The organism is Lysinibacillus sp. NPDC056232 (assembly GCF_042267565.1).
In the GTDB taxonomy this organism is placed as follows: Bacteria; Bacillota; Bacilli; order Bacillales_A; family Planococcaceae; genus Lysinibacillus.
Genome location: NZ_JBHJTF010000001.1, coordinates 217,945 through 275,241 on the forward strand (window position 1 = coordinate 217,945; position 57,297 = coordinate 275,241).

Below are 57,297 nucleotides of genomic sequence, written 5' to 3' on the forward strand. Positions count from 1 at the left end.
GAAGATTGTGTTAACATCATCATGAATGATTTAATTAAACTGATCGAGCCTCGTTATATTGAAGTGTGGGGCAAGTTTACGCCGCGTGGTGGCTTGTCCATTGATCCTTGGTGTAACTATGGTCGCCCGGGTACAAAATATGAAAAAATGGCGGAGCATCGTTTGATGAATCACGATATGTATCCGGAAAAGGTAGATAATCGCTGATGCTTTACTATTTAAATGGATTGTTTGTAGGCTTTTTAATTTTAGCTAATGTTTTAGCTGTTAAAGTGTTTAGTATAGGCGAATGGATGATGCTTCCGGCCGCGGCGATTTTAATCATTTTCACGTATCCGCTTATTGATGTAATTTGCGAGGTATATGGTAAGGAAGCGGGTAGTCGCACGGTCAGAACAGGGCTTATTGCACAAGTGTTTGCAGCATGCTTCATCGCTATTGCCATTGAACTACCTCCTGCACAGGCCTTTGTTCATCAGCAGGAGTTTGAGACAATTCTCGGCGGCAGTATGCGTGTCATTATTGCAAGTCTTGTAGCCTATTCGGTCAGCGTTAATTTGGATGTAGTCATATTTAGTAAATTTAAAGAAAAGCATGGTAGCGGAAAGCTTTGGCTTCGAAACAATGCGTCTACGATGCTAAGCCAACTCATCGATACGGCATTATTTATATCGATAGCCTTTTATGGAATAATGCCAATTAAGGTGTTACTGACATTATTTATTACACAGTATATATTTAAATTTTTGGCGTCCATTGCTGCAACACCACTTGTTTATGGGTTAGTTTTCGTTGCGCGAAAATTTGATAAACGTAAAGGCTTAGAGCCATCTCATTACTGAGATGGCTCTAAGTGATGAAAAACAAAAATGGGGATATTAGAAATGTTGTGGGCTACTTCACTTTGCTTTAGCAATAAACAATGCCACTGATACTCCACGTTATTGTATTATAAGAATACTTTGAATATTTATCGGAACAAAATCTTATTTTATCGGAATATTTTCTCGTTTTATCGGAACAATTTCAGTTTTTAGATTCCTTGGGGATTAGTCACAGATGAGACCCTGGAGCGAAGCGGCTCATCTGATGCCCCCTGAAGTTTATTTCATTAACATAATAGATTTTCAACATCAAAAAGCCATCTCAGTACTGAGATGGCTTTTTGATAAGGTAAAAACGAAATGATTTTTATAATAGAAATAGTGTAAGAACTTGAAGAAAGGTTGAAAGTATTTGTGCTGTATATGGGACTATATATTCTTGAACAAGTCAATGAATCAAAAATATCCCGAATGAATATTGACTTACTAAATTAATGATTTTGGCTTCAGAAAGTTATTGAAATAATAAGCGGCATCATGTCTAAATCGTCTAGATGTGATTTTGGTGTCTCCTAAATAAAACTGAATGTTAATTTTATTGTAGAGAACGAAAATCTTGTTCGTTTACTATTTATCGGCTGGCTTCCTTACTTTGTAATGCATATTTAATCGTTGAATATTGTCAATGGGTTGTCGCAAATAGTATTAATCGCGCTCAAAACATTCTACTCATACACCATTTCAATCCCCCATATTCATACATGTTTGAAGGTATCCATCAACAAGATGCACCCTAACTTTTTTATGAGTAAAGCCTTCGTAGTAAAATAAAATTGATATATAGGTTTGGTTATTTTATTAATAACTTGATGGGAGAGATGCGCATAATTCTTCTACGGGAGTTAATGGAACTCTCTTAAAAAAATCCCTCTTATTCCACGTTTATAGCTCCATTTTTGCATATGTGCCACGTTACGGCGATGCATATACTATGGATGAGAAGGGGGGAGGTGAGCGGTTATGAGAATTAACTGGATGATCCGTTTTCAGCATAAACCATTTTTACTTGCGCTATTTTCGTTGATTTTATTACTCGCACAACAAGTAGCAGCTATTTTTGGCTACGATTTAACGAGTGCAATGAGTGATCAGGCAATGACCATCTTAAATATCGTATTATCAATTTTCGTTTTATTAGGAGTTGTTGTAGATCCAACAACGCGGGGAACCAGTGATAGTCAACGTGCTTTAATGTATCGAAGACCTAGATAAACAAGGGAGTAAAAATAAATCAAAAGTGTAATTTTACATTTTGGATAATTGTGTTACAATGATAAAAAATTGATAAAGTAGGGAGGATGATTGAATGTCGCTTGAAATGGAGCAGAGGATTGCCAAGCTCGAGCAGGAAATGAAGGATTTACGGCATGAATTAGATGGCTTAAAGCGTCAGCAACCTGTTGAAAAAACAAGTGCCATGAGTGCCAAGAAATCCATGGTTGATCAATTTGCACCAAAACCAGCGCAAAACCTTAAGCCAAATTCAAACTTGGAACCAAAGCCAAAAATAATGACAAATCCAGAAAAAAAGGTGCAGCCACAGCGAACATTGGAAGAGCATATTATGTGGGCACTGCCAAAATTATTTATGGTCATTTTAGTGATGGGGGTGCTTTGGGGTCTTAAGCTCGTGAGTGATTATGGCTATTTATCAGACATGGTTAAAATTATCCTCGCCTACGCATTATCGCTTGCCCTAGCAGCGATAGCTTATGTGTTGGAGCGTAAAAAAATAGGATCATCAGCCATAACAATTTCTTTATACGGTGGGGCGTTTATTGTTGGAATATTAACAACAGCCGCAAGTGCGATATTGTATGAAATCCTAGGTTTAACGATGGCACTTGTTATTGCCGTTGTTTATATCGGCTACGGTATTGTTATTAGCTATGTAAAGAAAAACGAAGTACTAACAATATTTGTAGCGTTTACTTCATTATTACTACCATATTTACTGGAATATATGGAATTTAGTCCTGTTATTATCTTAATCTATGTGGTTGTACTATTTATGATGCTACAATTTGTCATTCATCAACACAAGCAGAAATTGGCACTTTATATAGCAACCTTTTTCTCGGTGCTAGCTGTCAGTATTATAGCGTTTATGAACCACGACAATCGAGTTGTTTTTGCCATAGGTTTCCTTGTTGTTCTAACTATTTTTTACACGAGTTGGTGCCGTTTATATAATGCAGAGTCTAAATTGAAATATATTCATGTCGGACTCCAATTCAGTCTAGGAGCCTTTAGTTTATTGCTCTTGAACTTTATTATTAGACCAATTGAATATAGCGAAGCACTTTTACTCATAGTAGTCAGCTTGTTTGCGGCTTTAGCGGGTTATGGCTATAAGCAAAAATGGCAGGAGGCATTTGATAGTGCCGTAACACTCGCATTTATTACACTATGTAATACGCTACTAGTTATGAATTTACCAGGGGGAGTAGATCAATTGCTCATCCCGTTCATCACCTTTGCAGGCGTTATGATGAGTTTACGATTAAGAGCAAGTATGATGAAGGTTGTCGGCTCATTTTCATTTACAATTACACTCGCTTTAAGCTTTATTATTCATGAGCCGACACCATTCTTCAGCATAGATCACGTTAGCTTGATCATGCCGGGAATATATCTCCTGATTATTTATGTATATGCGAGACGTCCAAAAGAGACACTGACATCCTTTGAAAAGTTTATGAAGGAAATGTTTATGGTTGATATTGTAGCAGTTATTACGGCTGGTTATTTCTTATCCTATATCGGAAAGCTGGATGGAATTTACTTTGCAGGTGCTGGTAATATCCCACATCTAACGTATATGATCCTCGCTTTACTTTTCACGGGATCACTTTTAGTACCAACAAAATACAAAGGGCGTGCATTAACGCCAGTCCTTGGTGGATTTTTCGTTCTCTTCACCGTAATGCTTGAAATTATTCCGTACAATATGCAAGGTGTCGAGTGGCTAAATATAGTAACAAGAATCGTGTATATTGCTGTAATCGTAGCAATTATGATTGATTTATTGATGAAGGGGCGCATTTATCAAATCTATCAAGAGCAAATAGAGAAACTTTTGGACCTGATTGTAAGTGCTGGCGTTGTGCTGACGATGATATCCATTTGGGGCCTCATATACCAACTTTCCTATAATATGTTGCTTGATTGGAAACTAAGCATTGCTTTTTCAACGATTACATTATTCCTGACAGCCAGTATTTCACTATGGCTTAGCACGGTGCGTAACTTACGAACATTACGCCTAACAGGTTTTGTTATCTTAGTGATAGCGTTTATTAAGCTTATATTCTTTGATTTATCAGCTCTAGACTTATTAATACGAGCTGTCCTGTTTATTTCGATAGGTGGGATTGGGATGTTGTTGTCGGGTAGGTTGTTACGGAGATAAATAATATAAATCTAAAGTATAGTATTTCAATAAAACAACATTAAAGCCGTTTACCTTTATTTTTGGTAAACGGCTTTTTATATTTTATGGTAACTTAAACGTAGTTCGCTTTACATCTTTTAGGGATGGGAAAATTTAAAAATAAATACAAATTCAAGGGGAGAAGCGGTATTGTAAATGCTGTTTACATATGAAATAGTATAATTAGCACAGAAAAGAATCGATGAATGGGGAATTATAGTTGCTATAAGTACTATTGTTTTAGTTTTTAAGACTAATATATTTTTTAACTTACTTACTAAAAAGTATGATCAGCATAAGGAGGGAGAAAATGCAACGTAAAAACAGAAAATTATTTAACAGTCAAGGGGGGTTCTCTTTAATTGAGGTTGTTGCTTCTTTAGTAATCATAACTATCATCTTATTATCCTTTTTCGGCTTACTCATTCAATCGAATAAAACAGGGAAAAGCTCTGAACAAATTATTGATGCTACCTATTTAGCGCAAAAGGAAATGGAGAAAATGTATAACTACTTTAAATCCACCACAATCGAAACTTGGGAATCTAATTTTCCGTACCTAGCTGAAAAGGATGAAGTGAATTCAATCGGTAATATCACTCAGTATAAAGTGACACCCTCTAATGCTAAAAATAAGGAAATCATAATAGTGAATGCTGAAAATATGTCGCATGATAATACCATTAGGATTACTATTGAAGTTTATGATTCAAGAGAGGAGATATTAAAAGCGAAAGTGCAAAATATCTTTAGTTTATAAGAAAAGAGGTGATTCGTATGTCTAAATTTCATAATGAGAGAGGCGTAACCTTACTAGAAGTTTTGGCTGTTACTGTAATAGCTACGCTCGTATCTCTTGTTGTTATGTCTATCTTAATGAACAGTAAGACTACAAGTGATAAACAAATGGAATCGACTATTCAATTATCTGACACAACCTATATTTTGAAAGTCGTTACTAAAGATACACGTAAATCTACGGAAATTCATAAAAAAGCTCTAGATGAGTATACAGAATATACATTAATAAGTAATCAAAATAATCAAAAATATACTTATGTCTATCACGAAAAGGATCGGACGATTACGAGAAATGATGAAATGATTGCAGCAAATGTGCTTGGTTTTAACATTGAAGATAAACGGAGTCATGTAATTATTGGTATTACAACGCCAAATAGTAAGCCTTTTTCATCAACTATATATTTTAGGGGAGGCAGCTAGATGTTTAAGAATTTAAAACAAGAAAATGGCTATTCGTTACTTTTAGTAATTTTGACAATCGCTTTTATCTCAGTTCTTGGAATTACGCTTTTAACACTTACTGCTAATTCATTAAAGACGTCTGCTAATGAGCGAGATGACCAATCTGTATTTTACATTGCAGAAGGTGGGTTAAACAGTACGAAAAGTAAAGTAGAACAATTAGTTAAAATTACATACGATGAAAACAGAAAAAAATTCAATAAGCTACCTCTTTATAAAAGAAAACCGGAAAGATTTAAGTTAGATTTTATAGATGCATTTGAAAGTAGCTTAGAAAAAATCTTTGAAAAGAATCAATCAGCATATAATGATACAGTGACTTTTGATGAACAATTTAATGAAAACCCTATTGCAAATGTAAAAGTTATACAAGAAAACACAGAGCCGTTGCAATATAAAATAACGTCCGTTGGTACTATTGGAAAGAAAACGAGAACCGTAGCACAGACAATTACAATCGATTTAGGAAGCGGAACGGGTTCTGGTTTTTCGAATTCCGCTGCTATCCACGCTATAAAAGACATCGAACTTGGAGGCGGTAAACTTAATGGGGATGTTGTTTCTGACAGTGGAAAAATTAGTATTACACAAGATAGTACTAAAATTACTGGTAAGATTGGAACAACTCCAGATAAGTTTTCAAAGCTGGACTGGATGAATGTTACGAATGAGATTATAGGGAATATTGCATTTCCAAAGGATGTATTACCACCTTTCCCGGATAATGAATTTACTAGTTTAAGCACAAAACCATATACAAATTCAGTACAAGTTATCATCGATGGAAAGCAAACTCAACTCTCGCTAGAAAATCATTCAATTAAGATTGATGGTGGAGGAAATGGACACATAAATGGGTATCAAAAATTTAGTGGTACTCTCCCGCTTACTCAAGATATGTACTTGAAAACGCTTACGGTTTCTTCGGACAGGAAGTTAACTATAGATGTAGGTAATTCAGACAAAAATTTATATATAGATAACTTTGACTTCTTTCAAGGGCATTTAAATATTACGGGAAGTGGTAGATTAACTTTGTATATTAAGAATGCTTTTAATTTAAAGGGAAGTTCGAGTATGAATAATACAGGAGACATAGGGCGGTTAAGTGTATATTATACAGGTACTTCGTTAATGGATTTTACTGGTGATACAAAAACAAAAGGCTCCATATATGCTAAGTCGGCCGATATAAACATAAATGGTTCTGGTAGCGTGCAAGGGAATCTGTATGCAGGTGGATCAAATATCACTGTAGAAGGAGGAGCGTATAATCACGGCTTATATATTTATGCACCCGACGCAAAAGTCACAATGAAAGGATCAGGAGAAGTTATAGGAGGAATAATGGCTTATACAGTAAATACCAGTGGAGGTTCAACTGTTACTTACAAACAAAAAATGATTGAAGATACAATATCAAATGGTGGTTTAGTATTTGAAGAAAATGATAATTTAACAATTTCTAATAGTATGCTTGAAGTAGAATAAATATCACGGAGCATGAAGAGGCGTTTAGAATCCGATATTCTGACTTGTATACAAGAGTATACGTGATTGGGGAACTAAGTATTTGTCTTCTTAGTAATGACATTATTTTCACAACAAACAGGTAGCTTTAGAGAAGCTTATAGAGCAATACTGTCTATGACGATTGATGGAATGGGGTTCCTACTGATGAGGCGGTATTGAGAAAGTAATAGAAAAGGGTTATTTAGAATGTCTGGAATGAAATCAGATTTTCTAAATAACCCTTATTTTAATATTGGTTAAAACTTTTATAAGTATAGTTTTGGCTATTACCACGGACTGCAGTTAGAATTGTTCGTTTGCAGAACTGCCGCCAAGTTTATATGCGAGCCAACTCTATACATAATTATGTTTTGTTTTGAATAGAAAAAGCCTTTAGTACGATCTCTTGTTGAGAATAGAAAGAGGGTACTATTTGAATTTTCAAATGCAACCTTTCCTATTGATTTATCTTTGATACCCTAACTTAATAGTCTTTTCTATCTAGAACGGTTGATTCGATAAGTATACATCGAAAGTTGTGTAGGGGTATATACCCTAATTTTATAGTCTATAAAACTCATTGACAACATTTTAATAGTGATTACAATATCATACTTATAAAATATAAGTTCACTAAATTTTAACTATTTTAGGGACGTAAGACTCATTTTAAAATGTAATTTGTGTTGTATTGTGAATGCATGGATAAAAAGTAATTGTAATATGTGAGTAAATAGACATTTGTTTTTTGACTATATTTGTAAAGGTGATGGGGCTATGAAATTATACTTGAAGTTAGGCGCAATGGTAGCTGTTCTAATCATCTTATTAACAGTTTGGGTACCTAATATAATCGTAGATCGAGCACTGGCTAGAGGTGATGAATCTACAATCGGTGGGATAGCAGTTAAGGATTTAGAGGATGGTGATATTGAAAATGCTTTACAAGAGGCCATTCATACTTGGCAAGACACTCCTGTTAGCGTAGAAGGGGCCAATATTACGATTTCACTGGATCCAAAATTGTTTGTATTTGATGTAGAGAGTTCTATGGCTGAATATCATAGTTTAACAGACAAGTCTTGGTTTGCTTTTTGGGAGCAAGGACAAGCGGTACATATACCCTTACATGTGGAAGTAGATCATCAGGTGAAGAAGCAGCTTGAGGCTACTGGTGTATGGGAGGTTGAAGCGACCTTGAATGCGATTATCACTCAAGTTTCCTCTTTAAAAAGTCATAAAATCACTGCAACAGTTGCAGATACTCATTTAATAGAAGCGGAGCGTTTGGCTCTATCGATTGAGAAAATACCTACAAATGCAATAGGTGTTGATAAACTAACGAATATGCTAAATGATTCTATTATTTTACCGGAAGTGCCGTTTTCTTATTTAACAACGATAGAAGAAAAATATGACGAAGCAAATAGTGAAGCCATTAATTTCGTAGCCTCCATGCTTTATCATGCTGCTCTTCAAACCGATTATGAGATTTCAGAGAGAAATTCCCAAGAAGAGAAGCCAAATTATTTACAGCAAGGTTTGGATGCGAGGGTAAATCGTGCGTTAGATAAAGATTTTCAATTTATAAACCGTTCTGATCAATCGAATATGTTAAAACTCACAGTAGAAGGTGATTCTTTAAAAGTGGAATTACTAGCTCAAAAAAAAGAAAAAGAAATCTCTGTTCGAGTTAGTAAAGATAAGATCATACAACCACGGGTCATAATTCGCTATTCTAAAGACTTACCAGTAGGCAGCGAAGAGGTTCTCCAAGAAGGTCAAGAAGGCGTAAGGGTCGAAGTTTATCGCTCGGTTTTAGAAAATGGTAACACTACGGAGGAACTAGTCAGCCGTGACTATTATCCACCAGTTAATAAAATCATTGTGAAATCTTCAAGACAGCCTGATGTTCCAGAAAATGATAGTGAAAAAATAGAAACTTCCGACTCGAATGATCCTGATTTAAACATGGATTTAGACGGAGATGGATTACCAGATACACAATCTGAAAATGAAAAATCCGGCAATAATGCTGCAGAAACCAATAAAGATACATCTGCAAATACTTCAAAAGACCCAAATGATCCTGAGATTGTATATGGCTACTATGATAAAGGTGGGAATTTTATACAAACAAGCCCATAAAGAGAGGAGCAACCGTGAATGGTCGTAAAAACTGGGCGAAAGCGCTTAGGTGATTTACTTGTTGAATCTGGAGTAATAACAAATGTGCAATTAGAATTTGCGCTTACTAACAAAACAAAAGATGAGAAATTAGGCGATTTTCTCATAAAAGAAAATATTTTAACCGAGCAACAGTTAATCGAAGTACTAGAGTTTCAGCTAGGAATCCCGCACATCCATTTGAATCAATATTCAATAAGTCCGGACTTACTTCAACTTGTTCCAGCTGAACTCGCTAAACGAACAAATATTATTCCAATTCGTCGTGAAAAAAATAAACTTTTCATCGCGATGGCTGACCCGATGGATTATTTTGCGATTGAGGAAGTACGTATGGCGACAGGCTGCCAAATCGAAACAAGTATTGCAGCTAAGGATGACTTATACCGTACCCTAACGAAATACTATGATTTACAAGAGTCTATGGAAGCTGCATTGCTCGACATTGGCGCGACAGTTGCTGAAACACAAGAGGAAATTGAACGAGAGGATTCTCCGATTGTCCGATTAGTTAATCAGATCATTGCGAACGGAGTTGCCCAACGAGCGAGCGATATCCACTTTGACCCACAGGAGACGGATTTAAGGGTTCGCTATCGAGTGGATGGTGTATTGAGAACCGAGCGCTCGTTACCGAAACATATGCAAAATATAATATTAGCGCGTATCAAAATTATGGGGAATTTGAATATCACGGAAAATCGAATTCCTCAAGATGGACGTATTAAAACGAATGTTAATTTCAAGCCAGTAGATATTCGACTTTCGACTCTTCCAACTGTTTATGGAGAAAAAGTCGTCATGCGTATTTTGGACTTAAGCAGTGTAGCCAATTCAATTGAGAAGCTTGGCTTTACAGAGCAAAACGAAGCCCTTTTCCGAAACATGATTGACAATCCTAATGGTATTTTGCTAATAACGGGCCCTACAGGATCTGGGAAATCATCTACATTATATGCGGCCTTAAGCGACTTGAATGAAGAAGATGTAAACATCATTACAGTAGAAGATCCAGTGGAATATCAGCTCGATGGTATAAACCAAATTCAAGTGAAAGAAGAAGTAGGTTTAACATTTGCGGCTGGATTGCGTTCCATTTTGCGTCAAGACCCAGATATAGTAATGATAGGTGAAATAAGGGATTTTGAAACAGCACAAATAGCAGTACGTGCCTCGTTAACAGGGCATTTAGTTTTAAGTACGTTACATACAAATAGTGCAGTTGAGTCAATTTCTCGACTTCAGGATATGGGGATAGAACCATTTTTATTATCCTCTTCACTAGTAGGAATTATGGCGCAGCGCTTAGTACGACGTATTTGTCGAGACTGCGGAGAAGACTATACTTTTACGAAGCACGAATTAGAAATAATGCATAAGAACGGCATTGATGGTGTTACACATGGAAGACGTGGAAGAGGCTGTCCGTCGTGTAATCAAACAGGGTATCGTGGACGGATGGCTATTCATGAAATTTTACCAATCGATCGCAATATTAAAGAAATGATTTTAAGTCGAAGTAGCGATAGTGCGATGCGAGATTATATGAAACAAGAAGGCTATTACACATTACTGGTAGATGGGTTGTTAAAAGTAGTAGAAGGACAAACAACCACTTCAGAAGTATTGCGTGTAGCAAATGCAGATTAGGATGTGAATCGTTCATGACAACATGTAGAAATATTAATGAGCTATTAACACGCGCATTTGAAGAAAAAGCGTCTGACCTTCATTTAACAAAGGGGATCCCACCCGTCTATCGTATCCATGGACAACTAGAACATTATGGGAGTGAACTCCTAACTTCTGAAGAATTACAGACAATGGTGAAAACCATTTTACCTGAGCATAAATTACAAGAGTTTCAAGATAAAGGGGAAACTGATTTTAACTATTCATTGCCTGGGAAATGTCGCTTTCGTGTAAATGCTTATCATCAACGACATGAAGTGACAATAGCTGCCCGTTTGATTGAAGCAAAAATTCCTTCCATTGAATCGTTAAATATGCCACAGATACTGTATCAATTAGCAGAAAAACCACAGGGTCTTATTTTAGTAACAGGTCCAACAGGTTCTGGTAAATCTACAACGCTTGCTGCAATGATTGATCATATTAATGAAACAAAATCAAAGCATATTATAACGCTTGAGGACCCAATTGAATATTTACATACACATAAAAAATCCATTATCAATCAACGTGAAGTAGGGGTTGATACTCAGAGCTTTGCCAATGGTTTGCGTGCTGCTCTTCGTCAAGACCCTGACCTTATTTTAGTAGGCGAGATGCGTGACTACGAAACGATTTCAACAGCTATCACAGCTGCAGAAACGGGCCATTTAGTGATGGCGACATTACATACAAGTAGTGCTCCGACTACGATTGATCGTATTATAGATGTTTTTCCACCACATCAGCAGGGACAGATTCGTGTGCAACTAGCCAATGTTTTAGTGGGCATTATTTCACAGCGTTTATTTGTACGTAAGGATGCCAAGGGGCGAATTGCTGCTACTGAAATATTAGTACAAGCACCATCTATTTCAAATTTAATTCGAAATGAAAAGGTTCATCAAATTCCTACTGTTATGCAGACGAGTAAAGCTTTAGGTATGCATACTTTGGAATCTTCTATGCAGCAGCTAATCGCCATGGGGGAAATTTCTTTGGAAGACGCAAGACCATATATGAATGCGGGGGATTATAATTGACCGTTTTTCGATATAGTGGACGCACAAAAACAGGTGCACACAAAAAAGGAAATATTGACGCGACCAACAAAATAGTGGCACTTGAAAAATTACGAGCGCAAGGCATTAATGCCCGTGAGTTGGAAGAGTCTAAAAGCATTTTACACAAAGACTTAAATATTGGCAGTAAAGTAAAGCATCAGGATTTCGTTATTTACTGTCGTCAATATGCAACACTAATCCGTGCTGGCGTTTCAATTGTAGAGGCAACACATATTTTAAGTACACAAACGAAAAGTAAAGCATTAAAAAAAGCATTAGAGCAAGTAGAAGAAGATATACGTGGGGGTACAACGTTTTCAGATGCAGCAGTCAAGCATCCAAAGGTTTTTCCAGTAATGTTTATAAATATGATGCGCTCTGGTGAGGCAACAGGGAATATCGATGAGACGCTAGAGCGTTTAGCAGGGACACTTGAAAAACAATTCAAAATTAAGAAGAAAGTACAATCAGCATTAACATATCCAGCTATTTTATCTGTGCTAACAATCGCTGTAGGGATGTTCCTAATGATATTTATCGTTCCAACGTTTATGGCTACTTTTGAAGAAATGGACATGGAAATGCCAATATTAACGGTTATTGTTGTAAATATTTCGGATTGGCTAATAGCATACTGGTATTTTGCAATTGGGATTCTCATATTGTCGATTCTTCTATTTCGATTTTTCTATAAAAATAATAAGCAATTTCATTACAATGTGAATTATGCATTATTGCGAATACCTGTATTTGGTATTTTAATGCAAAAAAATGTAATCGCCCGTATGACCAGAACCTTATCATCTCTGTTCAGTAGTTCAGTGCCAATTCTACATGCACTGACAATTGTCGAGAAAGTTGTAGGGAATCCAGTTGTAGGGAAGGTTGTACTGGAGGCAAGAGATAACCTAGAAAAAGGCGGTACATTATCTGAGCCACTAGAAAAAAGTTGGCTATTCCCGCCTTTAGTAACCCAAATGACATCTATCGGGGAAAAAACAGGTTCTCTTGATTATATGCTCGAAAAGATAGCGGATTTTTATGAGGAAGAAGTAGATCGCTCCGTTGATACATTAAAATCGCTCGTAGAACCATTAATGATACTAGTTTTAGCAGCAGTTGTCGGTGTGATTGTCGCAGCAATTTTCCTACCAATGTTCGCATTATATGAAAATATGTAAGCGTACTAACTTTAAAGGGGGTGGTATAGAAAAGACGGTAGTAGTAGTTGTTGTTGTAGGTGTACATATTTTCGGACTAATCATAACAATTATTTTTTAAGGAGGAACATCGATGTTCAAAAAATTCATGAACAAAAAACTATTAAAAAATCAAAAAGGTTTAACGTTAATCGAGCTATTAGCTGTAATCGTAATTCTAGCGATTGTTGCGGCGATAGCTATTCCGGCGATTGGAAACATAATTGAAAATAGCCGTGTAAAAGGTGCTAAATCAGATGCAGCAAATTTAATAAGTGCGGCAAATATTTATTATACAGATAATACTAATCCTACAGCAACATTCACAAATTCAACACCTAAATTATCTGATTATATAAAAGATATAGGTACCGTCGATACATTCACGGTTACTCGTGAAGGGAAAATTACAGTAACTAAAGGTACTGCAGGCGGAAAAGAATATAAAATTGATGCAGCAACATTAAAAGAATTAGAAGTTGATAAACCTGCTACTGATGATGGTAAGTTTTCATGGATTTCGAAATAAACCCTCGCAACTCACTCAGAGGCGTAGTTTAATCTACGCTTCTGGTTGGGAAATGGATGGTTAATTCATTAAAACCTTAAGTATAAAAGGAGGCATCTTTTCACATGTTTACAAAAAAGAAAAAATCGCATGTGTCGATTGAAATAAAAGATTATATATTGCGTGCGATTGTGGCAAAAGGTGCTGATCCGTCGCAATGGAAAGGCTATGAAATGCCATTAGCACAGGGAATTGTTGAAGGATCTGTTATTCATGATGAAATGGAATTATTTGATGTAATGAAAAATAATGTGGCAAAATGGGCAGGCAAAAAGCAAAATGCGCGTATTTTTGTACCGGATACTTCCGTTTTGTTGAAGAGCTTTGAGCATCCTGATGATATAGAGTGGAATGAATTAAAAGGGTATGTGGAGATGGAGCTTGGTCAGTCCATTCATCTTCCATTCCAAGATCCTCTTATTGATGTATATGACCCAAAACCTAGCGATGGGCAGGCCCTGCTATTTGCAGCACCTTCAGAAGAAGTGACGAAAATGATTGGACTTTTACTCGATGCTACATTAGATCCGCAAGTAGCAGATATCCGTGCATTGTGTAATATTCGTCTGTTAGAGTATTTGCAGTTAATAAAGGATAATCGAACTTATTTAATAGCGGATTGGTCCATCAATGAATTGTCGATTAGTATTTTTTCATATGGTCAGCTTGAATTTTTACGGTATCAATCATTTGATACAGATTTATCGGAATGGAAGTTTGAAGAGATTGAGGAGTTTAGTTTTTCTTATCGTTTAGATGCAGAAGATGATTATCGTATCATACTTACCGATCAAATGCTTGAAATCGATCGTATCATGAATTTTTTTAAGTTTTCCTTACATAAAGGTGAGAAAAGTGTCGATGAGATTATCATTTTAGGAGATAATCCATTACTACCTACGATTAAAGATTTGTTAGAAAATAATTTTCCGACACCGATTATTATGTTAAATGATTCAGTCATTCAGAAATCATTCCCTCAATTTTCAGAGGAATTTGCAAGCTTAATTGGACTTGCATTAAAGGAGGTTAACTAATGGTACCAGAAATTAACCTCTTGCCGAATTTGGAAAAGAAGCATTCAACCCCTACTTCAATATATATAGTATTTATTATTCTTATTGGTATGATAGTAGGATATATGGTTTTCTTGTTTTTCCAAGCAAAAAGTGATCTTACAAAATTAAGTGCGCAGGAAGTGGAGCTTTCATCCCAACACGAACAACTTCAAACTGAGTTAGATGTAAAGCGAAATGTGAACAAAGGCTCATTGGAACAATCTGTACAATTTGTGGAAAAAGTCTCGTATCCAGTGACCCCCTTAATGGATGAAACCCAAGTATTGTTACCGGAGCAAACGTATTTAAGGGATTATGTATTTGGTGAAAAAAATGTTGAAGTTACGGCTGATTTTGAAACAATGTCAACCATATCATCTTATTTAGAAAAGCTAACGGCAAGTCCCTATTTCAATGATATACAGGTTGATACTATTGCTAATTTTGATGTATCTATTGGAAATCAAGAGGAAGAAAGTGTGAAGAACAAGTTTAAGGAAGTGCCACGTTATTCGGCAACGATTACATTAGGAATTGATTTTAAATTTCTCGCTGGAGGTACAGAATCATGACTAGTAGTAAAAATTCAACGATTCTTATCTTAACAGCTTTCATTGCAGCCATTTTATTTGCGCTATATTACTATATAGTAACACCTAAATTAGAAGAAGTGGATGCGAAGGAAAGTTCAATTAACTCCCTTCAACAAGAAATGTCTACTATTCAGAAGCAGATTGCTTTAATTGAAGACAATGGCAAATCAGCTAGTACAAGTAATTTAACATTGCGTAAAAAAGTACCTCAAACTCGAGCTATTGAAGAGGTAATTCGAAATATTGAAGAGATTGAAGCGGTGACGGAAACACGGGTAGAAGCTATGGACTTTAATAATTATGATTCGCTCGTAATGGATTCTACTATGACGGATCCCAACTCGACAAATTCTGAGGAACAGGCTGATACAAAGCAATCTGCAAATGAAGCTGAGGAACAAGCTGTTGCTAAAAATGATGAAACACCTGAAGTGAAAGATAAAATACCAACTGCTACTTTCACTAAAGACTCCTTACCAAAAGAATTAAAACTAGTAACCTTTAGTATTGATGTTGACGCATTGGACAATAAAGCGATGGTTGAGTTTATAAAAGAAATTGAAAAAATTGATCGTGTGATGAAGATTGATGCTATCGATTTCACATCAACTGGAGAGGAAGCAAAATTCCAGGAGGATGCAGATACAACCTTAAAATCTACCATACAAGTAACGACGTTCTATTATGAAGGACAACAATAATTTAACTTCTTTCAGCGGGTGCCTATAAACCTGTACCTGTCGCTACGCTTTCGGTACAAAAGACATTTGCTGAAATAGAGGAACTCAGTCTAAGAACGCCACGTCCTGTGGCAACGACTGAGTGACCAACATCGTGTTGGCCTAAAGCCTCCGGCGGATGTCACGTAATCGGAAAGGAGTTCACATAGGATGTTAGCCTAAAATCATCGCATCCATGCGATAACGGCTAACTGACCTGCATCACGCAGGCCTAAGCACAAAGCCGATTCCAGACGCAATTATGCCGAGGCATAATTGATTGGCGCGCATACTTCAAATGTATGGGCGTCTATTAGTATAGGAGGACATAAAAATGGAGATTGCTTATACAATTACTGTTTTCATATTTGGGCTCGTTTTAGGCTCGTTTTTTAATGTGGTTGGCTTACGTGTGCCCTTGAAGGAGTCCATTGTGCGTCCACCCTCGCATTGTACTTCTTGTAAGAGACAGTTGACGGCGCTTGATTTGGTACCTGTTTTATCTTATTTATTTTTAGGTGGAAAATGCCGTAGCTGTGGGCAAAAAATTTCTTGGATTTATCCATTGATGGAACTTATAACAGGCGTATTATTTGCTTTTGCTTATTGGAAATTAGGCTTTAGTGCAGAGTTTTTTGTAGCGCTATTATTTATTTCATTATTAGTCATTATTGTTGTATCGGATATTGTGTATATGCTTATTCCCGATAAGGTGCAATTATTCTTTTTACCATTGCTAGTTTTTGGACGCGTGATATCTCCTTTGTCTCCGTGGTGGGACAGTATAGTGGGTGCTGTCGTAGGCTTTGGCATATTATATTGTATAGCTGTTCTATCAAGGGGTGGAATGGGTGGAGGCGATATTAAATTATTCTTTTTACTTGGTCTCGTACTCGGCACAATACATGCAATTCTGACGCTATTTTTAGCTTCCGTGATTGGTATGATTGTTGGGATAGCTATGTTAAAGGTACGCGGGCAGGGAAGAAAAACGCCTATACCATTCGGGCCGTCTATTGCTTTAGCGGCGATTATTATCTATTTCTATGGGGATGCGTTGATGGATTGGTATCTCGGATTTTGGTAATTAATCAGGGGGTGCCCTCAATGATTCATCGTCTTCATCAATCAGAGTTAATGCGAGATCAATCTTGTAGATCATGGAGGGGATAAGATGAAACCTATTATCGGTATAACAGCCTTTGTAGAGGATGATTTGTCCTCAAGATTAAATGCCGCCTACAGCAAAAGTATAATTGAAGCTGGGGGTATTCCACTAATAATTCCGCTTGGAGTGGAAGAGGATGTAGCACAAATTTTATCGTTGACGGACGGATTATTACTATCGGGCGGACACGATGTACATCCATTTCTTTTTGGTGCAGAACCTACACCAAAATTAGGGAAGGTTCATCCAGAAAGGGATTCTGTAGAACTGTCCTTAATTGAAGCCGCCTTTATTCGGAAAATGCCGGTTTTCGGAATTTGTCGAGGGATTCAAATGCTAAATGTTGCGTTTGGAGGCACGGTCTATCAAGATATTGAGAGCGAGTATCACAGTCGGAAATTAATAAAGCACATGCAACAAGCGGCACGGGGCGTTACTACACATCATGTTCATCTAACACCTGATACATTATTAACAACGATGATCGATGAAGAAAAAATTGCGGTGAATTCATTTCATCATCAGGCAATAAACGTAGTAGCAGAAAAATTGAAAGTAGTAGCCAAATCAAGTGATGGTATCATTGAAGCGGTAGTACACGAAGATTTACCATTTTGTCTAGCAGTACAGTGGCATCCTGAGGAGCTAGCCATAGCAGGAGATGAAGTATCCAAGAAATTATTTACTGCATTTGTAAAGGCAAGTTTGAAATTTAAGATAGAGGCATAAAACTTGATAAGCGTTTAATGGCATAGATTTTTTTACCTAAGGGCAAGATAACCTTGGTGATAAACATGAAAAAATAGAGTTAGTGTATATAAGTTGATTGGAGTGGAGGCTGGGCGACTCCTTGGGGATTAGCGTCACAGATGAGACCCTGGAGCGAGCAGCGCGAGTGAAGCGGCTCATCGGACGCCCCCAGGAAAGCGCCCAGCCGGAACGGAAATCAACCCACGTTATGGAGATGAGCTGATTTAATTAACTAAAGGCTTTGCTAGGTGTAGAAATCCATTTTAAAGTGGGTTTTTTTAATGTTTAAAATAACACTCAAAAAATAAGAAAAAGAGGTATATGCCCATTTGTGAACATAAAATCCTCTTTTTATACTTTACTATTGAGATACTTTTAATGTACACGACGATAAAGACCTACAACATGTCCCAAAATAGAAACTTGGTCTACGATAATTGGCTCCATTGTTGCGTTTTCAGGCTGTAAACGGAAATGACTTTTTTCCTTAAAGAAACGCTTTACAGTTGCTTCATTCTCTTCAGTCATTGCTACGACAATATCACCATTATCAGCAGTTGCTTTTTGTTTAACAATAACTAAATCTCCGTCTAAAATGCCAGCTTCAATCATTGATTCACCCATAATTTCTAGCATAAATAACTGATCTTCACTTGTACCATAAATATCTGGTAGTGGGAAATATTCATCGATATTTTCAACAGCAGTTATCGGAGAACCTGCAGTAACCTTCCCAACAAGTGGGACATGTATAACATGTTGCTTTTGAATAGAATCCTCCGGCTCTAGAATTTCAATGGCACGTGGCTTAGTTGGGTCGCGTCGAATCAAGCCTTTTTGCTCTAAACGAGCTAAATGTCCATGAACTGTAGAGCTTGAAGCAAGTCCAACTGCTTCACCAATCTCACGTACAGATGGTGGATACCCCTTTGTGCGCACCTCTTCTTTAATGAAATCTAAAATGGCCTCTTGTCTTTTCGAAACTTTTTTCATGATTGCTCACCTCTTTTTTCTAATCATTCTACTTATTAGTAGTATAGCAGAATGCGAACACTTAAGCAAACATAGGTTCGAAAAGTGTTTGACAAAAACGTTTGTTCGCATTATTATAAGAACATATATTCCGAACAAACATTCTCGAAAGGGGTTATAAACATGAACTGGTTTAAAAAAAATCCACATATTACAACTTTATTAGGAGCTTGTCTACTATTTACAGCATATCTTTTTATAACAGACCCAGGCGAGGTTACATACGCTGAAATTGAAATCGAACATGGTGATAGCTTATGGTCGTTAGCCGAACAATACCGTGGTAAAATGAAGTCGGATGAATGGATTAAGCTTGTTAAGGCAGAAAATGAATTATCGAACGTACGAATTATTGCAGGTAAATCTCTAGTGATTCCAGTAGTGGGTGACGACCAACCCAATCCTATAAATTCAATTGAAATTGCGAGAAATGTAAAATGATAACTAAACAACAATCGGCTGTTGTCTATTGCCGTGTGAGTACAGAAAAAGAGACACAAAGCTCCTCGTTAGAGCGTCAGGAGGAGGAGCTAGTACGCTATGCTAAAGAGCAGGGTTACGAAGTGAAGCGTGTTTTTAAGGATAAGCATAGCGGCTATGATGTGGAACGAGAAGGTTTACTAGAAATGCTTGATTTCATAAAAGAAAAAGAAGTTACAGCATTATTTGTGCAGGATGAGACACGCTTAGGACGTGGAAATGCTCGAATGGCCGTGTTGCATTTATTGCAGAAAACTGAAACGAATGTTTTCTCTATGCGAGACGCGGGACCTGTACAATTAAATGAAATGGATACGATGCTCCTAGAAATTTTAGCAATTGTAGAGGAGTACCAGCGCAGAATCCATAATGCTAAAATACGTCGTGGCATGCGTCGTGCTGTTGAAAATGGCTATCGCCCTGAAAACAATTTATCTAATCGAGGGAATCCAAACGGTCAAGAACGAAAAGATGTCCCTGTAGAAGAAATCGTCAAGCTCCGTAATCGAGGCTTCACCTTTGAGGAAATCGCTATGACTCTTAGAGGTCTAGGCTTTGATGTAAGCAAAGCCACTGTCCATAGGAGATATCGGGAACATCAAGAGGGAAACGAAATAAAGTGACGTTTTAATCAGTGGGAGTTTGATCGTCCCGCTGATTTTTTTGGCTCTAGATGGAGATGAAGGACCGAGAAGTGATGGATACAGTCACCGAAGTAAAGGATAGAAGAACTGTAGAGACGGGTTTTACCATCAAAATGATGGGTACAAGGAATAACTATGTTCCATCTATCCTTAAGTAATAAATTAATACAAACTTTCAATAGTCACATTGTCTGGTAGTTTGAATGGATTTTCTTTATTTATTCTGTCATAAAACATGATCCCATTTAAATGATCTATTTCATGTTGCATTAAGATTGAACCGTATCCATTAAATTGAAATATGGCTTCTTGCCCATGTATATCGTATGCTTTGACTTTAATTCTCTCATATCTTGGAACAAATCCACTGACTCTTCTATTAACCGAAAGACATCCTTCCCCCTCAGGTAAATAAATCATGTTTAAAGAGTGACTAATGATTTTTGGATTAATTAACATATATTCATGACTTTTATCTCCATCTTGAAAAAATGCAGCAAACATTCGTTTATTTAGACCAATTTGATTAGCCGATAACCCTGATCCAGGACGCAATTTGTGTTTTTTGGAAAGATCCGGATCTTGGCTATTTCTCAAGTATTGAAGCATGCATAATAAACTATCTTTATCATCTTCTGATACAGGTAACGTAACTTCTTGGGTATTCTTACGTAATATTGCAGCACTCTCTTTAACGAAATCTTTCATTGTTATCATATACGCTGGACGGAACTTACTCATATATAAACACCTCATCTACTTTTCTATTAAGAGCTTTAGCAATTTTAAAGGCTAATTCAAGAGTAGGGTCATACTTATCATTTTCAATACAATTAATGGTTTGTCTTACGACGCCACACTCCCTTGCTAGGGCCTATTGAGTCATTCCTAATTTTTTTCTTCCTCATAAATTCTCTATAATGTTGAAAAACATTTATATCATCTATTACTGTAACTAAGTTTTCATATTAATTAGCGCTATTTCGTTATTCCAGGTACCAACTTTCATCAAAAGAGAGATGGGGGGCTTTACCCACAGTAATGCCAAACTTTATAAAACCTCTACCTCTCGCAATTATTATGTTGCCGTCTTGTACAACTAGTTCTTCAGAGAAATGATTAAGATCAAAGAAACCTAACTTATCCATACCTTCTGGTGATAATCCTACAGTATATTTTTTGTTCTTTAATACTCCAACTTTTGCTAAAAGAGTTGGGCTGCTAGAGATGCTTGCAATGATCGCACCTTTGGCATTTGCATTTCCAATAAAATCAATTAATTTTTGCTCATGTATTAGTAAAGCTATATCCATACACCCAGGTAATATCAGGCTATCGATTTCGTCAAGATTAACTTCACTTATTTGTTTATCGGCTATACAAGATAAACCAGATTCTCCTTTAATTTTTTCACCGTTTAACTTCTTTCAGCGGGTGTTCAAACATCCGCTGAAAGAAGTTAAAGCCTCCGGCGGATGTCACAGAATCGGAAAGGGGTTAACAAAGGATGTTTGCCTAAAATCATCGCATCCATGCGATAACGGCTAACTGACCTGCATCACGCAGGCCCAAGCACAAAGCCGATTCTGGACGCAATTATGCCGAGGCATAATTGATTTCAACAGTTATAATGGGTTTATTTCCTTGCATTAATATTGATAATGCCACACTCAGTTCATATTCACTAAATTGAGGATACAATAATACAGCGGTCCTTTTCATATAATTCTCTCCTCTATTTTAAAACGAAGATTTAGAAATCGACATGGTAGTATAGTAGATTTTATCAATTCCTGAAAGTGTATCTTATGCCCATTCCTCATCTAAGACAGCATAGTAGTATTCATCCCACCACTCATCTCCATTGGGTATACATTTTTTAAAATAACCCTCACGTCTCATGCCGATTTTCTCCATCACTTTATAGGAGGGGATATTTTCTGGCTGGCAAGTTGCAATAATTCTATGAAGTTTCATTTCTTTAAATCCGTAGTCCAGTACAGCTTTAGCTGCTTCTGAGGCATATCCATTATTGAAATAGTTCGGATTCAATACCCAGCCAATTTCGTACGTATGATCACCAAAACATTCATGGAAAACAATATGACCAATAACCATATTTTCACTTAGTAAAATAATAGGGAAGTATTTTGCTTTCTCCCCGCTATTTTCTGAAACAAACTTTTTTGCTTGCGCCTCATTAAAAACGCCCTCCGGAATATACTTCATCACATTTGGATTTGAAGTATATTCATAGACAGCTTGCCAATCTTGAACTTCGAATTCTCTTATTAATAGTCTTTTTGTTTTGATAAACATTTCATTTTCCTCCAAACATAAATCGATTGTTGTTTTGGAACCCTATAAATCAGTTATACACTTCTAATTTCTCAAAGTCATGTAATTTATGGTATTTATTTCAAAAACATATGATTGCTAGAAAGGTTGGTATAACTGCATTTTAAGGGAATTCATGCTATACTTTGCATACCATATTCATTAAGATATGTATTGAAAGGTGTGTAATTATGTTATCAAAAGAAAAAATTAACCGAATCAATGAACTTTCTGCTAAGTCTAAAAATGGTACTTTAACAGAGGCAGAAGCTAAAGAACGAACAGCGCTTCGTAAGGAATATCTAGATACATTTAGAGCAACGATGCGTGATACAATTGAAAACGTAAAAGTGGTAGATGCTGAAGGAAATGATGTAACTCCAGAAAAAGTTAAACAAGCGAAAAAAAATAAATTTCTCAATTAATATGACACATTTCTATAAAGTATGTTATAAAACGTTAATAGTGTAACAAAACCATTGTTTTCTGAAGCAATGTTGACTAAACTGTAAAAGAACAATATATAGGACGAGAAAGGATGTCACAAAATAATGACTCAACATGCGGATCAACTAGCGATTAATGCTATCCGAACTTTGTCAATCGATGCAATTGAAAAAGCAAACTCAGGTCACCCAGGTTTACCGATGGGGGCAGCGCCAATGGCTTATACGCTTTGGACAAAACAACTTCGCCATAATCCGGCGAATCCAAAATGGTTTAACCGCGATCGTTTTGTACTTTCTGCAGGTCATGGCTCTATGCTTCTATACAGCCTACTTCACCTTGGGGGCTACGGCTTACCAATGGAAGAAATTCAAAACTTCCGTCAATGGGATTCATTAACTCCAGGACATCCTGAATATGGTCATACTGTTGGGGTAGAGGCAACAACAGGTCCTCTAGGTCAAGGTATTGCTATGACAGTTGGTATGGCAATGGCTGAACGCCATTTAGCAGCTACTTACAATAAACCAGGACATGACATCGTTGATCACTATACATTTGCACTTTGTGGCGATGGCGATTTAATGGAAGGTGTAGCAGCTGAAGCTATCTCTTTAGCAGGTCACTTAAAACTTGAAAAGTTAATCGTTTTATACGATTCAAACGATATTTCTTTAGATGGTGATTTAGAAAAATCATTCTCAGAAAATGTCCAAAAGCGTTTTGAATCTTATGGCTGGAACTATTTAAAAGTTGCTGATGGTACTGATGTTGAAGCAATTAACGCAACTATCGAAGAAGCTAAAAAATCAACTGGCAAGCCTACACTGATCGAAGTGAAAACTGTTATCGGTTTTGGTTCACCAAACAAATCAGGTAAAGCTGCTTCTCACGGTGCACCACTTGGTCAAGATGAGGTCGTTTTAACAAAAGCAGCATATGAATGGGCGCATGAGCCATTCCAAATTCCTGCTGAAGCATATGATACATTCGCAGCAGCTGCTGAAGTTCAAGGGGCACAACCTGAAGAAGCTTGGAATGCTAAGTTTGAAGCATATAAGCAAGAGTTCCCAGAATTAGCAGCACAATTTGAAAACGCAATGAATGGTCAATTACCAGAGGATTTCGCTTCAGAATTACCAGTTTATGAAGCAGGTAAATCAGTAGCAACTCGTTCTTCTTCTGGAGATGCAATCAATGCCATTGCGAAGAAAACTCCTTCATTCTTCGGTGGTTCAGCTGACCTTGCTGGCTCAAACAAAACAACGATGAAAGACGCTGGAGATTTCTCTGCAGATGATTATGCTGGCCGTAATATTTGGTTCGGTGTACGTGAGTTTGCAATGGGTGCTGCTATGAATGGTATGGCACTTCACGGTGGTGTTAACGTATTCGGTGGTACATTCTTCGTATTCTCTGATTATGTTCGTCCAGCTGTACGTCTTTCTGCATTAATGGGTCTTCCTGTTACTTATGTATTTACACATGACTCAATTGCTGTAGGGGAAGATGGTCCGACACATGAACCAATCGAACACCTTTCATCTTTACGTGCAATGCCAAATTTATCTGTTGTTCGCCCAGCTGATGCAAATGAATCAGCAGTTGCATGGGAGCTAGCAGTAGCATCTGAAAAAACACCAACTGTGTTAGTATTATCTCGTCAAAACTTACCTGTGCTTGACGCATCTATTGATACAGTACGTGAAGGTGTTACAAAAGGTGCTTATACAGTGTCTCCTGCTACAAAAGAAGTGGCAGATGCCATTTTAATTGCAACAGGCTCTGAGGTTTCACTTGCAGTTGAAGCACAAAAAGCACTAAAAGCTGAAGGCATGGATGTGGCAGTTGTTTCAATGCCATCTATGGATCGCTTCGAAAAACAAGACGCAGCTTACAAAGAATCTGTTCTTCCAAAAGCTGTGACAAAACGTCTTGCAATCGAAATGGGCGCATCATTCGGCTGGCATAAATACACTGGTTTTGAAGGAGACGTTCTTGCTATTGACAAGTTCGGCGCTTCTGCACCAGGTGAATTAGTAATGGAAAAATACGGATTCACAGTAGAAAATGTTGTAGCGAAGGTAAAAGCGCTATAATTTATAAAATACCGCAATACTCAGGGGGGGTTAAACCTCCCCTGAGTGCTGCGGTATTTTTTCGCGTTTAGAAGATTTCATTAAAGAAATCCATATAGCTGCACAATGAATTAGAAGTATAGCAACAAAGTAGTAAAAGGCCTTGGAACTTCCTCCAATGTTTAGTTCATCAACAATAATCCCACTAAACCAAAGCAGCTGACCTGTGACAATGACTGAGAGACTTGCAAAAAGTAAACAAAACCAAATAGATACTTTTTTTACAATCACAATGATGAGTAGCAAAACAGCAAAAAGTAGGGTAGCTTCAAAAATAGGGTCAAGAAGTGAAAACGTATTTTCATTTACGAAATGCTTATAAGTAAATCGAGTATCCACACAACTGCTACTTGAAAATAACGACGTTTTTGGTAATAAAAGGTTTTTGATTAAGAAACTTATCTAGTATTAATTTCCATTTGGTATACAATGATAAGTGTAGCTATCGAACTAGAAATGTTGAGGTGTATTTAAATGAATTCACAAGCTATACTCACACAAGTAAAGAAAACTTTCTCAAAATTAGATTGTACAGGTGGCGGAGTTATTATTAATAAACATGGTCAAACCGTACTAGAAGAATATTTTGGTGTGAAAGGACAACAACAAGACGCCAAAAGAGTAGGACCACATACTTTTTTTCATCTTGCTTCAGTTCGTAAAACATATGTAGGATTTGCTGTAGCATATGCGATATTTCATAACTATATTGCCTCAATAGATGATACACTAAGTGATTATTTAGAGAATGAAAAAGTTTTTGCCGATGTATCAATTAGACATCTACTAACACATACTCACGGTTTACGTCGCCAAAATGAAAAAGTGATGCAGGAATTCAAAGCAGGCTATAACTGGGCATACCGAGATATCAATGTAGAACTACTTGCACAAGTCATTTTTAAAGCTACTGGAAAAACTATTGCTGAAATTGTGGATGAGCAAGTATTTCAAACATTATCTTTTACTGAAACAAATTGGTTCAGTGAAAAAAACGAACAGCATATAGAAGTAATACATAATGATAGTCCATTTTGGTATAAAAGTGATATATGTGATGGTAGCAAAATGAATATGTATAGCTCATTAAGAGAGTTAGCTAAGTGGGGGCAAGTGCATCTTGATAAAGGGAGATTACATGGAAAACAAATTATACCTGAAGAAATCATACAGCTAATGACGACAATTCAATCCCCGAATTCTAAACCAAAGAATCTACCAACTAATGGTTTTTTCTGGTTTGTTCAGCCAGAACAGAAAGAAGGGATTACAGAGTTAAGCCCAAAATTACCACAAGGAAGCCTTCAGTTACTTGGTTATACAAGTGTTGCATTATTGGTAATTCCAAAAGAAAATATTGTCGCGGTACGTGGATTTAATAGTTTCGGGTCACCTAAGGGGTTTGATTATATCAAGGATATTCATGATTTTGGTTCAACCGTGTATCAATCAATACTTTAATAATAAAAGGAGAGCTTGTATGAAAAAGTATAGCGTTGTTTTATTTGATTTAGACGGCACAATATCTGATCCTAAAGTAGGGATAACGAAATCAATTCAATATGCTTTACAAAAAATTGGTATAGTTGAAGAAGATTTGGATAAGCTTGAAACGTTTATTGGGCCGCCGTTACAAGTATCATTTCGAGAAATATATGGATTGGATGATGTTCAAATACAGCAAGCGATTGCCTATTACCGTGAACGTTTTATCCAAATCGGCATGTATGAGAATAATTTGTATCAAAATATATCTTCATTATTAGAATATTTACAGAAAGAGGGATATCAGTTAGCAATAGCTACATCTAAGCCAACCGTATTTGCAGAACAAATTTTACAATATTTCAATCTTAAACATTTTTTTGACCTTGTCGCAGGTAGCAACTTAGATGGTACACGTTCAGCAAAAGGGGAAGTCATCACATTTGCACGCGAACATTTTAATGAAGCGAATATCGATCAATTTATTATGATTGGAGATCGTAAATACGATATTGTTGGGGCACATGAAAATCAAATGGATTCTATCGGTGTTACTTATGGCTATGGCTCACTTGACGAATTATCGGATGCGCAAGCAACATACATAGTTAACAGTGTAAACGAGCTTCAAGAAATTTTTAATAGATTAGGTTGAAAAAATACGAAACTGCATTGGTAAAACTGCAGTTTCGTATTTTTTTGGAAAAACTTACTTCGCAATCCCATTTTGAAAAGCGTAGACAACTGCTTGTGTGCGATCTTGAACATCGAGCTTCGCTAAAATATTGCTGACATGTGTTTTTACGGTTTTTACTGCAATGTATAAATCGTCGGCGATTTCCTGATTTGCTTTGCCTTGAGCCATGAGCAATAATACTTCCATTTCACGTTCGGTAAGCTGCTCATACAGTGGGGTACTATTGCCGTGGCGCATGCGATGCATCATTTTGGATGTTACTTCTGGCTCTAAAACGGTTTCGCCGCCCATTGTTTTACGGATGGCATCGGCGATTTGCTTCGCATTTGATGTTTTTAAAATATAGCTGACTGCACCAGCCTCTAATGCAGGATAGACTTTGTCATCATCTAAAAAACTTGTCACCATCATAATTTTTGCTTCTGGCCATGCAGCTAAAATTTCAGCTGTCGCCTCAGCTCCTGTCATGACTGGCATCACATTGTCCATTAAAATAATGTCTGGACGCAAGGCGAGAGCACGTTCCACTGCCTCTTGACCATTTTCAGCTTCACCTACAACAGTGATATCTGGTTGTGCTGATAGATAGGCAGATACACCGATACGCACCATCTCATGGTCATCCACTATTAACACTTGAATCATTCACTTCAACCTCCTTTTGTAAATGGGTTTTCACCTCTACAATTGTTCCTTCCCCAGGTACTGACACAATTTTGTACGTACAGCCTATCTCCACAGCGCGTTCAGCAATATTTTGCAGTCCATAAGAAGTAGATTTATCTGCTTCGACATCAAAGCCAAGGCCATTGTCCTGAATACGTAAAATGGCTAAATCATCGCGGGCAACGAGCAGTAATTCAACTTCGCTAGCTTTTGCATGGCGTAGCGTATTCGATAACGCTTCCTGTGCAATACGGAATAAATGGTCCTCCTCCGCTTTGGATAGTGACATTTCTTCAAGCTCATATTCAATATGAAAAAATACTTTTTGCTGCAGCTCAATAATTAACTCCTCAAGACCTTGTGCAAGAGTTTTATTGTGCAGAGCTACTGGACGTAAATGTAATAATAATGCGCGCATTTCAAGCTGTGCCTGTTGCACAACTTTTTCAACCTGTTTTAAGCTTGTAGGATTTTCAGCAGTTTCGGTTAATGCGGAAAGCAACATCGAAGCTGCGAATAATTGCTGTGATACAGAATCATGGAGCTCACGAGCAAGGCGTTGACGTTCAGCAATAATTCGCTCTTGAATAATTTTATCATTAGCTTCTGCACGTTCATTGGATAAGCGTTGTAAGCTTTTTCGTTGGGTATCGATTAATTCACTTGTTTGAACTAAAGCTTTTTTCAAAGGTTTTGGTAAAGGTTGTTTTTTAGGTAATACAAAATCCGGTTCAACTAACTGTTTTACGATACGGGTTGCCTGAGCCTCTCTTGCACGGGCAGTCATACTAATCCAGCTTGCAATCAGTAAACTAAGCGCAAAAAGAATGACGACAATAAAACCACCGAGTGGGATATTATTATAATTCTGCTGCCATAATGGCTCCCACGTTTTCTCGTTTGGCTCGCCCCAAACAACGACAAGAAGACCGAATGCAGCACTCATCAAAATAAAAAGTAGAGTAAATATTCTCGAGATAAAGGCAATCATTTACGTAGCACCTCCAAGTCCCCAAGCCATGTTGCAACATGTATCACAAGTGTACGCTTTGCATCCTCAGGGTTTCCATCTGAGAAACTTACACTTTCATTGAGTAAGCGTTGCGGTCCAACATGTAGGCATTTTAATTCACCAAACAATGTCGTATAGTGTAAGCGGAATGGAATTTCATATGGGATATAAATTTGTACCTTACCAATGCCTTGTCGAATTGTAATGAGACTTGTGCCAGCAGGTAAAATTGTTTGTGTTGTATCAATCGTAATGTCACCTACAAGTCGCTGAATTTGAACATCTTGCCATTTATAGGCATCTAATGGTGCAGGCATTGTGCCGAATAATTCGTTCTTCGTAGCAGGAAGTTTTTCGAAAAGCTCCAAGCCAACAACTTTGGCTTCGTTTTCTCTTTGCAAGTATTGATAGAGCATATATAAGAGAATGATGACGATAAATAAGCGTAAACTCCACATCGTAAAGAGGGCAATCGAGATAAAGAAAATTCCTGTCCATTTAAAGAAACGATTTTTTTTCGAGAAACTTAAATAAAGAAGTCCTACTCCAATCAATAGACAAAAGGCGCCACCGTTATTAAAAATTGTGAGCTCCATAAAAACGAGTAAAAAGAAGCATAGTACCCAAAAAGTGAGCTTATTAGTTGTGAAATTTTGCAAGAGGGTCACCCTTCTTTCTACGAATTGATAAGAGAAGACGAACTTCTCTTAAAATAAGATATTTCATTTTAAAATTTTTTTGTGGCTCATCCCCATAGCATAGGGTTGATTTCCGTTCCGGCTGGGCGCTTTCCTGGGGGCGTCCGATGAGCCGCTTCACTCGCGCTGCTCGCTCCAGGGTCTCATCTGTGACGCTGATCCCCAAGGAGTCGCCCAGCCTCCACTCCAATCAACTTAATACATGGCAAATGTCTTCCAAACTTTTGGTGATGGGCCTTTTAATGATTTTCAAGCATTTTTTTGAATGTATCATTTAGCAATGTGGAATCGAGTGTATTTGGATAATGAGCGGAGTGATCTAAAGTGATAAACTCCTTACCATTTGGTGCATCTAATAGTTCATAATATTGCTTTGCTAATTCATAATTCGTCTGTTTATCATATTTACCTTGTATTAAATAAACGGGTATATCTATACTTTTTACAGAATCAAAAAAATTAGTATGGATAATTTCTTTTTTTAGTTCTTGGCTTTTTATAAGGCTAAATTGTGGCCCTGAAATAAATGCTTTATACAGATCCTGTAGAGAGTAATCTGGAGAAGTGAAAGCCCCTTTTATTAATTCGAAGAGATTCACTTTCTTTATCGAATCATCAAAATAATTCATGCCTTTATACTGATTGATAAGATCGCTAAATTGATCCTCATCTTTTGCTAAATAAGGACCCTCGCCTATATTGTCTAAAATTCGGAGAGTCTTTTTATCTCCACTAGATAGTGCTTCACTATGTAACCAATTGTAGCCAAGTTCTTGACCTTTACTAATATTTGTTACTTGAGAAATGCCCAAATAGGCATGAAACTTCTCAGGATAATCGGATACTAATTGAGTGCCAATGACAGTACCGAAAGACTGACCAATGACAAATATTTTTTCCTGTTGATAATGTTCTCTAATATAATCGACTATTATAGTAGCATCTTCTGTAAATTGAGAAAGGGTCATTGTAGTATTCGTTAATTTCTTGTTAAAACTTTTTCCGGAACCTCTTTGATCATAATAAACTGCTACGCAATTTTCGGTTATTTCAGGATACAATGTTCGAGCACTCACGCCATAGGGGAATGGAGCCCCTGGTCCACCGTGTAGAAATAAACAAAATGGTTTCTCCTTATCTTTTCCTTCCACTAATATATATTGTTTATCGCCATTTACATTGATTTCCTTTAATTCGCTAATACCACCATTATCAATAATTTCAGCACTTTTCTGTTTAATTTGTTGTTGAACCATGAAGCGAAAGCCTAATAACATGATTATAAGTACTATAAGAATAAAAAAAGCAAAAAGACATATTTTAATCATAGGCCTAAACCACTTTCTGTTTAATATTATTTTCATTTTACCATATCCTTTATCTCCTTTTGGTCACCTTCAATAAGTGAGGAAAGTTTTTTCTTCAAAGAAATGGGATGCTTCAATAATTGAGGCATCCCTTATTTCTTATTTGTTTTCAATTAGCAGTGGTGCGTTATCTTCTGTGACATTTTTTTCTAGCTGTGCAAGACGAGTCTCGAAAGATGTTACTTCATGATCTTTGTCGATTTGGTAAGCAAGTTTATCGATGTATGATTCTAAATCTTCAAAGTTGGTTTTATTGTTTTTAGCAATCATACCGTCCATTTGATGGTGAGCGCGTGTGACGTTTTCTTTGCCCATAAGCTGTAATTGACGCACTTTCATATCTTTAATTTTGTGTTTCATCGTTTCAAATTTGCGTTCAAGCTCGAAGTATTCACGTGTACTTGCTTCAATACTAGTTTGTAATGTATTGTTGCGTGCTGTGTAAGCAGCTACTTCATCAGTAGCAAAATCGATTAAATCTTGCTCCCCACTAGTAGAAGCTAATTTAAGTTGAGCCTCACGTTTAGCTAGTAAATCTGCATTTTGTTTAAATTCCTGCTCGAGTTTTTCCTTTAATTGACCTTGACGCTCTAATAATTTTCCAGTTTGCTCTGTTTGTTTTTCTGCTTCACGAATGTATTGGTTTAACATTCCGATTGGATTTTTTTGTTCCTTCTTATCAAATAAATGATGTAAATCTGCCTCTATAGTATATCTAAAGCGTTGAAATAAGTTCATGTAAATTCGCTCCTTTTATTTTGTTAAGTTAGACCATTCTTTTTCAAAGTTTGTAAACGGATCTTCTTTTTTAGCTTCAATTGTTGGGATTTTTACATCTTCGTTGTTCCATTTTTTATAGATAACATAGATAACAGCGATTGCTGCTAAACCAACCATTGCTGGGATATTAGATATTGCTGATAGAACACCTATCAGACCTACTGTAAACCATAAGATTTTGCCGAATGTCGATTTACTCGCAGCGTAGAAGTGCATACCGAGTGCTACAAACAATCCTGAAAATAGTAGACCTGCAAGCGGTGCAGTCAAAGCAAGTGCGACACATCCTGCGATAAAGCCTCCTATTAGTAGAAAAAATTTTCTCATATGTTTTAGCTCCTTTCGTTGATACCTTTATATTACCTATTAGCGCGCTTTGCTAAAACGGACTGGAAATTGATTTTACTCTAGGTCTTGAGGCTGAGAGTATTCTAAGCACTGTAGAAAAAGCAAAAATGCAATTAGCCATAAAGCATTTAATAGAACTGAAAGTAGAAAGTTTTCGACAAAAATAGAAGATGAATGCCTCCTTCGTTTGACAAATTAAAGAGTTTGGATGAGCTATACTTATGAAAAAGAAATGAGCGAAGGAGGATTTCTAGTGAGAACCTATTCCATATATAAAATAAAAGAAGAGCATTTAACGTTTATTTTCGGCAGAGAGCGTAAGTTATTAGAAATGATGCAAGGCTGTGAAGACGCTAACGAGAAATCCTTAAAAGAACTTGCATATATATGTGAAACCGTTCGCTTCGATGAGATAGCTACGATGCTAGAGGCGCAACTAGATTCTAAGTATGCACATTTAGAGAGAGCCCGTAATGCATTATTTTTAGAACATCCTATAAAAGGAAAAATGGCTATTTATTTAGTGGAACGCAAAATTTGTGTCTATTGTGAGGGTTCACGGATGCTTGATTTGGATCTATTCCAAATGCTTGCAAAGATGAGCGAGCGCTTTATTGCATTTAATAAACAAGATAATGAGTGTGGATGGCTAAAGCCAATGAAGTATACAATGCATTAGGAAATTTCACTACAATATATAGTAACACGCTAATATTTGGTGTATAATGGAGCGTGGAGAGTTTTTTTCTCGGTATATTGTAGTGGAGGAGGTTGGTTGTATGCCTACATGGGGCTGGATTATTATTGTAATTATCGCATTAGCAGCGGGCGCGGCACTTGGTTTCTTTTTAGCTCGTCAAGCTATGATGAAATATTTGAAAGAAAACCCACCAATTAATGAGCAAATGATTCGTATGATGATGGCGCAAATGGGTCGTACGCCGTCTGAAAAGCAAGTACGCCAAATGATGTCACAAATGAATAAATTCCAAAAATAAGAGGGATTTTTAAAGAACAACTAGTCCAAGCCAGGGCAAGTTGTTTTTTATTTTATCCACGATTTAAAAAATTCAAAAAAACCATACAATTCTATCGGAAAACTCGTTATAATGGAAATATTCTAAATAAAAGGGGTTGTCTGCATTGGAAAAAGAAAAAACAAATGTTGAAAGCTTTGATTTAGACCATACGAAAGTAAAAGCGCCATATGTACGTTTAGCAGGTGTTAAAACAGGAAAAAATGGCGATGAAGTGTACAAATATGATATTCGTTTTAAACAGCCTAATAAAGAGCATATGGAAATGCCTGCATTACATTCCTTAGAGCATTTATCGGCAGACATTATCCGCAATTACTCTGATCATATTGTTGATTTCAGTCCAATGGGTTGTCAAACTGGCTTCTATGTATCGCTGATCAATCACAATGATTATGAAGACTTATTAAATATTTTAGAAAAAACATTTACAGATGTAACAAAGGCCACTGCAGTCCCAGCCTGCAATGAAGTGCAATGTGGTTGGGCAGCTAGCCATAGTCTAGAGGGTGCACAAGCGTTAGCTAAAGAATTTTTAGCAAAACGTGATGAATGGCATGTCGTTTTTGCAGAATAAATTGAAAGGCAGAAAAGTTGTTATATCAACATTTCTGCCTTATTTTTGTTTATTTACATAACCTTTTTGAGACAGCTTCTTTCAAAAATGAAATGGAATGACATTGGACGAAGAAGAATCACGATTAATTTTTTGATAGATGAAGTTTTCTAAAAAATCATGGATTAAATCCTCATATTCAGCCATATTTTCATTAAAGGATTGTGCATGGGCACCTTTATCAAATAACTTTAACTTTTTAGGACCAGTTTTTTTATTGTATAAATCCAGTGACATGGAAGCGGGGATAAATGTGTCAGGGATACTATGGATAAAGAGTACTGGCTTTTCAATAGTTGTCACAGCTTCAGAAGGTGTCACACTTTTAAAGGAATAACCGTCTCGTAAGCGGACGAAGAAATCTGCAAAACGAATGGGAATAATCGATCCGTATTTAAATTCGGTCTTAGCAATTTGTTTCAGCAGCATTGAAAAATCAGAAAACGCACAATCAGAGATATAGAAATCCGCACCGTCCTCTACAGTTCCTGCATATAGGAGCATTGTTGCGGCACCCATCGATTCACCATGAATACCAAGAATAGCGTCTTCACCAATCATTGCCTTGACAGTTTTGACAACTGCGTCAAGGTCATTTTTTTCATAATAGCCGTAGCTAGTCGTTTTCCCACCTGTTTCCCCATGTCTACGATGGTCAAAAATAACGGAATTGTAGCCAAGGCGTTCAAAAAGTCGAGCATATTTGACAGAGTTGATTTTATTTTCTGTTACACCATGGCAAATAATGATGGTATTATTTGTTTCCAATGGCTGAAACATAATACCGCGAATCGTATAACCATTTGGAGAATCGATATTTAATTCACATTTTAAATTTTTATTGTACCAAGCTTCATCAAAACGTTTTGCAGTCGTTTCACGTTCACGAACAAATTCAGGATCCTTTTGCTTAATGTACATTAATTTATTGGAGAGCGCGAAGCCAAACAGACCTGTTGCTGCTGCGGCAATCGTCGTCGTTATACCTGAAAATAAAAGCATTTTCTTTTTCATTATTAACACCTCCACATCCTGTTTCATTTGTTGTCTAGGCATACAAGCGACATCATTCGTATGTATGCACTTTGCTTAATTGTAATGTTCCCAACTGAGACTGTTTAAAACACGTCAACATTTTACAATATCTTTGGCAAAACTGCGATTATTTCTATTATCGAAAATCGTCAAAATATTTGTTAAAATAGATATATCTGCTAGTAGCATATGCATGCAGTGTTCATTTTTGAACGGGGAAAAGGGGAGAATGTTTATGACAAACGAGGTAGTAATAGTAAGTGCAGTACGTACAGCTATTGGTTCATTCCAAGGAACATTAAAGGATGTACCAGCGACAAAATTAGGGAGCATTGTTATTAAAGAAGCATTAGCACGTGCTGGTGTAGCAGGCGAAAAAGTTGACGAGGTCATTATGGGGAATGTCTTATCAGCTGGGCTTGGACAAAATCCAGCTCGTCAAGCAGCAATTGCAGCGGGTTTACCGCATGAAGTATCTGCATTAACGATTAATAAAGTTTGTGGCTCAGGACTAAAAGCTGTTCATTTAGCGACACAAGCCATTTTTGCAGGGGATGCGGATATTATCGTTGCAGGTGGCTTTGAAAATATGAGCCAAGCACCGTATGTCTTAAAAAATGCACGAGAAGGCTTCCGCATGGGGGATCAAAAAGTAGTTGATACGATGATTCATGACGGATTATGGTGTGCTTTTAATGACTATCATATGGGCGTTACAGCTGAAAATTTATGTGATGTCTATGAGATTTCTCGTGAGGAACAAGACGCCTTTGCAGCACGTTCACAACAACGTGCAGAAGCGGCCATTACAGCAGGGAAGTTTAACGATGAAATCGTAGCGGTGGAAATTCCTCAGCGCAAGGGTGATCCTATTATTTTTGATAAAGATGAATTCCCGCGTCAAGGCGTTACAGCGGAATCTTTATCTAAACTACGTCCTGCCTTTAAAAAGGATGGCTCCGTGACAGCTGCAAATGCATCGGGCATTAACGATGGTGCAGCGGCAGTCGTTGTCATGTCGAAAGAAAAAGCGGAAGAGCTAGGCATTCGACCAATGGCACTAATTACAGCGAACGCAAGCGCGGGTGTTGACCCAGCGATTATGGGAACAGGCCCAGTAACGGCAGTAAAGAAAGCATTAGCAAAAGCTGATGTGACATTAGATAATATAGATTTAATTGAAGCAAATGAAGCTTTTGCAGCTCAATCTATTGCTGTAGATCGCGAACTAGGCTTTAATCATGATAAACTAAATGTGAACGGGGGCGCAATTGCTCTTGGCCACCCAATTGGTGCAAGTGGAGCACGTATTTTAGTCACGCTTTTACATGAGATGGAAAAGCGTGATGCAAAAACAGGTCTCGCAACACTATGTATCGGTGGTGGACAAGGCGTGGCAACAGTTGTCAAGCGCCCTTGAAGTGAATAAGAAGGTGAATTGCAATGGGAAAGAAAAGAAAACAGCAGCAACGTGTAGATAGTAGCGTGACAGCTAGTCTACCAAAGCAGGAGGCAGTGACATTAGCCGATCAGCTAGGCGGTGACGTGCTAGCTAAATTAAAAGCGGCAAAGCAAGATTTAACAGTGAAAGAACAAGCCGCTGAAGAAGAGCGCCAAGCAAAGCTAGCCTTTGAGCGCAAACAACGCGAAAAAAACAAATCGTTTGAAGAACTACTAAACGAATACGGCGATAAAGGCTCCAAATTTTAAATTTAAAAACAGTGAATCCAAATGCGGATTCACTGTTTTTTTATGCTTTATCGGAAAGATTCCGAGATTTATCGGAACAATTTTATGTTTTATCGGAAAGATTCTAAGATTTATCGGAACAATTAGCAAAAGAAATAATTGTTGCCAAATACTATTTTTAAAAACAGTTTTATTATTATTTAATTTGAGAATCGTGAAAACTACCAAATAGATCTGTATTACTCACGAAGATAAAAGAGTTGATTTTATATATTCTTCTGTATTGTGAAATAATAAACGTTTTGATTTGTAATTCCGTTTGAAATAAACAAAATGGAATTATTAATGAAAAAAAATAACTAAATAATGATTTTATTTAACAATTTGAGTTGACAAAAAATATTCTGAATAATATGATTATTGTGAAATTGATGCTTAATCAAGAGTTTTATATCATTTTTTAATAGAAAAGGGGGATTTTCATGAAAAGATTTGGAGTCTCGTTGATGTTGCTTGTGGGAATGTTTGTTTTGGCAGCTTGTAGTAATGATAACGGGAATGATGCTAGAAGTGACACGAATGAAATTATTGAAGGTGTGCCTGAAGGAGTACAAAACGGCAAAAAAATTGCTGTTTTACGTAATCTAGCTTCAGATGATCATACGAAGCAATTTTTAGATGGTGCACGTAAGGAAGGCGAAGCTTTGGGGTTCAAAGTGGATACGCATATAGTTGAAAATAATGATGCTAAGTTCCAAGAATTAGTTTCACAAATTACACAGCAAGACTATGACGGTATTATTATTTCGCACGGAAAAGAAGATTATTCATATGACATGATTAAGCCTGCTGTTGATAAAGGAATTAAAGTGACATTATTTGATACTGTCGCTAAAAAGAATGGTCAGAGTTTAGATGGTGTTACTGCAACATTCCAAGATGATTATGAGTTAGCACGTTTATCTCTTCAAGAAATTGCGGATTTAAGTAAGGAGCCCGTAAAGGTTATTAAACTATGGTTTGGAGGTTTATCTCCTTTAGATAGACGTCAGGAAATATATAAAGAGTTCGAGGATAAGGGTGAAATTGTCACTTTAGAAACAATTGGACCTACTAATTTCCAAGATATTCAAGGTGACATTGCTGCAAAAGTGAATGCCGTTTTAGCAAAATATCCAGAAGGTACAGTAGATGCAATTTGGGGCTCGTGGGATGAGTTAGCAAAAGGGGCTTATAAATCATTAGTAGATAACAATCGTTCAGACATTAAATTGGTTTCAATCGATGTATCGAACCAAGATATTAACTTAATGAAAGAAGATAATAGTCAATGGATTTCGACAGCTGCTGTAGACCCAGCTCTAATTGGTCGTATGAATATGCGTTTAATGGCAAAAAAATTAGCGGGTGAAGAAACTCCTGCAGAGTATGATTTAGATGCAAAATTAATTAAACAAAGTGATTTAAAAGATAACACAACGATGCTCAATCTAAATGAAATTATTGATGGCTGGGGCGTATCTACTGAATTTGATGAGGAATGGATGAAAACACTACGTGAACACTATTCAAAATAATACAAAGATGACGTCTTGTTTTCAATAAGACGTTTTCTTTTACCTTAATGTGAAAGGGGTGTTTGTTATGAAAGCCAAGACAGTCATTGAGATGAAAAAAATTTCAATTGAATTTCCCGGTGTGAAAGCCTTAAGTAATGTCGATTTCCAATTAGAATCAGGCACGATTCACGCTGTCATTGGTGCTAATGGGGCTGGTAAATCAACTCTAATGAAAATTCTTTCAGGAGCCTATCCGCATTATACCGGTGATATTTTTATAAACGGTGAACTAGTTTCTATTACTGATGCGAAAAAATCAAAGGAATTAGGTATAGATATTGTTTATCAAGAAGTAGATACAGCGTTAATACCCTATTTAAGTGTTGCAGAGAACATTATGCTAGATCAACTGATATTCGATAAAAAGTCAATTATCAATTGGCGAAAGATCCGTCAGTGTGCAAAGGATGTGTTAGATCGGATTGGTATTGAGTTAAATATTGAAAAAAAGGTGCAGGATATTTCTTTAGCGGATAAACAAATGGTGTTAATAGCGCGGGCATTAATTCATGAGAGAAAATTTCTAATATTAGATGAGCCTACCGCCCCTTTAAGCCAAGCAGAAACTGAGAAATTGTTTTCTATAGTCCGAGATTTAGTTAAAAATCATCATCTTGGAATTGTCTTTATCTCTCACCGGATACCAGAGCTATTTGAAATTTGCGAAAAAATCACCATTATGAAAGACGGCAAAATTGTAAAAGAAAGCTTAATTGAAGGGATTACTCAAAATCAAGTTATCGAGCAAATGCTTGGTAAAACTTTTGATTTAGTTCATCACAAACAATTAAAAGAAAAAGGACAATTAGCCTTACGGGTCAACCATCTTTTCGACGATTCAGGCTTAGTTAATGACGTATCTTTTCATGTCAATAAACATGAGATTATTGGTCTTGCTGGCTTAGTTGGAGCTGGAAAAACAGAATTATGCAAAGCGATATTTGGCATGTCTAATATTAAAGCGGGTTCCATTGAATTATATGGAAAACCTATTAAAAACCTAACTCCCTACCATGCTGTTAAAAACCATTTCGGTTTAATTCCTGAAGAACGTCGGAAAGAAGGGATATTTGTTGAAGAACCGATATTCAAAAATTTATCGATGGCCAATTTACAACCATTCACATGTTTAGGCAGCTTTATTAAACAAGCGAAAGAACGAGAGGCTGCTCGATCGATGATTCAAAAAATAGGTGCTAAAACACCGAACGAACATCAAAAGGTAGCGAATCTTTCTGGTGGTAATCAACAGAAAATCGCAATTGGTAAATGGTTAATGACCGATGCAGAAATTCTTCTGTTTGACGAACCTACAAAAGGCGTCGATGTTGGAGCTAAAAGCGATATTTTTAATCTAATTGATGAGCAGGCAAAAGAAGGAAAGAGCGTTATCTATGCGACGAGTGAATTAAGTGAAATTTTGTTAATTACTGATCGAATTTACGTAATGTACGACGGGAAAATTGTGAAAGAGTTAGTCACTAGCGAAACGACAGAAGATGAAGTTATGTTCTATGCTACTGGAGGCGAAGCGTATGCAAGAGCGTAAAAACAACCGAACGCTTTTATTTATTAAGGATTGGGCCATTGTACTAGCAGTTATTTTATTGATTATTGTTTTCACTGTTACTATTCCTAATTTTATGCAAACAAATAATGTCTTAAATATTTTAAGAAGTATTTCAATCGTTACGATAATAGCAGTTGGATTAACGGTTTCTTTATCTGTTAATGGTTTCGACTTATCGATTGGTTCGACAGCCACATTGGCGAATTCAGTTGTTGTATCTATGTTTGTATGGTTTAGCTTGCCAACAGGTGTATCCATTTTGGTTGCTATTTTAGCCGTTCTTTGTGTAGCACTATTTAATGCGTTTTTAATTGTAAAAGTGAAAATACCCGATCTGTTTGCCACATTAGCAACTATGTTTATTGTTGAAGGCGTTGCTATGACCTATACAGGGGGCGGTTCAATCTCTGTTGGTATGCCTCGTTTAGATGGGACACCAACAGAAGGTAGAATTTCGGATTTCTTCTTATTGTTAAGTAAGACACCTTGGATTATTTTAATCATGTTGTTCATCGTTATGTTAGTACATGTATTTTTAACATACACCAAACATGGACGATTTTTATACGCTGTTGGTGGTAATGAAGAAGCCGCAAAATTATCGGGGATTCCTGTCAACCGTTATAAAATGTTAGCTTATATTTTTTCAGCAGTTTTAGCCGGGATTGGTGGGCTATTGCTCGCGTCTCAAATCGGGTCTGCACAAATCAATGCAGGTGCAGGTTATTTAATGCCAGCTGTTGCTGCTGCTTTTATAGGGCAATCATTCGCTGGTCATGGCAAACCAAATGCCATTGGCACATTATTCGGAGCCGCATTAGTCGGTATTTTAGAAAATGGATTAGTAATGTTATCAGTTCCTTACTATTCTTTAAATATTATCAAAGGACTTGTTTTAGCATTTGCGCTAGCTTCAACGTATTACAGTGGAAAAAAATAGGAGGTTATTGTTATGTATTCCAAATATTTTTTAATGAACGAAGAAGATATTAAAAGCTATGTACAAGTAAAAATTAAAGGTTTTAGTGGAACGCTACATAGTGACGAAATTGGTGATGGCAATTTAAATTATGTATTTCGTGTGAAAAATGAGCAAGGTGACTCTGTCATCGTCAAACAAGCTGGTCCACAAGCTCGTATCTCTGAGGATTTCGTGCTATCTACAGATCGAAATCGAATAGAAACAGAAGCATTATTAATTGAGGGTGACCTTACACCTTCCCTTGTACCAGAAATTTTATTGTTTGATGAAGTTATGAGTTGTTGCGTAATGGAAGATTTAAAAGATTTTGAGATTATGAGAAAGCAATTGAACGTATTTAAAACGTATGATCATTTCGCCGAGTTAATCTCTACTTTTATGGCGGAAAATCTTATTCGAACAACGGATTTTTTACTAGATCCAAAAAAGAAAAAAGAATGTCAAAAGCGATTCATCAACCCTGAGCTGTGTGAAATTACAGAACATCTAGTTTATACGGAGCCTTATATTGATTTCAAAAAGCAAAATATTTTAACGGCTGGAAATGAAGAGTGGATACATTCGTATGTATACGAGGATACAGATTTACATTTAGAAGTTGCTAAACGGAAAATGCAATTTTTAACAGAGGCGCAAGCGCTTTTACATGGTGATTTGCATACAGGCTCTATTTTTATTAATGATGAAACATTGAAGGTTATTGATCCAGAATTCGCCTTTTATGGACCTATAGGTTATGATGTGGGAAATTTAATCGCTAACCTAACATTTGCCTGGACAAGAGGATTAGCTTACGAAGAAGACGAATTTGTTTCGTGGATTGAAGAAACATTACTATCTACTATTCAATTATTCCAGAAGAAGGCACGAAATATCTTAGCCACATCAACGGAGCAGTTTGCTGTCTACTCGGCTTTACTCGATAACTATATGGAACGAATCAGTCGAGATGCTTTTGCAATTGCAGGGATTGAAATGAACCGTCGTATAATTGGCTTAGCCAAAGTAGCAGATATTACGACCATTGAACCAATTGATGCTCGTATAACAGCCGAAAGACGTTGTTTAAAGGTTGCGAAAGAGTGTATTTTAAATAAGGAAATCAGCCATATTCAAGGCTATATTAAGCTATTACACAAATATAAGAATGGGGTGTTGATTTAATGGAATTGAATACAATAGAATGGAAAAAAGATACACTCATTCTACTAGATCAAACAAAATTGCCAAATGACATTGTGTATGTAGAAGTCCAAACTGTAGAAAAAGTATGGAATGCTATTCATACAATGATTGTACGAGGGGCTCCGGCTATAGGTGTAACAGCAGCTTACGGGGTATATGTGGCGATTCAGCACTATGAAGGTTCTGTTAGAGCGGCAAAGGAAGAGGTACAAAAGCAAGTACAGTATTTAGCAACATCTCGTCCTACAGCTGTCAATTTATTCTGGGCTTTAGAAAGAATGGAACAGAGAGCCTTGCAAATAGAGACGAATGATTTAGAAATATTCCAGGACATTTTATTACAAGAAGCGATTGCTATTCATACTGAAGATATCGAGATTAATCGTTCCATAGGTGAACATTTATTGACGCTTTTGGAAGATGGTCAAGGGGTACTAACTCATTGTAATGCTGGGGCTCTGGCTACAACAAAATATGGCACAGCGACTTCTCCTTTTTATTTGGCAAAGGAGCGGGGGATGAGTTTTAAAGTATTTGCTGACGAGACAAGACCTCGTTTCCAAGGTGCTATGCTTACATCTTTTGAACTCTTTAATGCTGGTATTGATGTTACGTTGATTACGGATAATATGGCAGCGACGGTGATGGCACAAGGCAAAGTGCAGGGGGTCATTGTTGGCTGTGATCGTGTAGCTGCAAATGGCGATGTTGCTAACAAGATTGGGACACTCGGTGTGGCTATTTTAGCTAAATACTATAATATTCCCTTTTATGTAGCGACACCTACACCGACGATTGATTTACATTGCCCAACTGGTGCAAATATCCCGATAGAAGAGCGTAGTGTAGATGAAGTGTTAAAACCAACAGGACAATACATCGCACCAACTGATGTAAAGGTGTATAATCCGTCCTTTGATGTGACACCTGCTGCACTCATAACAGCGATTGTCACAGAAAAAGGGATTATCGAACACCCGACAGAAGAAAAGGTGCGTGCAATTTTTAACTAATCAAAGATAGGATGACACGCATGACAAATTCTCTTAAACGAAGACAAGATGAAATTAATAAACTAGTGAACCAAAAAAATTACGTAGAGATTTCAGATTTAAGTGAACGATTTCAAGTGTCTGAGATGACGATTCGACGCGATTTAGAAAAGATGGAAAGTGAAGGGTTATTAATTCGTGTGTTGGGCGGCGCAAAGCCTATCCAAAAATCCTTTGTTGAAGATAATTTAAATTTACGCGCATCTGAAAATTTAGAAGCTAAGCAATTAATGGCTCAAGAAGCGGTTACATTAATTCAAGATGGGGACGTAGTGGGTATCGATGCAAGTACTTCGGCAGCAGAAGTCGGAAAATTGATTAAAGGGATCAAGAATATAACAGTAGTTACGAATAATATAAGCGTTGCCCTCGATTTAATATCGAGTGAAGTGACGACGATTTTACTCGGCGGTTATGTACGTCCGAACTCTATTTCAACGATGGGAACGTCATTGAAGAAATATATGGAATCTATCAATATCGATAAACTGTTCATCTCTGCAAGGGGCTTGACATTACAAGAAGGATTAACAGACTCAACAATTGATGAGGGCGAAGCTAAACAAGCAATGATTCACAAATCTAATGAGGTAATAGCACTTGTTGATCAGAGCAAGGTTGGCGTCAAAAAACTATTCCAAGTCATGCCAGCCGATGCTATTTCTACAATTATCGTTGATGAAATAAAACCATTTAACGACGAACAACAAGAAGTCGTAAATGAATTTTTGAAAAGTAATTTAGATTTACGCATTGTGCGAAAAAAATAAGCGTCACCATATTGTGATAGAGCAATAGGAAAGGTGGAATTAGATGAGACTTCAAACGGAGCGAGAAAAAGTTGTTCGTCATTGTCAATTAATGATTCGAAATGGATTAACAAAAGGAACTGGCGGAAATATTAGTATCTATGTTCCTTCTGAAAATTGCGTCGCCATAAGTCCAAGTGGTATCCCCTACGAGGAACTAACCGCTGCTGATATCGTTTTGATTGATTTAGAAGGGCATGTAATCGAGGGGCATCATAAACCTTCTAGTGAATGGGCGATGCATACAATGGTGTATAAAAGGCGCCCTGAACTTAAAGCGGTTGTGCATACACATTCTATTTTTGCCAAAACACTTTCTTGTTTACGTGAACCCTTACCTGCAGTCTCTTATTTGGTTGCAGTAGCTGGTAAAGCAGTTCAATGTGCTGAGTACGCAAGTTTTGGTACACCAGAACTCGGGGAAAATGCACTTATAGCAATGGAAGATTCGAAAGCAGTTTTGCTTGCTAATCATGGTTTGTTAGCAGCGGGTGCAAATGTGGAAGAAGCCTTTAATATCGCTGAAGAAATAGAACTATGTGCAGAAGTATATATTCGTGCTAGATCTATTGGCACACCAGTTATTTTAGATGATCAAGAAATGACATATATGTTAGAACGATTCCAAACTTACGGGAAACCAGTAGAAAATAAATAATCATATAAACCCTCCTCAAATTATCAACTTTTCGAGGAGGGATATTTTATTTATCGGAAAGATTTCGAGATTTATCGGAACAATTAGTTGTGAAGATGAAATTATTTACATTATATTCCTTGAATGATAAAATTAATCACCTTTAAATACAAGGATAAAAGAGTGCTATCCTTTATTTAAAAATTTAAAAACGGGAGACGCGCCAATACATATATCTCTTAATAGTTTTAGTTAAATCTATGATAGGAGAGAAAAAATGATTGAATTAAGCACTAAAAGATTAAGACTAATCCCATTAAATGCAGAGTATTTAGACTTACTAATTAATGAAGAAGAAACATTGGAAATAGAGTTGTCAGTAACTAAAGCTGCTTTTCTTGATGAAGAATTAAGACAAGCTTTGAAGTTTAGACTATCGAAAGTTTTAGAAGATGAGCAAAATTATATTTGGTACACGAATTGGTTGATCGTGTCGAAAGTAAAAAACTGTATCGTTGGTGGCATTATGCTAAAAGGTCTACCAAATGAGCAGGGTGAAGTCGTAATCGGGTATTATACATTTCCACAATATCAGGGAAAGGGATACATGACGGAAGCTGTTAGGATGATGAAAGATTGGTTACTATGTCAAACTAACGTTAAGTATGTAATTGCCGATACTGATAAAAATAATATTGCCTCACATAAGGTATTACAAAAAGCGGGGGCAACTTTATATTCAGAATCTGAAGAACTTTATTTTTGGAGATTCGTATAAGATTATAAAAAAGACAAAGGGCACTTTAAATTTTATTAAAAGTCAAGAGTTAAAGTAATGCACTTAATAGATCAATTTCCTATATACAATGTGCAACATTATAATACGTTACTTTTAAGCTGAACTATGATGCCGAATTAAATAGGGAGATTGATACACTTTGGTAAAATTAAAAGACTTTAATATTGATTTTGACTGTACTCAAGTAACACCTTTTTTCCAAGTCCATGAAGACAATCGGATACGATTTGATATTGAGAAGCTAAGTAGTGTTAACCTACAATTAATTATTAATCAAATATTTAATGGAAATAAAGATATTAATGCTATCTTTGTTTCTGAATATATTTTCAATAAAAAACGTAAGTCAGCCAAAACAAAGATTGGTCAAATTATTCATTTGAAAAATTGGAAAGAGGATGTAGTATTAGAAGGCGGTACAAATGATGGAGTAATTTATGCTTCTATAAAAAACTTAGATCCTTTAGATGTATATAATTACTGTTTTAATGTTAAAAAAGGATTAACAGGAGCATATATTTCATTCTACTCCAATGAATATTTATTATATGTAAGTAGTGATGTTATTGATATTATTTCAAATGATTCTACTAATATTAATAAGCTAAAAGGTAACTATAAAAACCTTTATGATACGTACTATGAGATCTCTAATGAATAATTAAAAGATTTGTTAATTTACTAATTAAGTAAAGCAGTATTGTACCTAGGGGCTTTCCTTGAAAAAGGGGGGAGTCCTTTTGTTATGTAGCTAAAGGGGCAGCATTCTTGTATTAAATGAAGTGGGAAAAAATAACATTGTGAACAAATATACTTAAACTATAGAGGTTACTTCAAGATGGGATTTCACAGAATCCTATCTTGTTCTTATTCAACTAACGAGGCAGGTTACTTCAAGAAGGAAAATTATTTATCAAAGCGAAATTACTATAAAATAATGCTACCTAATGGTGGCTTTTTATTTTAGAATTGAAAAAATTTACGAAAAATTGAACCATTTCCTATTCTTTGGGGAATAAGTAGGTAGATAAAGGAGGTTTTGACGTGACAAAACATGAAGAACTTATCAAAGCTCAGTCAGGGGAACATCATGCATTCAATTCACTATTGAAACCCTATATCCCTTCAGCATTTCAGGTGGCGTTTATGCTTCTAAGGGATAGAGCTGCGGCAGATGATGCGGTACAAGAAGCCCTAATTCGTACATATAAATCCATACATCGGTTTAATCCTGAAATTGCATCGTTTAAAACCTGGTTTCATCAAATTTTGCTGCATGTAATATGGAAAATGGCAAAGCGAAAACGATTCTTTTCTCCGTGGAAGGATATTTTGGACAAGTCCAAGGATGGACAGCCAGAGCATATTTATCTTGAGGAGGAAAACCAAAAGGAGTTATATCAATGTATTCAAAAACTTTCAATGAAACATCAGACCGTTATCATTTTATACTACATGCAGGATTTATCTATCTCGGAAATCGCTTCGACCCTCACAGTTAGTGAGGGAACAATTAAATCGCGACTTCATCACGCTAGAGGTGAGCTTAAGAAACAATTGCTGTCATCATCACATGGAGATATGTTTCATAAGGAGGGATGGACATGGAACAAGAATTAAAAAACACATTGAAAAACGTTCAACGACAAATTCAGTTTCCAGAAGAAATCAATATTGAAAGCATCGTTAGAAAGAAAAAACGTTTTAGGTTGAATCAGGCGATTTTATTCGTAGCTCTAATGGTTCTTTTCTTACTGTTAGTTCCAAATGTTACACCAAGTTGGGCTGGGCTTAAGCTCTTTGGGATAAGCAAACAACCTTCTCATCCTTATTCAGAATACCTTGTTCACGACGGTCATTACTATATCCCGACGACAGATGAGAGAGTATCCAAAGAGCAATTGGCTTCGAAACTAGGCACAATCTCCCGTATTGGAAATTGGACGTTTTTACGAGAAGGCGATACTACACAATATCCTCCGAACTCCAACTATTATGCCATGAAGAAACAATCACCAGATGAATATATTGCAGTTGAAATACTGGGAGGTACAGCACGGAAAAAGACTATCGAGTATTATCAGGTTCTAAAACGAGCGAACCTAGTGGAAAAACCAGATGTGAAATCTATTTTCGGCGGAAAGAATGACCCATTGGAAGTGCAGGCTGCATATGAAAACATCCGTAAGGTGGTTCCTTTTTTGAGAATATTTCAGTCTTCCGAATTAAAGATGACTACTAGCGCTTTACGCAATGACGGCTCTCGCTATCATGTGAAACTTGAATACCAACCTACATCCGAAAGTAGCATGGGGCAGACAGTCACCATACCAGGTGATAACCATATCACGGACAAATTTATCTGGATGCAGGAATATCCAGAAGAGTATCAAGACGGTCCTGACTACAATGGTGATTTTCAGTATGACCGCCAACATAAAAAAGGAACTTTTATTTCCAATGGTGTTAAATGGACTCAATACAGCCGTAAGTATAACCAGAATGACCCTTATTTTTCTGCAAAGGTAAACGGGATTATTTACGAAGTGACTAGCCAAGGTTGTTCAGTAGATGAAATGAAACAGTTATTACAAACATTTACAAAAGCATCTAATAAGTAATAGGCATGAATCATAAAAACATATACAAAGAAAGGTTCGTCGAAAGACGACCTTTTTTATGTTTTTGAGTATCAGATCTTTTTAAGTTGTGAAACTTTATATCTAGTCCTGCAAAGGCTACTAACTTTTTCGGATGATTAAACCGATCAATTTCTCCGATTTCTGAAATAATCATTGCAACGATTTTTTCACCAATACCGGGAATTGATTGGAGTAATTTATATTCTTCAAGCTGTGCCGCTAGCTCATGAAACAATTGTAAATTATTTGTATGTTCCAGCTAAAGTGACAGATGTTTGGTGGAACAATGATTATATAGTTACTAAACAAATGGTATCTTTTTTACGGAAAAAAAGATTGAGTTGAACGTCTGCTTTTGAAATAATTGGTACTAATCAATATGTTATTAATGGAATAAGATTCATTAGAAAAAGAATTTTAAAATATAGGAGGGTCGCCAATGGATAAAAATGAATTAATTCACTATTCCATAAAGAACTTCGACAAGAGGCTCAAGTAAAAGGCTACATAAGAGAGGAAACAGAGCATGTCGTGCGTCACATTTCACAGTTTGGTGAAAAAGGGTTCATTGTCTCATCTAATGTAAACGAAGGCGATGTAAGAGAAATTATTAAGAACGACTTAAACTATTTTAGTAACCTTGAGCAGGATTTTGAGTGGAAGGTGTATAACTACGACAAGCCTGATAGTTTGAAAGATATTCTTGAACAAGAAGGATTCACAATAGATGATCCTGAAGCACTAATGGTCATGAAGTTAGATGAACAGCACCCCTTGCTTAATAATGACCAACACTTCAATTTAAAGGAAATAACGGATGAACAAGGCATTCAAGACATTATTGTTCTAGAAGATGCCATCTGGAATGTACCACATGCTGAGCTGGGAGAAAGACTTTGGAGAGATAAACAGAATAATCCTGAATCCCTATACCTTTATGGAATTTATGAAGATGGTCAGCTTGTAAGTGCAGCTTGGATGTACTTGGAGAAAAACTCCTCCTTTGCCAGCTTATGGGGAGGTTCAACACTACCGTTGTTCCGAGGAAAAGGTTATTATACAGCACTTTTAGCTACTCGTGCAAAAAAAGCATATGAAAATGGGCATCCTTTCCTTACTGTTGACGCCAGTTCAATGAGTAGGCCTATCCTAGAAAAGTGTGGTTTTCTATGTCTTGCATACTCTTATGGCTGCCAGTCACCTTCTACCAAGTAGTAGAGCCTCTTATTAAAAAACTAGGTAATAGAAGCTCATATGTTATTCCGTTAAAGGGTGCGATTGTGGAATAAGCGTTTCTTTTCTTCTTCAACTAACGGAGTGCTTTAGTTGAAGAAGAGACAGCAATCGCTGTCTCTTTTTACTACTTAAATGATTCAAAATGAGCTGTAACCCATTTTCGTTTTCTGAAATATACTGTTCAGCAAGAATCAGTCTTTGGGAGTACACCACTATATATGAGTGATGTACTAATTATTTAATATAATGTGTGACATTAAAGACAATCTCTTGATATTACTGTTTTATAATACATTCACTTGTCTTTAATTTTACAGAGTAGAGCCCTTTGTCTTTTAAAAGTTTTCCTCACCAACACTACAATCCCAACAAAAACAATCGCTCCAGCTGTATCCAAAATAACATCTTGTCCACTCATCGTGCGTCCGGGTGTAAAGCTTTGACGTAACTCATCAAGCATTGCTATAAGAGCTGTCCCGGCAATAGCGATACCTGCGGCGAATCGACGTTTTCCCCATGCAAAGTAAATACCAAGTGCGATGCAGCCGAATCCAGCAAAATGCGTGAATTTCCGAATTAAAAATTCTACAAACTTAAAGTAACCACGCTCTTCAACGGAAACAACGGTGTCCCAATAAGGAATTTTTAACACAGATAATTGCTTTTCAAACGGCTTATTTGCTAATATTTGCTCTAATTCAGGAATAATTGACTGTTGTTCATAGGTCATACTAGAGGAAATCGCAAGTACTACTAAAAATGCTAATAATATAAGCCATTTTTTCATCGGTGATCCATATATTGTTCCGCTTTAGTTAGCTCTTTGACTGCTTTTAAATCTGTTATCGAATCCATTTTTTCATAGGCAGCAAGTGTTTGCGCCAGCTGTTCCTGTGAGCTTGCACCAATTACTGTTGAGGCGATAGTAGGTTCCTTTAGATTAAAGGCAAGCGCTAGTGCATGTAAATCGTCATAATGTGAAGCTAAACCTGTTAATGCTGCTGTTAATTCTTCCGCTGTATATGTGTTAAAGCCATTGACACGCTGTAAACGTTCTTTCCAGCTATTTGTAAGTAAACCTTTTGCAACAGTCCCACGTGTTACTACGGAAGCCCCTTCACTTGCGATAAAGTTGAGCCATTCCTCTGGACGACGATCTAAAGCACTATATTGCATCATGACACTTTTTGCAGAACTTGCTGGTAAAAAACGCTTTAGTACATTTGGTCGAATAGAGGAAATACCATATTCTCGGATTAAGCCATCCTTTTTCAAATCTTCAAATGTGTCGATAATGCCATCCCAATCGTCCTCAATAGTACCACCGTGTAACTGATAAACATCAATATAGTCAGTACCTAGTCGTTTCAAGCTAGCGTGTAGAGCTTCCTTTATATAAGAAGGGGATGCATCCCAATGCCAACCTTCTACTCCTTCTGTCCATCGATTACCAACTTTCGTCGCGACTATTACATCTTGACGACGCTTTCCTAAAATAGCTCCGATCATTTCTTCATTTGCCCCAAAATCATATAAATCAGCTGTATCGATGTAATTAATGCCAGCATCTAGTGCCATATCGACGATATCAGCAGCCTTTTTCTTATCTGTCGAAAGAGACATGCCCCCTAAACTAATTTCTGAAATAAGCAATTCACTTGAGCCAAGCTGTCTTTTTTTCATACTAATGCCCTCCTTCGATTTCTCTACTTGTAATGGTACAATGAACATATCTGAAGAACAAGCGAGGTAATAGTCAATGAAAAAGTTTGAAGAAAAAACGACAAAGACTACACCCATTTATGACGGGAAAATTGTGAAACTACAAGTTGATGATGTCACTTTACCGAATGGTAATGTTGCAAAAAGAGAAATTATTAAGCATCCTGGTGCAGTGGCAGTTATTGCTGTTACCGATGAAGGAAAGTTAGTATTAGTGGAGCAATATCGCAAAGCTTTAGAACGTTCAATTGTTGAAATTCCAGCTGGTAAGCTTGAACCTGGTGAGGAGCCAGTTGTGACGGCACGGCGTGAATTAGAGGAAGAAACAGGTTACGGTGCACAAAGCTTAACTTATTTACAAGCGTTTGCAACATCCCCAGGCTTCGCAGATGAGATCATCCATCTATTTGTGGCAAAAGATTTATATACAATAGAAAACAAGGCAGATTTAGATGAGGATGAATTTGTCGAATTAGTAGAAGTTTCGTTGGAAGAGGCGGGGCAAATGGTTGCAGATGAGCGTATATACGACGCCAAGACAGCGTTTGCAGTACTTTGGCTAGCAGCACAATAAGATAATAATCTTTAGCATAATAGAAGCGGACGAGCATAAGCTGTACAAACCTTGATAGAAAAGGAGCATGTTTATGTCTCGTACGGTGTCTATATTTTATCACGCATCCATCATTGCGGTGAGTTTCGTTTGTGGCGTTATCTTATTTCATATTATTGGTGGGCCGAATGCAGAGCCTTTTATTTCATTTATAGAGCCTCGTTTAATAGATGGGGACAGGCATTCTCTATTTCGTTTAGTGTTACCTGTTGCTGTTTCAATCGCTCTTGTACTATTGCTTGCAACACATAGTGTCCTGAAGGTTTTAGTACGTGTAACGGTGGCGATACGTGCAACCTTTTTTGGCTTTAGCTCGGTTTTTTTATTACAAAAACTTGAGGCTTTCTGGGTTTATACGATTTGGTGGTTTCCATTTCAGCTCATCTATTGTATATTGTTGCTAGTCCTATGTAATTTACTTGTACCAGCCTGGTCTAAGAGAAAAATCGGGAAAATGATACATGGTCGGACAATTTTGTTGAATTTTTTCGCATTTTTCATCATAATAGTGGCTGAGTTTATAGTTATTTCTTATGTAATAAATTGATCAATACACTTTGAAAGTGGCTTATCACCAAAAGCTGTGGATGACATTTGTTAAATCAACCGCATATTATGGTGATGAGCTACGAAAATTTAGCATCAGGTAAAAAAATACAAAGCATATTTGAAATCTATTCACTATCTTGTAATAGGATTTACTCCTTTGGTATAATGGGAAGAGTTTAGGGGGGCGTCACATGGAGAGCCGAATTGATCGTATAAAAAAACAGTTGCATAGTGCTAGTTACAAGCTGACGCCGCAGCGAGAAGCAACAGTTGCTGTACTGCTTGAACACGAGGAAGACCACCTAAGTGCAGAAGATGTTTACCTTTTAGTAAAAGAAAAGGCACCAGAAATTGGTCTTGCGACTGTCTATAGAACGTTAGAATTACTAACTGAGCTCAAAATTGTCGACAAAATCAACTTTGGCGATGGCGTTTCGCGCTATGATTTACGCCAAGAGGGAGCTGCGCATTTCCACCATCATCTTGTTTGTATCGAATGTGGTGCGGTTGATGAAATTCAGGAAGATTTACTTGAAGATGTGGAAGCCGTTGTTGAAAGACGTTGGAATTTTATTATAAAAGATCACCGACTAACTTTCCACGGCATTTGCTGGCGCTGTCATGATAAAAACGACGAAGTATCAGAAGAGAAGTGAAAAAAGATGTCCCAAAAAGTCATAAAACTTTTTGGGACATTTTTTTATTGGCCGGTGTTTAGTTAATCTGAAATTTTTGTTTTAATAACTTTTGAACGGTCTTGGATGTCTGTAATCAGTAATCTATCATTTGATACTTTCATTGTGTAACGTTTTTCGCGCTGGTATGACCAAGTACCATCTTCTGTTAGGTAAAAATCAAAAATTTCCGTCGAATCAAGAATGATTGTGGATGGATCCGTAGCATATATCTTGTCTATCATATTAGATTTGAAATCATAGGAATAGTATTCAAATGTGTTATGATCCGTTACGAATTTACTGTAATCTTTACGTACTTGTGTACCCTCTAAAAAATAATCCTGAACATAACTAAAATCAGCATTGTCTAAAGCGTACTTGTAGTTATTACGAAAATCATAGTAGAGAGAGCGAGCCGTGTCTTCATATTCGGATAAGAAATTTGCCATTGCTAATTGATTTGCTTTTTTTTCTGCCTCAGCTCTTTCTTTAGTTTGTATAGAGCCAAATTTAAGATGATGGTTTGTATTATTTAGTGTAATGATTTCGGATTTTTCTTCTTGACCATCTTGTCCTTTGTTAACAGCATATACTTTAACAGAATCATCTAGTTTTGCAGTGAAAAGTTTAACATCTTGTGCTTTTTTTTCAGTACTTTTTCCGTTGATAAATACAATTGCATCTTCAATATCAGATGTAAGATGTACCTGATAATCTGCAAGATCTAAAGAAAGCATCTGTCTGTTCTCTTCATTATTGGAAATCTTTAGCTGATCTTTGATTTCATTTTGAAAATATTCATCTTTTAACGTTAAACTATAAGAGTAAATACCAGGAGCAAACTTACCAATTTTTTTTGTGTCATCAGATAGATCAGTAGAGACCAATTCTCCTATTTTAAATTTTGTGTCAAGTTTAACAGGACTACTAGTATGTACACTTAATTCAATTGGCTGAATATCAAATGTATATTTTTTGTAGAATAATAAGAAATTGTTTTCTTTTATAGTAATTAATTTTGAATCATCCTTATTTGTTATAGGTTCGGTATATCCTTTTTTTATTATTTCATTCAACTTTTCCTCTAACTCAGGATTAATATTTTTTGTCCAATTTTGATCCTTCATATACTTATAAAATGCTTTATCATCAATGATTGTTTCATCAGGAAATTTGAATGATTGGGCGAATTTTTCATAATTTTCTTCAGAAAAAGAATTGTTTAGATTAGCTAGCTGTTTTTTAGGGTCTAACTGGCTTTTAATGATAAAATGCCCACCAATAAGCAGTGCTAGTATAGCGACAATACTACTAATGATAACCTTTTTTGTTGTGCTCATAGGTCCTTTTTTGGGGGATGTTTTAGAGAAATAGGTTTGTTCGTGTTTTCCATCTTCTTTTTGGATATTTTCTACAACTTCTGTCTCCTCAGAATGAATAGATGGGAGTTTAGTACCGCATTCTAAACAAAATTTCTCATTCGATATTGCTTGTTTTCCACAACTCTGACATTCACGCATTATAAAACTCCTTTTTTGTAAATATAATATAAATATACCATGTAAAAAGGAAGAATAAAGAATAACTTATTGAAAAAATAATAAAAAATGGATACTATTAAATGGATAACGATAGAAATTGTGAAGGAAGTGCGTAAATGATTGATATGAAAGATATAAGTACAATGGAGTTAAAGGATTTAAAAAATGGGTTAAAATTGGTTAAAGATAAGCGTATGGAACTGATTATTAGATTAGGAGAATTGGTTCATTCGCAATTATTAAACAAAAAACTCAATCATGATGAATTATCAGAAATTTCTTTTGAAATTGCGTCGCAGGATCGCTTAATATATCGATATGGTAAGCAGATAACAAATATCAATGCGGCATCACAACAGTGTTCAAAATGTATGCAATCACTTGGTGAGAATGCAAAATTCTGCGGGAATTGCGGAACACTGAATCCTACTTATGTTGATCCAAATACTGTATATAAGTCATGTCAAAGCTGTTCGGAAGAAATACATGAATCAGCTCTATTTTGCCCATGCTGTGGTATGAAACAGGGGGCAGTATAATGACTTGTAGGCATTGTCATGAGCAACACCCTAATTATTTTACATATTGCCCCAAGACAGATGGAATTATTGAGCATGAGCCATTTAAATATACTTATGCAACGAATGATTTTTGCTTATCTTGTGGCACAAAAAACGAAGAATCAGGTTCGTTTTGTAGTCAATGTGGCTCGATAACCATTAAAAAAGTCGAGCAAAAAACGACATTTAATAAAGTGATAAGCGAAACGTTAAAAAATGTGAATGTACCAAACATGGGGAAAATGAAAGGTCAAGATTTAAAGGCTGTCTCAAAAGAAAAAGTGAATTTCTTTAAAAATAACCCATTATTCTTTGTTCCAATTGTTGTGTCCATTTTATTATTATTTTTGTTTACTCTCTTTGTGAAAAGTAGCATATTAGATGTAGTAACAGCTGATCTAGATCAAGAAGAAACAGCTATAGTTAAAGCAATTATGAGTGACCCTTCAGAGCTAGAGGGTAAGATATATGAGGAGTTTGGTATCAACCTAAGTATACCCAAAATACTCTCACTTCCAAGCTTAGTGACAGTGCTTCATAATGTTAAAGCAGAATGGAATGTTGGTATAGATGCAGGGTATACTCATAATTCTTTGAATATATCTATGGACAATGTGTTATTTGGGTTAATGTTCATTCCTTTAATTGCTTTAGCAATAGGCGGTGTTATTTACGGTATTCTGGCACGGAAAAATAATTGGCCTTTATATCAAGGAATTGTTTATTCTACAATTGTGTATGTTATTGTCATGTTAGTTATCTCTGTCATGTCAAATTTCAATGCAAGGATTGGTCAAGCAGGGTTATTTATGATGGAGGCTACAATGAATTATTCTGCTTTGGATATGATTCTGTCAGCGACTATTTTATCAATTGTCATATTTGGGTTTACTGCAATTTTAACTTATTTTAATAAATCTATTATTGAAAAATTGAGCTATCAAGTAAAATATGTGCAGTATGCTATGTTTTCTGTGGCAATTACATGTATTGGGTTACTTATTAATTTCTCAAACATTTATTTTAGTTTGGATAAAAAGGTTTTAGAATCAGAAGCGCCAGAGGAATTAGTTGGAACTCTTTCGATTTTTGGTAGTATTTATATGGGTACTTGGAATTGGATTTGTACGTTTTTTTCAAAGCTACATATGAATCTATCGTTGGAAGGTCTTACAGAGAGCGTATCTTACAGCCTTTTTGGGAACGATAAATCTGGCGTAGATAATTCTTACTTTTTTAATAGTTTATTTGAAGAAGGTAAATTTTCGGTATTGCCATCATTTATATTAGTACTAATCACGATCTTATTGATTGGTGCAGCTGGCTATATATTATATATTGTCCACCGTATGAAATGGAAAGAATGTTTGATTTTTGCAGGTATGTTTACGGCGCTACAGTTAATGATTATTTATTTTGTGAATATTCAACTCGATATTATAGCTTCCGATGGATTAGTCCAGTATTCGTTTTCATTTGAAATAATCTTGACATCTTTACTTATTTTGATCGTCTCTTCTGCAAGTTTTGTCGCTGGAGGTTTTTTGCGACAGTATCAATTAAAAAAATAAATGGACTACCTCTCTTACACGATGCGTGAAGGGAGGTTTTTTTTGTAGAGTAAGCATTTGGTTTATTGAACATGTTAATATGGAAGATAGTAGAATGTTAAGGGGGCGCTGTGATGAATGAATTTCAATATGCAATAGAGGATTATATCCATTTTATCCAAGTAGAACGACAATTATCTGATAATACATTAGCATCCTATCGCCGAGACTTAGATAATTACGTGAATTTTTTGCGGGAAGTGGAAGGAATGTCTGACTTTCGTAAAGTGGAACGGACGACCATTTTGCGTCATTTAGAGCAGTTGCGAATGCAAGGAAAGACAAGTCGTACTGTTGCCCGTCATATCTCCTCTATTCGTAGTTTTCACCAATTTTTACTTCGAGAAAAGCGAGCCGAAACAGATCCGACAGTTCATTTAGAAATGCCAATCATTGAGCAAAAGCTACCCAATGTCCTCTCGATTGAAGAAATTGAAGCTTTATTAGCAGCACCAAATCGCAGCAAACCTCAGGGCATTCGGGATGTGGCAATGCTAGAGCTATTATATGGGTCAGGGATGCGCATTAGTGAGCTGATTGCATTGGATTTAGCTGATATTCACCTAACGATGGGCTTTGTACGCGTTTTTGGTAAGGGAGGCAAGGAGCGTATCATTCCTCTTGGAAAAAGCGCCCTTTCTGCATTAAGTACTTATTTAGATGGCGCACGGAGTCAATTACAAGGGAAATATCCAAAAACAGAAGCTTTTTTTATCAATCAAAGAGGAAAACGTTTAACAAGGCAAGGTTGTTGGAAATTAATGAAGGAGCATGCTTTAAAAGCGGGCATCCAACATGAATTAACGCCACATACATTACGCCATTCTTTTGCAACACATTTAGTGGAGAACGGTGCTGATTTGCGAGCAGTACAAGAGATGTTAGGACATGCAGATATTTCTACAACGCAAATT

At 36.5% G+C, this 57,297-nt stretch carries 62 protein-coding genes and 3 pseudogenes (2 of these 65 cut by a window edge); 46 read left to right on the top strand and 19 right to left on the bottom strand.

Going from position 1 to position 57,297, the window contains the following annotated elements:
- The 17 genes from queF to ACFCYJ_RS01150 all read left to right on the top strand — a co-directional run.
- Positions 1 to 207, top strand: the 3' portion of a protein-coding gene (queF, locus tag ACFCYJ_RS01070; protein WP_376069519.1) for a preQ(1) synthase. Its footprint begins 294 nt before the window's first position; the window shows 207 of its 501 coding nt (coding positions 295–501); its start codon lies beyond the left edge, outside the window; the stop codon is at positions 205 to 207.
- The gene (locus tag ACFCYJ_RS01075; protein ID WP_376069522.1) at positions 207 to 842 is read left to right on the top strand and encodes a queuosine precursor transporter; all 636 of its coding nucleotides are present in this window, start codon (positions 207 to 209) and stop codon (positions 840 to 842) included. The genes queF and ACFCYJ_RS01075 overlap by 1 nt, the downstream gene beginning before the upstream one ends.
- Positions 843 to 1,844: 1,002 nt before the next feature.
- Complete coding sequence (locus ACFCYJ_RS01080; protein WP_370075099.1) at positions 1,845 to 2,096, top strand: phage holin; 252 nt, start codon at positions 1,845 to 1,847, stop codon at positions 2,094 to 2,096.
- 94 nt (positions 2,097 to 2,190) lie between these two features.
- Entirely contained in the window at positions 2,191 to 4,296 is a 2,106-nt protein-coding gene (locus tag ACFCYJ_RS01085; RefSeq protein ID WP_376069525.1) for a DUF2339 domain-containing protein, read from the top strand.
- Positions 4,297 to 4,627: 331 nt separating this feature from the next.
- Positions 4,628 to 5,077, top strand: coding sequence for a type IV pilus modification PilV family protein (locus ACFCYJ_RS01090; RefSeq protein ID WP_376069527.1), 450 nt, complete (start codon positions 4,628 to 4,630; stop codon positions 5,075 to 5,077).
- 17 nt (positions 5,078 to 5,094) lie between these two features.
- Positions 5,095 to 5,541 carry a type II secretion system protein gene (locus ACFCYJ_RS01095; protein ID WP_376069530.1) on the top strand — a complete coding sequence of 149 codons (447 nt, stop codon included), beginning with the start codon at positions 5,095 to 5,097 and terminating at the stop codon, positions 5,539 to 5,541.
- Positions 5,542 to 7,074 (top strand): pilus assembly PilX N-terminal domain-containing protein, encoded by a 1,533-nt coding sequence (locus ACFCYJ_RS01100; protein ID WP_376069532.1) that lies wholly within the window; start codon positions 5,542 to 5,544, stop codon positions 7,072 to 7,074.
- A 798-nt stretch (positions 7,075 to 7,872) separates the two neighbouring features.
- Positions 7,873 to 9,243 (top strand): G5 domain-containing protein, encoded by a 1,371-nt coding sequence (locus tag ACFCYJ_RS01105; protein ID WP_376069534.1) that lies wholly within the window; start codon positions 7,873 to 7,875, stop codon positions 9,241 to 9,243.
- A gap of 18 nt (positions 9,244 to 9,261) precedes the next feature.
- Positions 9,262 to 10,932, top strand: coding sequence for a GspE/PulE family protein (locus ACFCYJ_RS01110; RefSeq protein ID WP_376069537.1), 1,671 nt, complete (start codon positions 9,262 to 9,264; stop codon positions 10,930 to 10,932).
- 14 nt (positions 10,933 to 10,946) lie between these two features.
- Positions 10,947 to 11,996: a type IV pilus twitching motility protein PilT gene (locus ACFCYJ_RS01115; protein WP_376069540.1), complete on the top strand. Its 1,050-nt coding sequence runs from the start codon at positions 10,947 to 10,949 to the stop codon at positions 11,994 to 11,996.
- Positions 11,993 to 13,198 (top strand): type II secretion system F family protein, encoded by a 1,206-nt coding sequence (locus ACFCYJ_RS01120; protein ID WP_376069543.1) that lies wholly within the window; start codon positions 11,993 to 11,995, stop codon positions 13,196 to 13,198. Before ACFCYJ_RS01115 ends, ACFCYJ_RS01120 begins: the two co-directional genes overlap by 4 nt.
- A 112-nt stretch (positions 13,199 to 13,310) precedes the next feature.
- Entirely contained in the window at positions 13,311 to 13,745 is a 435-nt protein-coding gene (locus ACFCYJ_RS01125; protein ID WP_376069545.1) for a prepilin-type N-terminal cleavage/methylation domain-containing protein, read from the top strand.
- Between the two features lie 104 nt (positions 13,746 to 13,849).
- Complete coding sequence (gene pilM / locus ACFCYJ_RS01130) at positions 13,850 to 14,821, top strand: type IV pilus biogenesis protein PilM (protein ID WP_376069548.1); 972 nt, start codon at positions 13,850 to 13,852, stop codon at positions 14,819 to 14,821.
- Positions 14,821 to 15,414 carry a PilN domain-containing protein gene (locus ACFCYJ_RS01135; RefSeq protein WP_376069551.1) on the top strand — a complete coding sequence of 198 codons (594 nt, stop codon included), beginning with the start codon at positions 14,821 to 14,823 and terminating at the stop codon, positions 15,412 to 15,414. Before pilM ends, ACFCYJ_RS01135 begins: the two co-directional genes overlap by 1 nt.
- On the top strand, positions 15,411 to 16,136 hold the full coding sequence (locus tag ACFCYJ_RS01140; protein ID WP_376069554.1) for a potassium transporter: 726 nt from the start codon (positions 15,411 to 15,413) through the stop codon (positions 16,134 to 16,136). Before ACFCYJ_RS01135 ends, ACFCYJ_RS01140 begins: the two co-directional genes overlap by 4 nt.
- 352 nt (positions 16,137 to 16,488) lie before the next feature.
- Positions 16,489 to 17,241, top strand: coding sequence for a prepilin peptidase (locus ACFCYJ_RS01145; protein ID WP_376069556.1), 753 nt, complete (start codon positions 16,489 to 16,491; stop codon positions 17,239 to 17,241).
- Positions 17,242 to 17,328: 87 nt separating this feature from the next.
- Complete coding sequence (locus ACFCYJ_RS01150) at positions 17,329 to 18,051, top strand: gamma-glutamyl-gamma-aminobutyrate hydrolase family protein (RefSeq protein WP_376069559.1); 723 nt, start codon at positions 17,329 to 17,331, stop codon at positions 18,049 to 18,051.
- Positions 18,052 to 18,447: 396 nt separating this feature from the next.
- On the opposite strand, the gene lexA is transcribed toward ACFCYJ_RS01150, so the two are convergent.
- A complete protein-coding gene (lexA, locus tag ACFCYJ_RS01155) occupies positions 18,448 to 19,065 on the bottom strand; it encodes a transcriptional repressor LexA (RefSeq protein WP_376069561.1) in 618 nt (205 codons plus the stop codon).
- 162 nt (positions 19,066 to 19,227) lie between these two features.
- On the opposite strand from lexA, the gene yneA reads away from it, so the two are divergent.
- Together yneA and ACFCYJ_RS01165 are read left to right on the top strand one after the other, a co-directional pair.
- Positions 19,228 to 19,545, top strand: a complete 318-nt coding sequence (gene yneA / locus ACFCYJ_RS01160) for a cell division suppressor protein YneA (protein ID WP_376069564.1) — start codon at positions 19,228 to 19,230, stop codon at positions 19,543 to 19,545.
- Entirely contained in the window at positions 19,542 to 20,207 is a 666-nt protein-coding gene (locus ACFCYJ_RS01165) for a YneB family resolvase-like protein (protein WP_376069567.1), read from the top strand. Before yneA ends, ACFCYJ_RS01165 begins: the two co-directional genes overlap by 4 nt.
- 183 nt (positions 20,208 to 20,390) lie before the next feature.
- Here ACFCYJ_RS01165 and def read toward each other — a convergent pair whose 3' ends face one another.
- The 5 genes and pseudogenes from def to ACFCYJ_RS01190 all read right to left on the bottom strand — a co-directional run bounded on the left by def (position 20,391) and on the right by ACFCYJ_RS01190 (position 22,547).
- A complete protein-coding gene (gene def, locus ACFCYJ_RS01170; protein WP_376069570.1) occupies positions 20,391 to 20,969 on the bottom strand; it encodes a peptide deformylase in 579 nt (192 codons plus the stop codon).
- Positions 20,962 to 21,114, bottom strand: a pseudogene (locus ACFCYJ_RS01175) (helix-turn-helix transcriptional regulator). Before ACFCYJ_RS01175 ends, def begins: the two are co-directional and overlap by 8 nt.
- Before the next feature lie 100 nt (positions 21,115 to 21,214).
- Positions 21,215 to 21,637, bottom strand: a pseudogene (locus tag ACFCYJ_RS01180) (DJ-1/PfpI family protein); the annotation flags it as partial.
- A 187-nt stretch (positions 21,638 to 21,824) separates the two neighbouring features.
- Positions 21,825 to 21,950: a hypothetical protein gene (locus ACFCYJ_RS01185; protein WP_376069573.1), complete on the bottom strand. Its 126-nt coding sequence runs from the start codon at positions 21,948 to 21,950 to the stop codon at positions 21,825 to 21,827.
- 84 nt (positions 21,951 to 22,034) lie between these two features.
- On the bottom strand, positions 22,035 to 22,547 hold the full coding sequence (locus ACFCYJ_RS01190; RefSeq protein ID WP_376069576.1) for a GNAT family N-acetyltransferase: 513 nt from the start codon (positions 22,545 to 22,547) through the stop codon (positions 22,035 to 22,037).
- Positions 22,548 to 22,756: 209 nt separating this feature from the next.
- Between ACFCYJ_RS01190 and ACFCYJ_RS01195 the strand changes: the two genes are divergently transcribed.
- Together ACFCYJ_RS01195 and tkt are read left to right on the top strand one after the other, a co-directional pair.
- Positions 22,757 to 22,990, top strand: coding sequence for a DUF896 domain-containing protein (locus tag ACFCYJ_RS01195; protein WP_079560654.1), 234 nt, complete (start codon positions 22,757 to 22,759; stop codon positions 22,988 to 22,990).
- Positions 22,991 to 23,116: 126 nt separating this feature from the next.
- A complete protein-coding gene (tkt, locus tag ACFCYJ_RS01200; RefSeq protein WP_376069579.1) occupies positions 23,117 to 25,111 on the top strand; it encodes a transketolase in 1,995 nt (664 codons plus the stop codon).
- Between the two features lie 30 nt (positions 25,112 to 25,141).
- On the opposite strand, the gene ACFCYJ_RS01205 is transcribed toward tkt, so the two are convergent.
- Complete coding sequence (locus tag ACFCYJ_RS01205) at positions 25,142 to 25,489, bottom strand: hypothetical protein (RefSeq protein ID WP_376069582.1); 348 nt, start codon at positions 25,487 to 25,489, stop codon at positions 25,142 to 25,144.
- A gap of 135 nt (positions 25,490 to 25,624) precedes the next feature.
- Here ACFCYJ_RS01205 and ACFCYJ_RS01210 point away from each other — a divergent pair, with 135 nt between their 5' ends.
- Entirely contained in the window at positions 25,625 to 26,611 is a 987-nt protein-coding gene (locus tag ACFCYJ_RS01210; protein WP_376069585.1) for a serine hydrolase domain-containing protein, read from the top strand.
- A 19-nt stretch (positions 26,612 to 26,630) separates the two neighbouring features.
- Entirely contained in the window at positions 26,631 to 27,290 is a 660-nt protein-coding gene (locus ACFCYJ_RS01215) for an HAD family hydrolase (RefSeq protein ID WP_376069588.1), read from the top strand.
- 54 nt (positions 27,291 to 27,344) lie between these two features.
- On the opposite strand, the gene ACFCYJ_RS01220 is transcribed toward ACFCYJ_RS01215, so the two are convergent.
- From ACFCYJ_RS01220 to ACFCYJ_RS01250, 7 genes are all read right to left on the bottom strand, one after another.
- Positions 27,345 to 27,977: a response regulator transcription factor gene (locus tag ACFCYJ_RS01220; RefSeq protein ID WP_376069591.1), complete on the bottom strand. Its 633-nt coding sequence runs from the start codon at positions 27,975 to 27,977 to the stop codon at positions 27,345 to 27,347.
- Positions 27,952 to 28,989, bottom strand: coding sequence for a sensor histidine kinase (locus ACFCYJ_RS01225; RefSeq protein ID WP_376069593.1), 1,038 nt, complete (start codon positions 28,987 to 28,989; stop codon positions 27,952 to 27,954). Before ACFCYJ_RS01225 ends, ACFCYJ_RS01220 begins: the two co-directional genes overlap by 26 nt.
- Positions 28,986 to 29,669 (bottom strand): cell wall-active antibiotics response protein LiaF, encoded by a 684-nt coding sequence (gene liaF, locus ACFCYJ_RS01230; protein ID WP_376069596.1) that lies wholly within the window; start codon positions 29,667 to 29,669, stop codon positions 28,986 to 28,988. Before liaF ends, ACFCYJ_RS01225 begins: the two co-directional genes overlap by 4 nt.
- Positions 29,650 to 29,874 carry a hypothetical protein gene (locus ACFCYJ_RS01235; protein WP_376069599.1) on the bottom strand — a complete coding sequence of 75 codons (225 nt, stop codon included), beginning with the start codon at positions 29,872 to 29,874 and terminating at the stop codon, positions 29,650 to 29,652. The genes liaF and ACFCYJ_RS01235 overlap by 20 nt, the downstream gene beginning before the upstream one ends.
- Before the next feature lie 73 nt (positions 29,875 to 29,947).
- On the bottom strand, positions 29,948 to 31,072 hold the full coding sequence (locus tag ACFCYJ_RS01240; RefSeq protein WP_376069601.1) for an alpha/beta fold hydrolase: 1,125 nt from the start codon (positions 31,070 to 31,072) through the stop codon (positions 29,948 to 29,950).
- A 102-nt stretch (positions 31,073 to 31,174) separates the two neighbouring features.
- Positions 31,175 to 31,813: a PspA/IM30 family protein gene (locus tag ACFCYJ_RS01245; protein ID WP_376069604.1), complete on the bottom strand. Its 639-nt coding sequence runs from the start codon at positions 31,811 to 31,813 to the stop codon at positions 31,175 to 31,177.
- Positions 31,814 to 31,828: 15 nt separating this feature from the next.
- Positions 31,829 to 32,182, bottom strand: coding sequence for a lmo0954 family membrane protein (locus tag ACFCYJ_RS01250; protein ID WP_376069607.1), 354 nt, complete (start codon positions 32,180 to 32,182; stop codon positions 31,829 to 31,831).
- 274 nt (positions 32,183 to 32,456) lie between these two features.
- Here ACFCYJ_RS01250 and sirA point away from each other — a divergent pair, with 274 nt between their 5' ends.
- From sirA to ACFCYJ_RS01265, 3 genes are all read left to right on the top strand, one after another.
- Entirely contained in the window at positions 32,457 to 32,882 is a 426-nt protein-coding gene (sirA, locus tag ACFCYJ_RS01255) for a sporulation inhibitor of replication protein SirA (RefSeq protein ID WP_053483154.1), read from the top strand.
- 100 nt (positions 32,883 to 32,982) lie between these two features.
- The gene (locus ACFCYJ_RS01260; RefSeq protein WP_049668607.1) at positions 32,983 to 33,201 is read left to right on the top strand and encodes a YneF family protein; all 219 of its coding nucleotides are present in this window, start codon (positions 32,983 to 32,985) and stop codon (positions 33,199 to 33,201) included.
- Positions 33,202 to 33,346: 145 nt separating this feature from the next.
- Complete coding sequence (locus tag ACFCYJ_RS01265; RefSeq protein ID WP_376069611.1) at positions 33,347 to 33,817, top strand: S-ribosylhomocysteine lyase; 471 nt, start codon at positions 33,347 to 33,349, stop codon at positions 33,815 to 33,817.
- A gap of 81 nt (positions 33,818 to 33,898) precedes the next feature.
- Here the strand turns inward: ACFCYJ_RS01265 and ACFCYJ_RS01270 are convergent, their stop codons facing one another.
- Positions 33,899 to 34,870, bottom strand: a complete 972-nt coding sequence (locus ACFCYJ_RS01270) for an alpha/beta hydrolase (protein WP_376069614.1) — start codon at positions 34,868 to 34,870, stop codon at positions 33,899 to 33,901.
- Positions 34,871 to 35,126: 256 nt separating this feature from the next.
- Between ACFCYJ_RS01270 and ACFCYJ_RS01275 the strand changes: the two genes are divergently transcribed.
- From ACFCYJ_RS01275 to ACFCYJ_RS01335, 13 genes are all read left to right on the top strand, one after another.
- On the top strand, positions 35,127 to 36,311 hold the full coding sequence (locus ACFCYJ_RS01275; RefSeq protein ID WP_376069616.1) for an acetyl-CoA C-acetyltransferase: 1,185 nt from the start codon (positions 35,127 to 35,129) through the stop codon (positions 36,309 to 36,311).
- Between the two features lie 23 nt (positions 36,312 to 36,334).
- Positions 36,335 to 36,601 (top strand): YqkE family protein, encoded by a 267-nt coding sequence (locus tag ACFCYJ_RS01280; protein WP_079560678.1) that lies wholly within the window; start codon positions 36,335 to 36,337, stop codon positions 36,599 to 36,601.
- 461 nt (positions 36,602 to 37,062) lie between these two features.
- Positions 37,063 to 38,157 carry a sugar ABC transporter substrate-binding protein gene (locus tag ACFCYJ_RS01285; RefSeq protein WP_376069618.1) on the top strand — a complete coding sequence of 365 codons (1,095 nt, stop codon included), beginning with the start codon at positions 37,063 to 37,065 and terminating at the stop codon, positions 38,155 to 38,157.
- Positions 38,158 to 38,224: 67 nt separating this feature from the next.
- On the top strand, positions 38,225 to 39,748 hold the full coding sequence (locus tag ACFCYJ_RS01290; RefSeq protein ID WP_376069621.1) for a sugar ABC transporter ATP-binding protein: 1,524 nt from the start codon (positions 38,225 to 38,227) through the stop codon (positions 39,746 to 39,748).
- Positions 39,735 to 40,709, top strand: coding sequence for an ABC transporter permease (locus ACFCYJ_RS01295; RefSeq protein ID WP_376069624.1), 975 nt, complete (start codon positions 39,735 to 39,737; stop codon positions 40,707 to 40,709). Before ACFCYJ_RS01290 ends, ACFCYJ_RS01295 begins: the two co-directional genes overlap by 14 nt.
- 12 nt (positions 40,710 to 40,721) lie before the next feature.
- Complete coding sequence (mtnK, locus tag ACFCYJ_RS01300; RefSeq protein ID WP_376069627.1) at positions 40,722 to 41,915, top strand: S-methyl-5-thioribose kinase; 1,194 nt, start codon at positions 40,722 to 40,724, stop codon at positions 41,913 to 41,915.
- Positions 41,915 to 42,949, top strand: coding sequence for an S-methyl-5-thioribose-1-phosphate isomerase (gene mtnA, locus ACFCYJ_RS01305; protein ID WP_376069630.1), 1,035 nt, complete (start codon positions 41,915 to 41,917; stop codon positions 42,947 to 42,949). The genes mtnK and mtnA overlap by 1 nt, the downstream gene beginning before the upstream one ends.
- Positions 42,950 to 42,969: 20 nt before the next feature.
- Positions 42,970 to 43,758 carry a DeoR/GlpR family DNA-binding transcription regulator gene (locus ACFCYJ_RS01310; RefSeq protein ID WP_376069632.1) on the top strand — a complete coding sequence of 263 codons (789 nt, stop codon included), beginning with the start codon at positions 42,970 to 42,972 and terminating at the stop codon, positions 43,756 to 43,758.
- Between the two features lie 43 nt (positions 43,759 to 43,801).
- Positions 43,802 to 44,455: an L-fuculose-phosphate aldolase gene (locus ACFCYJ_RS01315; RefSeq protein ID WP_376069635.1), complete on the top strand. Its 654-nt coding sequence runs from the start codon at positions 43,802 to 43,804 to the stop codon at positions 44,453 to 44,455.
- A gap of 256 nt (positions 44,456 to 44,711) precedes the next feature.
- Positions 44,712 to 45,212 (top strand): GNAT family N-acetyltransferase, encoded by a 501-nt coding sequence (locus tag ACFCYJ_RS01320; RefSeq protein WP_376069638.1) that lies wholly within the window; start codon positions 44,712 to 44,714, stop codon positions 45,210 to 45,212.
- 160 nt (positions 45,213 to 45,372) lie between these two features.
- On the top strand, positions 45,373 to 45,894 hold the full coding sequence (locus ACFCYJ_RS01325) for a hypothetical protein (RefSeq protein ID WP_376069641.1): 522 nt from the start codon (positions 45,373 to 45,375) through the stop codon (positions 45,892 to 45,894).
- Between the two features lie 383 nt (positions 45,895 to 46,277).
- Positions 46,278 to 46,853: an RNA polymerase sigma factor gene (locus ACFCYJ_RS01330; protein WP_376069642.1), complete on the top strand. Its 576-nt coding sequence runs from the start codon at positions 46,278 to 46,280 to the stop codon at positions 46,851 to 46,853.
- A complete protein-coding gene (locus ACFCYJ_RS01335; protein WP_376069645.1) occupies positions 46,838 to 47,854 on the top strand; it encodes a hypothetical protein in 1,017 nt (338 codons plus the stop codon). Before ACFCYJ_RS01330 ends, ACFCYJ_RS01335 begins: the two co-directional genes overlap by 16 nt.
- 96 nt (positions 47,855 to 47,950) lie before the next feature.
- Here the strand turns inward: ACFCYJ_RS01335 and ACFCYJ_RS01340 are convergent.
- Positions 47,951 to 48,098, bottom strand: a pseudogene (locus ACFCYJ_RS01340) (transposase); the annotation flags it as partial.
- A 308-nt stretch (positions 48,099 to 48,406) separates the two neighbouring features.
- Between ACFCYJ_RS01340 and ACFCYJ_RS01345 the strand changes: the two are divergent.
- Positions 48,407 to 49,090 (top strand): GNAT family N-acetyltransferase, encoded by a 684-nt coding sequence (locus tag ACFCYJ_RS01345; RefSeq protein ID WP_376069648.1) that lies wholly within the window; start codon positions 48,407 to 48,409, stop codon positions 49,088 to 49,090.
- Between the two features lie 316 nt (positions 49,091 to 49,406).
- On the opposite strand, the gene ACFCYJ_RS01350 is transcribed toward ACFCYJ_RS01345, so the two are convergent.
- Together ACFCYJ_RS01350 and ACFCYJ_RS01355 are read right to left on the bottom strand one after the other, a co-directional pair.
- On the bottom strand, positions 49,407 to 49,898 hold the full coding sequence (locus ACFCYJ_RS01350) for a VanZ family protein (RefSeq protein ID WP_376069651.1): 492 nt from the start codon (positions 49,896 to 49,898) through the stop codon (positions 49,407 to 49,409).
- The gene (locus tag ACFCYJ_RS01355) at positions 49,895 to 50,794 is read right to left on the bottom strand and encodes an aldo/keto reductase (RefSeq protein WP_376069654.1); all 900 of its coding nucleotides are present in this window, start codon (positions 50,792 to 50,794) and stop codon (positions 49,895 to 49,897) included. The genes ACFCYJ_RS01350 and ACFCYJ_RS01355 overlap by 4 nt, the downstream gene beginning before the upstream one ends.
- Positions 50,795 to 50,870: 76 nt before the next feature.
- Between ACFCYJ_RS01355 and ACFCYJ_RS01360 the strand changes: the two genes are divergently transcribed.
- The 3 genes from ACFCYJ_RS01360 to fur all read left to right on the top strand — a co-directional run bounded on the left by ACFCYJ_RS01360 (position 50,871) and on the right by fur (position 52,651).
- Positions 50,871 to 51,407 carry an NUDIX domain-containing protein gene (locus ACFCYJ_RS01360; RefSeq protein ID WP_376069657.1) on the top strand — a complete coding sequence of 179 codons (537 nt, stop codon included), beginning with the start codon at positions 50,871 to 50,873 and terminating at the stop codon, positions 51,405 to 51,407.
- Positions 51,408 to 51,480: 73 nt separating this feature from the next.
- Entirely contained in the window at positions 51,481 to 51,993 is a 513-nt protein-coding gene (locus tag ACFCYJ_RS01365) for a hypothetical protein (protein ID WP_376069660.1), read from the top strand.
- A gap of 193 nt (positions 51,994 to 52,186) precedes the next feature.
- Positions 52,187 to 52,651, top strand: coding sequence for a ferric iron uptake transcriptional regulator (gene fur / locus ACFCYJ_RS01370; protein ID WP_079560689.1), 465 nt, complete (start codon positions 52,187 to 52,189; stop codon positions 52,649 to 52,651).
- Between the two features lie 62 nt (positions 52,652 to 52,713).
- Here fur and ACFCYJ_RS01375 read toward each other — a convergent pair whose 3' ends face one another.
- Positions 52,714 to 54,192 carry a TcaA NTF2-like domain-containing protein gene (locus tag ACFCYJ_RS01375; protein ID WP_376069664.1) on the bottom strand — a complete coding sequence of 493 codons (1,479 nt, stop codon included), beginning with the start codon at positions 54,190 to 54,192 and terminating at the stop codon, positions 52,714 to 52,716.
- 137 nt (positions 54,193 to 54,329) lie between these two features.
- Between ACFCYJ_RS01375 and ACFCYJ_RS01380 the strand changes: the two genes are divergently transcribed.
- From ACFCYJ_RS01380 to xerD, 3 genes are all read left to right on the top strand, one after another.
- Positions 54,330 to 54,752 (top strand): zinc ribbon domain-containing protein, encoded by a 423-nt coding sequence (locus tag ACFCYJ_RS01380; protein ID WP_376069667.1) that lies wholly within the window; start codon positions 54,330 to 54,332, stop codon positions 54,750 to 54,752.
- Complete coding sequence (locus tag ACFCYJ_RS01385) at positions 54,752 to 56,344, top strand: hypothetical protein (protein ID WP_376069669.1); 1,593 nt, start codon at positions 54,752 to 54,754, stop codon at positions 56,342 to 56,344. The genes ACFCYJ_RS01380 and ACFCYJ_RS01385 overlap by 1 nt, the downstream gene beginning before the upstream one ends.
- Positions 56,345 to 56,457: 113 nt before the next feature.
- Positions 56,458 to 57,297 carry the 5' portion of a site-specific tyrosine recombinase XerD gene (gene xerD, locus ACFCYJ_RS01390; protein WP_376069672.1) on the top strand. The gene runs 63 nt beyond the window's last position, so the window shows 840 of its 903 coding nt (coding positions 1–840); its start codon is at positions 56,458 to 56,460; its stop codon lies off the right edge, out of view.

Excerpts from the sequence above, each read along its gene's own strand:
- ACFCYJ_RS01075 (WP_376069522.1), top strand. The coding sequence starts at position 207 with ATGCTTTACTATTTAAATGGATTGTTTGTAGGCTTTTTAATTTTAGCT.
- ACFCYJ_RS01080 (WP_370075099.1), top strand. The coding sequence starts at position 1,845 with ATGAGAATTAACTGGATGATCCGTTTTCAGCATAAACCATTTTTACTT.
- ACFCYJ_RS01085 (WP_376069525.1), top strand. The coding sequence starts at position 2,191 with ATGTCGCTTGAAATGGAGCAGAGGATTGCCAAGCTCGAGCAGGAAATG.
- ACFCYJ_RS01090 (WP_376069527.1), top strand. The coding sequence starts at position 4,628 with ATGCAACGTAAAAACAGAAAATTATTTAACAGTCAAGGGGGGTTCTCT.
- ACFCYJ_RS01095 (WP_376069530.1), top strand. The coding sequence starts at position 5,095 with ATGTCTAAATTTCATAATGAGAGAGGCGTAACCTTACTAGAAGTTTTG.
- ACFCYJ_RS01100 (WP_376069532.1), top strand. The coding sequence starts at position 5,542 with ATGTTTAAGAATTTAAAACAAGAAAATGGCTATTCGTTACTTTTAGTA.
- ACFCYJ_RS01105 (WP_376069534.1), top strand. The coding sequence starts at position 7,873 with ATGAAATTATACTTGAAGTTAGGCGCAATGGTAGCTGTTCTAATCATC.
- ACFCYJ_RS01110 (WP_376069537.1), top strand. The coding sequence starts at position 9,262 with ATGGTCGTAAAAACTGGGCGAAAGCGCTTAGGTGATTTACTTGTTGAA.
- ACFCYJ_RS01115 (WP_376069540.1), top strand. The coding sequence starts at position 10,947 with ATGACAACATGTAGAAATATTAATGAGCTATTAACACGCGCATTTGAA.
- ACFCYJ_RS01125 (WP_376069545.1), top strand. The coding sequence starts at position 13,311 with ATGTTCAAAAAATTCATGAACAAAAAACTATTAAAAAATCAAAAAGGT.
- pilM (WP_376069548.1), top strand. The coding sequence starts at position 13,850 with ATGTTTACAAAAAAGAAAAAATCGCATGTGTCGATTGAAATAAAAGAT.
- ACFCYJ_RS01135 (WP_376069551.1), top strand. The coding sequence starts at position 14,821 with ATGGTACCAGAAATTAACCTCTTGCCGAATTTGGAAAAGAAGCATTCA.
- ACFCYJ_RS01140 (WP_376069554.1), top strand. The coding sequence starts at position 15,411 with ATGACTAGTAGTAAAAATTCAACGATTCTTATCTTAACAGCTTTCATT.
- ACFCYJ_RS01145 (WP_376069556.1), top strand. The coding sequence starts at position 16,489 with ATGGAGATTGCTTATACAATTACTGTTTTCATATTTGGGCTCGTTTTA.
- ACFCYJ_RS01150 (WP_376069559.1), top strand. The coding sequence starts at position 17,329 with ATGAAACCTATTATCGGTATAACAGCCTTTGTAGAGGATGATTTGTCC.
- lexA (WP_376069561.1), bottom strand. The coding sequence starts at position 19,065 with ATGAAAAAAGTTTCGAAAAGACAAGAGGCCATTTTAGATTTCATTAAA.
- yneA (WP_376069564.1), top strand. The coding sequence starts at position 19,228 with ATGAACTGGTTTAAAAAAAATCCACATATTACAACTTTATTAGGAGCT.
- ACFCYJ_RS01165 (WP_376069567.1), top strand. The coding sequence starts at position 19,542 with ATGATAACTAAACAACAATCGGCTGTTGTCTATTGCCGTGTGAGTACA.
- def (WP_376069570.1), bottom strand. The coding sequence starts at position 20,969 with ATGAGTAAGTTCCGTCCAGCGTATATGATAACAATGAAAGATTTCGTT.
- ACFCYJ_RS01185 (WP_376069573.1), bottom strand. The coding sequence starts at position 21,950 with ATGAAAAGGACCGCTGTATTATTGTATCCTCAATTTAGTGAATATGAA.
- ACFCYJ_RS01190 (WP_376069576.1), bottom strand. The coding sequence starts at position 22,547 with ATGTTTATCAAAACAAAAAGACTATTAATAAGAGAATTCGAAGTTCAA.
- ACFCYJ_RS01195 (WP_079560654.1), top strand. The coding sequence starts at position 22,757 with ATGTTATCAAAAGAAAAAATTAACCGAATCAATGAACTTTCTGCTAAG.
- tkt (WP_376069579.1), top strand. The coding sequence starts at position 23,117 with ATGACTCAACATGCGGATCAACTAGCGATTAATGCTATCCGAACTTTG.
- ACFCYJ_RS01210 (WP_376069585.1), top strand. The coding sequence starts at position 25,625 with ATGAATTCACAAGCTATACTCACACAAGTAAAGAAAACTTTCTCAAAA.
- ACFCYJ_RS01215 (WP_376069588.1), top strand. The coding sequence starts at position 26,631 with ATGAAAAAGTATAGCGTTGTTTTATTTGATTTAGACGGCACAATATCT.
- ACFCYJ_RS01220 (WP_376069591.1), bottom strand. The coding sequence starts at position 27,977 with ATGATTCAAGTGTTAATAGTGGATGACCATGAGATGGTGCGTATCGGT.
- ACFCYJ_RS01225 (WP_376069593.1), bottom strand. The coding sequence starts at position 28,989 with ATGATTGCCTTTATCTCGAGAATATTTACTCTACTTTTTATTTTGATG.
- ACFCYJ_RS01240 (WP_376069601.1), bottom strand. The coding sequence starts at position 31,072 with ATGAAAATAATATTAAACAGAAAGTGGTTTAGGCCTATGATTAAAATA.
- ACFCYJ_RS01245 (WP_376069604.1), bottom strand. The coding sequence starts at position 31,813 with ATGAACTTATTTCAACGCTTTAGATATACTATAGAGGCAGATTTACAT.
- ACFCYJ_RS01250 (WP_376069607.1), bottom strand. The coding sequence starts at position 32,182 with ATGAGAAAATTTTTTCTACTAATAGGAGGCTTTATCGCAGGATGTGTC.
- ACFCYJ_RS01260 (WP_049668607.1), top strand. The coding sequence starts at position 32,983 with ATGCCTACATGGGGCTGGATTATTATTGTAATTATCGCATTAGCAGCG.
- ACFCYJ_RS01270 (WP_376069614.1), bottom strand. The coding sequence starts at position 34,870 with ATGAAAAAGAAAATGCTTTTATTTTCAGGTATAACGACGACGATTGCC.
- ACFCYJ_RS01275 (WP_376069616.1), top strand. The coding sequence starts at position 35,127 with ATGACAAACGAGGTAGTAATAGTAAGTGCAGTACGTACAGCTATTGGT.
- ACFCYJ_RS01280 (WP_079560678.1), top strand. The coding sequence starts at position 36,335 with ATGGGAAAGAAAAGAAAACAGCAGCAACGTGTAGATAGTAGCGTGACA.
- ACFCYJ_RS01285 (WP_376069618.1), top strand. The coding sequence starts at position 37,063 with ATGAAAAGATTTGGAGTCTCGTTGATGTTGCTTGTGGGAATGTTTGTT.
- ACFCYJ_RS01290 (WP_376069621.1), top strand. The coding sequence starts at position 38,225 with ATGAAAGCCAAGACAGTCATTGAGATGAAAAAAATTTCAATTGAATTT.
- ACFCYJ_RS01295 (WP_376069624.1), top strand. The coding sequence starts at position 39,735 with ATGCAAGAGCGTAAAAACAACCGAACGCTTTTATTTATTAAGGATTGG.
- mtnK (WP_376069627.1), top strand. The coding sequence starts at position 40,722 with ATGTATTCCAAATATTTTTTAATGAACGAAGAAGATATTAAAAGCTAT.
- mtnA (WP_376069630.1), top strand. The coding sequence starts at position 41,915 with ATGGAATTGAATACAATAGAATGGAAAAAAGATACACTCATTCTACTA.
- ACFCYJ_RS01310 (WP_376069632.1), top strand. The coding sequence starts at position 42,970 with ATGACAAATTCTCTTAAACGAAGACAAGATGAAATTAATAAACTAGTG.
- ACFCYJ_RS01315 (WP_376069635.1), top strand. The coding sequence starts at position 43,802 with ATGAGACTTCAAACGGAGCGAGAAAAAGTTGTTCGTCATTGTCAATTA.
- ACFCYJ_RS01320 (WP_376069638.1), top strand. The coding sequence starts at position 44,712 with ATGATTGAATTAAGCACTAAAAGATTAAGACTAATCCCATTAAATGCA.
- ACFCYJ_RS01335 (WP_376069645.1), top strand. The coding sequence starts at position 46,838 with ATGGAACAAGAATTAAAAAACACATTGAAAAACGTTCAACGACAAATT.
- ACFCYJ_RS01350 (WP_376069651.1), bottom strand. The coding sequence starts at position 49,898 with ATGAAAAAATGGCTTATATTATTAGCATTTTTAGTAGTACTTGCGATT.
- ACFCYJ_RS01355 (WP_376069654.1), bottom strand. The coding sequence starts at position 50,794 with ATGAAAAAAAGACAGCTTGGCTCAAGTGAATTGCTTATTTCAGAAATT.
- ACFCYJ_RS01360 (WP_376069657.1), top strand. The coding sequence starts at position 50,871 with ATGAAAAAGTTTGAAGAAAAAACGACAAAGACTACACCCATTTATGAC.
- ACFCYJ_RS01365 (WP_376069660.1), top strand. The coding sequence starts at position 51,481 with ATGTCTCGTACGGTGTCTATATTTTATCACGCATCCATCATTGCGGTG.
- fur (WP_079560689.1), top strand. The coding sequence starts at position 52,187 with ATGGAGAGCCGAATTGATCGTATAAAAAAACAGTTGCATAGTGCTAGT.
- ACFCYJ_RS01375 (WP_376069664.1), bottom strand. The coding sequence starts at position 54,192 with ATGCGTGAATGTCAGAGTTGTGGAAAACAAGCAATATCGAATGAGAAA.
- ACFCYJ_RS01380 (WP_376069667.1), top strand. The coding sequence starts at position 54,330 with ATGATTGATATGAAAGATATAAGTACAATGGAGTTAAAGGATTTAAAA.
- ACFCYJ_RS01385 (WP_376069669.1), top strand. The coding sequence starts at position 54,752 with ATGACTTGTAGGCATTGTCATGAGCAACACCCTAATTATTTTACATAT.